Here is a 53,255-nt window from a genome sequence, read left to right on the forward strand (position 1 = left end):
AGAATGTTTTGCTTGCCATGGATAGATGACTTTTACTTAGCCATAACCCTAATATTTAACTACATACTGGCTGCCCTCAGGCACACTTAACCCATTTGTAAACGTATCTTCACCTTCTAGGATTGTGGGTGTCTCTTTGAATGTTTAAAGGTGTCCATCCTTTCCATAGACTGTATTGGGTTCTATTTTTTCTATACCGCCTATCTGCGCATCTAAATGAGATAAGTTGATAACAGCAAATCCAAAGGGCAAACAATATTCAGAGCATGCTATTGATGCAATGCTTGAAGACATCATAGCCGAAAACAAAATTCAAATTGCACCCGATGGTGGGACTTACATGATATTAGGCGAAGACACCATCACCTACGACAAATTTTACCGAGACCTTGAAAACGACTCGAAACTCTCAGAGCGGTCAAGTGCCCTTCACGACAAAGACTACTTTGAAAACACAATGGGTTTATCCGCCTATCACAATCAAGTATTAGCCGTACCCCTGACCACCTTTGACAAAGTGGGCAAATTTACCATCGAATACAGAGCAACAGACAAACCCAGCACCAATGCAAGATTTATAAGTTACAACAGAACCTCAGACCCAGCCACCTTAAAAGTCTATGTACACAGACGGCCCATAGCAGACTTTGACATCACTTACAACTACAGCGCCGCAGACATAGGCATCACCCTAAACGATCTATCCTATGACCTTGACCATGTTTCAATGGCAACTAAAGGTATTATTAAATGGGACTGGGCATACAAGATCAATGGCGAGACCACATGGCACACAGGCAAGCCTACAAATGTTAATTATAAAGACACCCTTGAAATCGCACTGACAGTCACAGACCTTGAAGGGGCGACCTCGAAGATCAATCAAAGGGTGTTTATAATGCCTGATGAAATGCCCATAACCCTGACCAGTACCCTAATCACAGAAAGACCAGAATTTAATACCCAAAGCATCCCCGCATCAGAAATTCTAAAACTCAAAGACATAAAAGTGAACACCACCTTAGCACATGGCATAGAAGTCACTTTAAAAAACAACGCTGGCACAACCCTTAAAAAGGACATTGCCTACACCAATAGCTCTACCGCTCACTACACCGAACCAAATGCAAGCGAAAGGCACTGGCATGACATCACCATAGAGATTCCAGCGTCTTACAAAGATGGGGACTATCAAATCGAACTCGCCCTAAAAGACCTAAAGACGAGCACAAGTGTAGACTATCCGATTTCGGGCGAGGACCAGATGAGCAACACACACCCTTTCAAAGTGAAGACACCCGTTAAAATCACCGCATCACTCACCGCAGAAAGTGGCAACACCTATGACCTCAAAGGCATCACAGGGCGATATTCAAACGAGACCCTCGTCAGACTCTTTTCAGGGACCCCCTATGAAAAGACCTTCGCTCTATCCAAAACCTCAGAAACGCATAAAGCGAATCGCCTAGAGGACGAAGAGACATGGAAGCGCAATATAAAAGTCATCGCAACAGATCCAGTCACAGGTGCACCAGTACCCTCTGGACAGTACACCGCAAGGTTTGAAACCCAGACGCTATCAGGGAACCGTGCCATAGATGAAGTGCCCTTTGACTATCAGCCTGTAACCGTCAAATACTTCGATGCCATAGGCTACTGGAACCACTGGCGAGGACAGACCACACTCAAGGGCGAAGTCACCACCATAGARCCCCACCGGTTTCTATCACACGAATGCGTGATCTTTGAAGCCTTAATCCAAGGGGATATAGAAARGGCGCTCCTAAGGCTCAGCCCAGAACTGGAATCCATGACCTACTGGGACAAGTACAACAACGTCTACCGCTATGAAGATGACTTTAAAACGAGATACTACTTCCCAGAACGSCTAAGACGCACCAAGAAAACCGCAGAAGGTGACCTCTGGCAATTTGAATACGCCCTGCCCTATGCAGACTCCACCCAGAGCTTTGAGAACGAGCGCCTAAAGCCGAGCTATAAAGCCACACTCTACGTCATCCCAAAGGGCGTGGACTGGAACGGTGACTATAACACAGAGGGCATGATCAAAATGGAGATCACCGACATCGACATCACAGGCAACATCTACGACCTGCTCTACATTGAGCCGGTTCGGGGGAATCGGGAATAAGGTATTCAAAAGAGACTTTCAGCATGGGGTAGATCCATGCGAGAAAGTCTCTTTTGACTTTAGGAGGGACATAAGATACCACTGTAAATTTACGAAAAGGTATACAATCGTCTCTTGAGTCTTCCAATATTAAAAAATGAGATGAAATCAGCATTCTATACACGATAAATATTGATTAGTGTCACAAAATATTCTATGATACATATTAAGAAATCGTTTTTGGGAGGCAGAATTTATGTTAGGAACCATTGTAAATGCCGTAGCCATAGTTGCTGGAGGGGCAGTCGGACTTTTGATTAAGGGTGGGCTCCCTGAGAAAGTGAGTCAATCCATCATGCAAGGCGTTGGATTATGCATCATACTTATTGGGATGTCTGGTGCACTTGAAGGCACTCAATATCTCATGGAAATTATCTTTTTTATTGTTATTGGAACGGTCATTGGAGAAATTGTTGATATTGAAAAGAGACTTGAAAAACTGGGAGACCATCTCCAAGCCAAATATGCTTCAGAAGGTTCAACTTTTAGTAAGGGATTTGTAACGGCGAGTTTGCTTTATTGTGTGGGCGCTATGGCAATTATGGGTGCGCTCGAAAGTGGTTTAAACGGCAACCATGAAATTTTATTTGCGAAGTCGATACTAGATGGTATCATCTCAATTATATTTGCTTCAACACTAGGTGTTGGCGTCATTTTTTCAGCAGTAAGTGTTTTTATCTATCAAGGGACGATTACACTCGCAGCGGGTGGATTGAAGCAATTGCTTACTGATCCCGTAGTGGTGCAGATGTCAGCAACAGGTGGGTTGCTTATCTTGGGACTGGGGATTTCTATGGTGGGGAATGTAAAATTAAAGATTGGCAATATGCTTCCAAGCGTTTTGCTGCCCATTTTTTATGCGCTCATTAAGGGCCTATTTATTTGAAATAAGCGAACATTCAGAAAAAAGTAAAAAGAAAATATCGCATGATCATTGACCTCTAGAATCAAATTGTTATCAGACAATTGTTGAATTGGAGGTTTTTTTATGCTTGAGTAATCGCGAGTTCAAACATATTAGTAAACACGAAAAAAAAACAAATAAATCAAAAAAATATTTGTCTTTTTTAAACTTGTTTGATAAAATTGTTACGTACTTTAGGATCTACAAGAGTGTTTTGATTTTGTTTTGATTTTTTATTTGAAATTATAATATGAGTGTTAAAAGTCAAAAGTTGAGTAACCCTGCGCCTGATGATGCGCTTACGGAAAGTACGTGGTATAGCATCGGATAGAGTAGGCGCGTACAACTAGATGCTGACACTCTGACCAATTATGGAGGGTATCTAAGATGGAAAAAAATGTAGGGTTCATTGAGAGGACCTTTAAACTCAAAGCACATAATACCAATGTGAAAACAGAAGCGATTGCTGGTTTTACAACTTTTATGACGATGGCGTATATTCTCATTGTTAACCCAGGTACGCTTGCAGATGCAGGTATGGATTTTGGAAAGGTTTTTACTGCTACAGCGATTTCTGCGATTATTGGCACATTGGTAATGGCGTTTGCTGCAAATCTACCATTTGCTTTGGCACCGGGGATGGGACTTAATGCTTTTTTTGCGTATACGGTTGTTATAGCGGGGCACAAGTCTTTTGAATTTGCGCTAACAGCAGTATTTTTAGAAGGTATTATCTTTTTGATATTAACACTTTTTAATGTTAGAGAAGCTATTATAAATGCATTGCCAGCTAATATTAAGCGTGCAATTTCTGTAGGAATCGGTCTTTTTATTGCCTTTATTGGCCTTGCCAATTCGGGGGTCATTATCCATGGGGACACGATCGTACAACTGGGGACAGTAACTTCTGGTTCAGGTCTATTGGCATTAATCGGCATAGTGATTGCGGGTGTGTTGCTTGCTTTAAATGTAAAGGGTGCTCTTTTCATTTCTATTATTTTAACGACGATTATAGGGTTCCCAATGGGGATTACGCACTTCCCAGAGGCGATGTGGCAATTGCCTTCAACACCGTATTTTTTTAATTTTGCGTGGGGTGAAATTTTTTCTATGGATATGCTATCTGTATTATTTGTATTTTTGTTTGTAGATATGTTTGATACAGTGGGCACTTTAGTGGGGGTAACCACTAAAGCAGGAATGCTTGAAGATGGTAAAGTGCCAAATGTAAAACAAGCTCTTTTTGCAGATGCCGTAGGCACTACTGTGGGAGCAATCTTCGGAACCAGTACGGTAACGACCTACGTCGAATCGGCTTCCGGGGTTGCTGAAGGGGGTAGAACTGGATTGACTGCTGTCGTAACAGCGGGTTTATTTGGGGTGGCATTATTATTATCGCCATTGTTTATTATGATTCCATCAGCAGCGACAACACCCGCACTTGTCTTGGTGGGGGTATTTATGATGAGTCCAATCAAAGAAATTGATTTTGATGACTATACTGAGCTCATCCCAGCATTTTTGACAATAATCATGATGCCACTGGCTTATTCAATCTCAGAAGGAATTGTATTTGGCGTACTTTCGTATGTAATCCTTAAAGTGTTCACAAATAGAGGAAAGGAAGTTCCTGTTTTAACATATATGATTGCAGTGTTCTTTGCCATTAAATTGGTCATGGGGTAGGTTGCTTTAAAGCGAATATGAATCAACTTTTGGTTTTTGATACTTTAACACATTATAGATTAAAAAATATACTGCAGGTTGCAACAGTATTGTTGCAGTCTGCAGTTTTCTTATTCTGTTAGAGGAATGGAAAAGAGAGTCTTTAGATGACAAAAATTATATATTGGTGAGGTTGTCTCTCGAGGATTGTCAGGACCAACTAATTAGGATAAAATAAAGACATGATTTTTATTTTTGAAACGGTACTAACCCTGTTTGAGCACTCATTCGATGCCTCAAATCGATTTTCACTGACAATTTTCCCGATTGAAGTCTCAGAGAAAAATCCTTTTCAAGTATTGCTGTCAAAAAAAAAATGCCTTTGCAATAAAGCAAAGGCAACAACCATATTTAAATCGGGGTTTGTGATTTAAGTATGTACAAAAAATGTTAAATGGTAAAAATTGCACGGGAATGCAATCTGCAAGTTAATTATATCGAAATGTGGAGCAAAAATCAATTATAAATCACAATTAATTATTATTTATCGGAGGCAATGATGGCAACAGACTTCACAACACTCTTTTTAGTATTTGTGTCATATGCTTTTATTGGTTGGATAACTGAGGTTCTTTACGCGTTTTATATAGAACATAAGTGGATCAATAGAGGTTTTTTATATGGTCCTTTTTGTCCAATTTACGGTGTAGGTGCCATAGCGATCATCAGCATCGTAGAGGTTTTTAATCTTTACATCATGAAAAGTAGGCCGTTGTCTTTAATAGAAATGTTTTTTCTGGTACTCTTGATCACATCGGCTATTGAGTGGTTGACAGGTTACTTTTTAGAGAAAATATTTCATGCGCAGTGGTGGGATTATTCCAATAATAAGTTTAACATAATGGGTTATATTTGTTTGAAATTTTCGATCTGTTGGGGGGCGATTGGTGTATTTGTGATCAAAGTTGTCAATCCTTTGATTATGAGAGGCTTATCTTATTTGGAAGGACCAATGTACACCAATATAGGCATTATGCTAATGCTTTATTTTGCCCTTGACGGGTATAAAACAGTTAGAGGTATGATAGACCTCAGAAACTTAATTTTAGAGCTTGAGAGATTCAGTGTGCAGTTTAAAAATGACATTGAAAGGATAAGCATGCCTATACGACAAGATTTCGAACGTGTTCGCGGAGATTTTGAAGAGAAACGTCAGGCACTTTCAGCAGAAATAAAAGAGAAAATGAGCGATTTCGAAGATTTTAATGGTGATCTAAAAGAAAAAATTGAACATGAAGTTAGAGAACGCTTCGATTTTGTAGAATATAACCTAAGAGATGCAATTGAAAAAAAACAAGTTGAAGCTGCAAATATTAAGGCAGAGCTTGCAGAAAAAATTTATGCACTAAGGCTCTATCGGGCGTTTCCAAAGATGAAATCCATGAAGTATCCAGATCTTTTAAGACCCGTAAAGGAAATTCAGCAACGCCGAAGGAATTCTAAATAATGGAAAACGAATTGGAAGGTTTTTATAATGAACTCCGTAGCAATATCTTATAGACTTATAATGTAAGTTGACAGACAAAATCAGATATGGAGTTGAATGATGAAAAGAGTGCTGGGTAACGGTTTGATTGTGACCATGAATCAAAATCGCGAAGTGTTTTACGGAAGTGTTTTAATAAAGGATGAAGTCATTGAGCGCGTGATCAAGCATGATCCGTTTGAAAACTTAAAGGATTTGAAAAATGGGATTGGTGAATTTGATGAACTTATAGATTGTACAGGGCAATTGATATTACCGGGGTTAATACAAACACATACCCATTTGACGCAGACACTTTTTAAAGGTCTCGGGGATGATTTACAATTAATGGACTGGTTACAGACAAAGATTTGGCCATCGGAAGCTGCACACACGGCCGAGACGAACTACATTTCATCCAAAGTGGGTATTGGTGAGCTTCTAAAAGGAGGCACGACGACGATTGTCAATATGGAGTCGGTCAATCATACGGAATCCAGCTTTGAAGCCTTGAAGGAAATGGGGATACGCGCTATTAGTGGCAAATGTATGATGGATTATAATGAAGGTGTTCCCAAAGGGCTCATAGAAAGTTTAGAGGTGTCCCTTTCTGAAAGTGAAAGACTGCTTAAAAAATGGCATCAAACGCATAATGGGTTAATTGAGTATGCATTGGCACCTCGATTTGTGGTCTCTTGCTCAGATGAATTGCTAAAAGCAAGTGTAAAGATGAGCAGGACGTACGGCGTTAGACTTCATACGCATGCTTCAGAAAATAAAGGTGAGATTGCAATTGTTAGAAGACGAACTGGTATGGAAAATATTGATTATTTAAAGCGGATTGGTTTTTTAGGAAAACATGTGATTTTAGCACATTGTATTCATCTAAATGATCTTGAAGTGCAACATTTGATAGATTCTGAGACAGTAATAGCCCATTGTCCGAGTTCCAACATGAAACTGGCATCCGGATTTGCCCCAGTTCACGCGATGTTACAAAGAGGGGCAAAGGTGACTTTGGGTGCAGATGGAAGTCCTTGCAACAATGAACTCAATATATTTATGGAAATGCGCATGGCTGCTCTGATTCACAAAGGCAATCAACTTGATTCAACCATCATGAATGCAAAAAGTGTCTTTGAGATGGCGACTATAAAGGCGGCAGAAGCACTTGGAAAAGAATCAGAGATCGGGAGTGTGGTAGAGGGCAAGCATGCAGATCTCATCACACTGCGAATTGATAAATTGGAATCGATGATGGTACCTTTAAATGCGGAGAATGTTTATGCTCAGATTGTATACAATGCATCCAGTAGAGATGTTTGCCATACGCTTGTCAATGGGGCTTTGTTAGTAACTCATGGGCAGTTGGTAAACGTGTCAGAAGCTGATTTGTATCTCGATGCTAAAAAAGCAATTATAAATTTTATAAAAGACCCAAAATGAATTTGGAAGCATCCCGAACAGTCGAATCTTATGATTGAAAAGGGATGCTTTTTCTTTTGATGTTATGGCTATTTTGATCCATATAAGATATAATATTACCAATGATTAGGGAGGCGATATGTTTTTAAAATCGAATGGATTTAGTCCTATTTTCACGTTTGAATGTGGTCAGTGCTTTAGATGGAAGAAAATAGGCAGTCAGTATATAGGTGTTGTTAAAGGTGCAGTTATAAGCATTGAAGAGAATGGTCTCGGTTATGATATTAAAATAGAACAAGCCATTGCTCAGGTTTCAGACAACGCCATAGCGCATTATTTCGATGAAAGCGCAGATTATTCCCGAATTTTAAAAGTACTGTCTGAAAAAGACGATTACTTAAAGACTTCAACCGAAGCTTATAGAGGTCTAAGGTTATTAAATCAAGATCCCTTTGAAGCTTTGATCACTTTTATTATTTCTGCTAATAATAATATCCCCAAAATTAAAATGAGTGTAGAAGCACTGTCGCAAAGATTTGGAACCTACATTGGGGATCATAATGGACAGCCCTATTACAGCTTCCCAACGGTAGAAACACTTGCAAAAGCTTCGCTTGAAGACTTAAATGTCAAGGGAATAGGCTATAGGGCCAAGGCCGTATCGTTAACTGCAAAGCGGATTGTGGATGAACAAATAGATTTGTCGACATATCAGCAGTATAATTACACAGATGCAAAAGCTGAACTAATGAAATTTTATGGTGTTGGAGATAAAGTAGCCGATTGTGTACTTCTTTTTAGTTTGAATCATAAAGAAGCTTTCCCGATAGACACATGGGTTAAAAAAATGTTGCAGACTTTTTATAATGTTGAAGATCAAACGAGAGCATATCAAGCATTTGTGGAGGAATATTTCACAGAATACGGGGGTTATGCACAGCAGTTTCTTTTCTATTATATGAGGGAAAACAAGAATGGGATCGGTGGTGAAAAATGAAAACAATGGACGTGTTTTTGGCAAGACAACCAATCTTTAATAGCAAGAAATGCGTTGTCGCATATGAAATATTGTATCGTCAAGGGGTAAAAAATGTCTATCATGAAGATTACGATGGCGATCTTGCCACTACAACGGTTGTATCAGATGCACTTGTGAATTTTGGCATAGAGGGCCTTACAAATGACAAAAAGGCTTTTATTAACTTTACCAAAAATTTGATTATGGAAAATTTACCGCTTTTGATTCCACCCGAATCATTGACCATAGAGATTCTCGAAACCGTGGATGTGGATCGTAAATTTGCAGAAAAAATCAAGTATTTGAAGGGCAAAGGCTACACGATTGCGCTTGATGATTTTATTGACGATGAGAAATTTGATGTCATTATGCCTTATGTGGATATTATCAAAGTAGATTTTTTGGTTCTGGGTTATGAGGGCAGAAAAATAGTAGCTGATAAATATAAAATCAAGGGCATTAGACTCTTAGCTGAAAAAGTTGAGACATACAAGGATTTTGAAGAAGCCGTAAGTTTAGGATATGAGCTATTTCAAGGCTTTTTCTTTGAAAAACCTGTGGTATGTAGAAGTAAGGGCATCAACGTAGCGACGTTTAATTATATGGAGATTTTAAAAGAAACCGTTAATGAAGAACCAAGTTTTGAAAAACTGTCTACAATTGTAAAGAGTGATATGTCGTTGACCTATAAATTGCTGAGACTTATCAATTCGCCAGCATTTTATAGAAGTAGTGAAATCACGAGTATCAACCATGCTTTGACCATGCTTGGATTAAATGAGATTCGAAAATGGGTGACACTCATTATGCTCAGAGATGTGAGTTCAGAAAAGCCAGAGGAGATCATTAAAGTATCTCTCATCAGAGCTATTTTTTCAGAGCAGGTATCGCCCTATTTTGGACTCGAGAAGAGAGAGATGGAGTCTTTTCTATTAGGTCTTTTTTCGCTTATTGATACCATTATGGAAAGGCCGTTGTTTGAAGTTTTAGAACAATTACCACTCAAAGAAGATGTGAAAAGTGCCCTGATGGGGGTCAAGAACCCATTTCATGACTTGATCAAACTTCTAAAGTATTATGAAAAAGGCAACTGGGATATGATTATTGAGATGACGACCCAGCATTCAGTGGACTATTCTGTGATCAATCAACTCTATTTAGACTCCGTGATTATGGCATCTAAAATGATGAATGAGGCTTAAATTTAAACAAATTGTTAAATTGTTAGCACTCTGTTAAAATGAGTGCTAAAACTCTTGATTTTTTAGAGGACTTGTATTATGATGAGGATGTGCTCTAAATAAAGAGTTATCAATTGCTATTTTGTATGCTTTGGTAATGGCAAATGATTTAGAGAAATATGTAATTTGAATGTTTAGAGGAGGCAATTTTATGTTAAAACCATTAGGGAAACGCGTTATTATTAGGAAATTAGAGGCAGAAGAAAAAACTGCAAGCGGTATCGTATTACCATCACAAGCAAAAGAAAAACCACAAATGGCAGAGATTGTGGCAATTGGTAAGGAAGTTGACGAAGTTAAAATCGGAGACAAAGTTGTTTTTAAAAAGTATGTGGGTACTGAAATTAAAGTAGATAATGAAGAGTTGACAATCTGTGAGATTGAAGACATTTTAGCAATTTTAGAATAAGCAAAATCGGATGTAGGAGGAATGAAACATGGCTAAAGAGATTAAATTTGGTGAAGACGTTCGCAAAAAATTAGAAGCAGGCGTTGATAAATTAGCAAATACAGTGAAAGTAACTTTGGGACCAAAAGGCCGTAATGTTATTTTAGAAAAAAAATATGGATCACCATTAATTACAAATGATGGTGTGACTATTGCAAGAGAAATTGAGCTTGAAGATGCTTATGAAAATATGGGCGCTCAGTTGGTTAAAGAAGTTGCAACCAAAACAAATGATGTTGCTGGCGATGGTACGACAACTGCAACACTTTTAGCGCAAGCTATTATAAGAGAAGGTTTAAAAAATGTAGCGGCGGGTGCTAATCCAATGATCCTTAAAACGGGTATTGAAAAGGCTGTTTCTGTGGCTGTTGAAGTGATTAAAAGCGAAAGTATTCTCATTGAAAATAAAAAAGACATCGAAGATGTTGCTTCTATTTCTGCGGCAGATCGCACAGTGGGTGCTATTATCTCAGAAGCGATGGAAAAAGTAGGTAAGGATGGCGTTATCACTGTTGAAGAATCTAAGACAAATACAACTCAACTTGAAGTGGTTGAAGGGATGCAATTTGACAGAGGTTATTTATCGCATTATATGGTAACGGATCCTGAAAAAATGGTGGCACTTCTTGAAAATCCATACATTTTGATTACAGATAAGAAAATCACAAATATTCAAGAAATTTTACCAGTACTTGAGCAAATCGTTCAAGGCGGGGGCAAATTATTGATTATTGCTGAAGATATTGAAGGCGAAGCTTTGACCACTTTAATTGTCAACAAACTCAGAGGTACATTTGATTGTGTTGCAGTAAAAGCACCAGGTTTTGGTGATAGAAGAAAAGCAATACTTCAAGATATTGCAATCTTAACAGGTGGCGTTGTAGTTTCTGACGAGCTTGGTTACGAACTTAAAACGACAACGCTTGATATGTTAGGTCGTGCAAAATCGGTTAAAATTGATAAAGACAACACGACGATCATTGATGGCCTTGGCGAAAAAGCACTTATCGAAGAACGTGTGGGTCAAATCAAGATACAACTTGATGAAAGCACTTCTGAATTTGATCGTGAAAAATTACAAGAAAGACTTGCAAAACTTGCAGGTGGCGTTGCTGTAATCCAAGTAGGCGCTGCAACTGAAGTTGAAATGAAAGAGAAAAAATTGAGAATTGAAGATGCGCTTAATGCTACACGTGCTGCCGTTGAAGAAGGTATTGTACCGGGTGGTGGTACAGCATTTATCGCTGCAATTTCAAAAATATTTGATTTGGCAGAAACTTTGATGGGTGATGAAAAAACAGGCGCGTTAATTATTGCAAGAGCACTTGAAGAACCGGTTAGACAAATTGCCTTTAATGCGGGTCTTGAAGGATCAGTTGTAGTTGAAAAAGTAAAAAATGCAGAGGCGGGTATTGGATTTGATGTTCTCAAAGGTGAGTATGTCAATATGGTCAAAGCAGGTATCGTGGATCCTACTAAAGTAACACGTTCTGCACTTCAAAATGCAGCTTCTATTTCAGCAATGTTCTTAACAACTGAAGCTGGTGTGGTTGATATCAAAGAAGAAAACGACATGTCAGCTATGGCTGGTGGCATGGGCGGCGGCATGGGCGGCATGATGTAGGCGAAATACGAAGTAATTCTCAGGGCAAGAGTCCTCGCTTCGCTGCGGATTGCCCTTCGAACAACTTCGTATTTCTTGACATGAAGTGATTTAGCGTTCTCATGAACCATTTCACATTTGAATTTTTGCAGGTTTTGTGTTACACTGTGAGAGTAAAAATAAAATATAGGATTCACCTAGGGGTGCCTTTGGCTGAGAGCGTAGTTTGATACGTAACCCTTTGAACCTGAACTAGGTAAAACTAGCGGAGGAAAGTGTGGAAAAACGAGTTTTAGACCATACGCTTATCTGTGTATGGTCTTTATTATTATTTGTTTTGTTCCACCATTTTGAGTCGGAAATGGAGGTTGTATTATGGAAAGAAATTCAAGTGTTAAAGTAAGAATGCTCGTGGAAGGGGCAATGATGATTGCCATCGCCACTATTTTGAGCTTAATCAAGGTTGCAGAAATGCCTTATGGGGGCTCTGTAACCGCAGGGAGTATGGTGCCAATTCTAATCTATGCCTATAGATGGGGCGGTGCACAAGGTATTTTAGCAGGATCAGTTTATGGCATCATTCAGTTTATGATGGGGCCCTATGCAGCACATCCCATCTCAATTTTGTTAGATTATCCAATTGCATTTGGAGCATTAGGGATCATGGGATTTATTGCGCATAAAACAAATGATCTAAAAAAAATATTTACAGGTGTGGCAGTTGCCATTTTAGGCAGATTTGTAGCACATTTCTTGTCGGGCGTGATTTTCTTTGCGATGTTTGCACCCGAAGGTATGTCACCAGTACTTTATTCAATAGGATACAATGCAGCATACCTCGTACCAGAAATGATTATTTCGATGATCGTATTTGGGCTTCTCTACAAGCAACTCAATAAGTTATAAAAAACATAAAAAGGTGTATCATATAATACTCAATCCGCAGGCAAAGCCGAGGACTTCTTGAGTATTTAAAAAGACGAAGTTTAAAAGAAGCCCTGCTAAAATGAATGAAAAAACATTTTAACAGGGCTTCTTTTCGATTGATCACTGAGCTGTAGAATTCTATATTTTAAGATGTAATCCCTAAGGGGGAGTGGATTACATCACTTTAAAACCAAGGTTCAAGCGCCTTATAAAGCCCTTGATAACGCCTGTATAGATCCGCATAAAACTGAACATCTGCGCGCTCTGGATTTATCGCATCAAGTGGTTTTACGATTTTATCGCAAGCTTCTTCCACACTTTCAAAGGCACCAGCACCTACAGCTGCTAAGATAGCCGCTCCAAGTGCACCGCCTTGATCGGTGTTGATTCGGCGTACAGATAGGTTGAAAATTGTGGCAATGATTTTGAGCCAGAAGTCACTTTTTGAACCGCCACCAATTACTCTGATCTCATCCATGGGCACCTGAATTGCTCTTAAGATTTCAAGAGAATCTTTCAGTCCAAAGGCAACGCCTTCAAGGATTGCACGTGTGAAATGACCACGCGTTGTAGTCGGCGTCATACCGATAAAGGTGCCTCTTGCATCTGGGTTGGCATAAGGCGTCCTTTCGCCAGTAAGATAAGGCAAGAACAGAACGTGTTGATCAGATGTAGGCACAGCTTCTGCTTCTGCGAGTAAGGTCTTAAAAGGCACATCGGCATTAACTGTATCCGTCCACCATTTAAGACAATTCGCAGCTGAGAGCATAACGCCCATAGAATGATAGCGCCCATTGGCATGACAAAAGGCGTGAAGTCTCAATTGCTCATCCATGGCAAACTGATCATGAGCGGCAAATACCACGCCTGAAGTGCCAAGCGTCACAGAGACGATGCCTTCTTTAACCGTACCTGTGCCCACGGCACCCGCAGCTTGATCACCTGCGCCGCCCACGACGCTGATTTTACCTAAGGCGTTTGATAAACCTAACAATTGTAGGGCTTCATCTGTGACTGTGCCAGTGACCTCATAAGACTCATAGAGATCAGGGAGCATATCGGAAGTAACGCCTATAAAATCACAAAGGGGCTGCGACCATTTTTTGTTCTGAACATCTAAAAGGAGCATGCCAGAAGCATCTGAATAATCCGTAGCATATGTGCCAGTGAGTTTAAACCGAATATAGTCTTTAGGCAATAAGATGTGCCTAATTTTCTTAAAGATTTCAGGTTGATGCTTTTTGAGCCAAAGAACTTTAGGCGCTGTAAAACCTGTAAGTGCTTGATTTGAAACAGTTTCTGCAAGGCCAGAAAAACCAAAATGAGCTGTGATTTCATCACATTCGGCCTGAGTCCTTTGATCACACCATAAAAGTGCAGGGGTTAAGACCTGATTGGCTTCATCAAGTGCCACAAGGCCATGCATTTGACCGCTAAATCCGATACTGGTGATATCACCAGTATGAATCGATGGGTTTTGAAGTAGGTTATGAACGGCTTTGAGGGTGCCTTGCCACCAATCTTCAGGGTTTTGTTCAGCCCAACCCGGTTTCGGATAGGCGATGGGATATTCTGCTGAGCCTTCTCCTAAAAGATGACCACTTTCATTGACCGCAATCACTTTAACCGAGGATGTACCCAGATCGATACCTAAAAAGATCATAGTGCCTCCTTTTTGTTCATTTTATGAGGATTATACATTTTATGCATTGAAAATGGCATCGTTCACAACAGATTCAAGCCATTCTTGTTTAGCGGATTTATTATGGAGGTTTTTATTATGGAGTGCATATTCTGTAAGATCCTCAAAGCCAACAGTGCCTGCGATGATTTCTTGACCAATGCCTGAGTTATAGCTTTCATAACGTTTGGCAACAAAGGCTTCGATTGTACCTTCAGTAATGAGCTTATCCGCTACTAAAAGGCCCTTGGCAAATGAATCCATCCCTACAATATAACCGATGAACAAGTCCTCAAGTTCAAAAGAACCTCTTCTGAGTTTTGAATCAAAGTTTAAGCCACCTGGTGCAATACCGCCATTTTTAAGCACTTCAAGCATACAGTAAGTTGCACTGTAAATATTGGTTGGGAATTGATCTGTATCCCAGCCTAGGTGATCATCGCCCTGATTGGCGTCAATACTGCCTAAAACCCCATTGATACGGCAAAGGTTGAGTTCGTGTTCAAAAGTGTGCCCCGCTAGTGTTGCGTGATTTGCCTCAATGTTGAGTTTGAAATCGTCTTGTAAATTGTATTTTCTAAGGAATCCAAGCACCGTAGCGGTGTCAAAATCGTATTGGTGTTTTGTGGGTTCTTTTGGTTTCGGTTCAATGAGCAGTTGCCCAGTGAAGCCGATTTTCTTTTTATAGTCAACAGCCATTTTGAGGAAACGTGCATAGTTGTCGTTTTCAAGTGCCATGTCTGTATTGAGGAGAGATTCATAACCTTCACGGCCTCCCCAGAATACATAATTTTCACCGCCGAGTCTCATGGTAATGTCCATCGCTTTTTTGACTTGAGCCGCTGCAAATGCAAAAACATCTGCATTACATGAAGTCGCCGCGCCGTGTACAAATCTTGGGTGTGAGAAAGCGTTTGTTGTACCCCATAAAAGTTTAATGCCCGTTTTTTTCATAAGCGCTTCAATGTGGTCTACAATAATATCTAAGTTTGCGAATTTTTCTTCTAGTGAATTGCCTTCTGGTGCAATATCGAGGTCATGAAAACAGAAATAATCGATGCCCAGTTTGCTCATGAGTTCAAAAGCAGCACTCGCTCTGGCTTTTGAGAGTTCAAGACCTTCGAGTTCATCCCAAGGCCGTTCAAATGTACCTTGACCAAACATATCTACACCTGCACCTGTGAGTGTATGCCAATAACTTAAAGCAAATCTAAGATGTTCTTTCATTGGCTTGCCTGCCACAGACTTGTTTGCATCATAATATTTAAAAGCAAGTGGATTTTTAGAGTGACGTCCTTCAAAAGGGATATTGCCGATCGTATTAAAATATGACATAAAAACCTCCTATAATCATTTAATACTCTAAGTATAAGCGGTTTTGCTATTTTTATCCGCAACAATCTTGTGCCTTTTTCATGACAATGTTGCGGATATTTCATCAAAAGCAGCCTCTTGATCAAAAGGCAGATGAATGGAACCTACAGGTGCGCTTGGGATGGAAAAATCGAGTTTATGAGACTCTAACCGCAGTGTTTTAGAGGTGTGTCCATAGCGTTTGCGGATAAGGGCATTTAAGTATTTTGGATCTGAAAAACCAGAAGTCATGGTGATGTCTAATATGCTCATGTCAGTGCTCAGAAGCAGATGAATGGCGTGTGTCAGTCTTACAGAACTGAGGTAGTCTTGAAAACTTATGCCCATATGCTGTTTGATAAAATGGGAAAGATGATATTTACTAATGTGGAGTTTAAAAGCCAGTTGCTCTAAATTTATTTTTTCATTAAAATGAGATTCCACGTAATCAATCACATATTTTAAACGGTTATAAGCATCTGTTCGCGAGGAAAGCCGGGTGGATTCTAAAATTTCATAGGGAACAGATTTTAGTAAGGTGGCAACAAATTCGAGCACATAGGCATTTAAAAGATAATCTGAATAAATTTGTTCATTAAAGCTCTCCAAATACATTTTGAACATAAGATCACGAATTTCTGTTTTTAGATGATCGATTATGACGTTATGAAATTGAAGTTTGGACATGAGATTCTGCTTGATCGAGATGGCTGAAGGGGTTAATTGGATGATGAGCAGTATATTTTGATCGACTGACAAATCAGTAATGCTGTGTATTTCATAGGCGTTAATGACACACAACTCCCCTTGTTTAACCTCGTGTGAAGCTTGACCAACCTGTAGCCTGATGATCCCTTTGAGGACATATATAATTTCTAAATCCGAATGAAAATGATGAGAACGATGTCCAATGCTCAGTAAAAAAAGCTTATAAGGTAAGCCTTTACGGTGCTCAATATTTTCAAATTCCATAAAATCACCTCACAGAAAAACATACTCTAAATAGAGTCCCTAATATATCTCTATTTTAGCATGTTTTTTGTCATGAGTAGCACAGAAATCAAGCTGAAGATTATTAATCTTAATAAAATGCTATACAGATGCAAGGAACAGTCGTATATAATAAAGAGAGGATCATGACATCACAAGGGGGTTCTATGCAATCTAAACAACATATTTTTTTAAAGGCGATTATCTTTGTGACCAGTGTCATCTTTGTGATTACTTTTCTATTGTCGTTTTTTTATTCCAGCACCATCAATCAAAGTAAGAATAGAATGGACCTTTCCACAGGCAGTAATATACATTTTGCAGTGGTTTTAATTGGTAATGAAACACAGTTTATTGAAAAACTTCAAAAAGGAATTCAGAAGAGTGCAGATGAAAGTCATGTGGAGGTAGAATTTTTTACTGTAAAAACTGTTGAAGAAGGCACTGAGATGATTAAGCTACTCATAACAGCAGGCGTGGATGGCATCATCACACAAGGGATACATGAGATGGCGTTCATTGAAGTTTTGAAAGAAGCCAAGCAGTCGGATATACCGCTTGTACTTGTTTACTCAGATGAGCAGACAGCCGTTAGGGATGCTTTCGTTGGGATTAATCCGTTTGATATGGGTATTAAAGCAGCAACACTTTATCAAAAATCAGAGCCTGAATTTGGAAAAGTGGTTTTTATCACTCAATCCTCAGCAGATTCAAGTGAAGATACCACCAGTAAACTTCAGATGCTCGGTTTTATGGATGTCTTTGAGACCCTACACAGATCCAGTCTGGTAATCGTCAAAAAATCCGAACCGACTTTATTAAGTGCGGAAGGGATTGCAGCAGAAATGTTTTTGGGGAACAATGATATTGCAGGGATTGTCTGTACTAATGAAGTGGATACTATTGGGGTAACTCAAGTGGTCATCGATCTGAATCAAGTGGGACGTGTGAATGTGATTGGAACAGGGTTGACACCGCAAATAGCGGATTATATTAACAAGGGGATTATCTATGGAACCTTGTATAGAAATCCTGAAAAAATGGGGTATATGGCGCTAAAAGCTTTGATTACAATCTTAAATCAAACCAGTGGAAAAAGTGAACAAATGGATTACATTGATTTACAAGTGGAGGTCATCACTAAGGAGAACTTGGAATCCTATATGAAGATAGAGGCAGTCAAATGAGATTAGACAGTATTCGAAAAAAAATGATGGTCTATTTTACGTTGGTGATGCTCATGAGCGGCATGATCAGCGTTTATATTTCGTACAATTCAAGGATGCTGTTTGATGAAATTGACGATATGTTTAAATTTTCTCTGCTCTTTGATGACGTGGAGAACAAATTAGAAGGTTCTCAAGAAGCATTAATGGCTTATGTGGAGACGAAATCATCCGATTCGTTAAATACTTATATAGAAAGCAGCGAGGACCTCGCGAAATTGACAACTGTTTTGCTTCAAAAGTACACTCAAAAACGTGGGGCGCTGTCACTTGAAAATGTCAACAATATGGTCGTCAAATACAATCAATATTCGGCAGAAGCCATTGTGGCAAAGCGAGGGCGTGATATTGAAGCTTGCCGAAAGGCTTATGATCTCGCCAGTGAAACATATGGCAATATTCAGAAGATCATTGATGAACTCAAATTGATACAATTGGATCAAAATATTGCGATCTATGAAAGTTTGGCAACGAATAGTCAAAAGATTCAAAATTTCAATCTCATCATGATTATAGACCTGATTTTACTCACTATGGCACTTGTTTACCAAGTGACCTATAAGATGACCACCCCAATTATTAAGCTTTCAAATGCAGCAAATGAGATTTCAAAAGGGCATTTTGATGGTGAGACCATTATTGTGGAAAGTGAAGATGAGGTTCAGATCATGGCGATTGCCTTTGAAGAAATGCGGCAAAATATCAAAAAATCTATAGGAGACTTAAAGCGCACCAATGAAATTGAAAGTAAACTCTTTGAAAAAGAGCTTCAAACGGTGAAGATGCAGACGCTTCTAAACGATGCAGAACTCAGGTCACTTCAATCTCAGATTAACCCACACTTTCTTTTTAATTCACTCAATGCAGGGGTTCAACTGGCAATGATGGAAAATGCAAATGGGACGCTTGAATTTTTGGAGGATATGTCTGCCATATTTAGGTATAATATCAGACCCCTTGATGAATTGGTCAAAGTACGGGAAGAGGTGGATACCATCAGAGCTTATTGTAACATGATGAAAGTTAGATTTGGACAAGCACTAGAGTTTAGTCTAAATGTGGAGGATGCCATACAAGAGGTTGATATCATGCCGCTAATTATACAACCCGTGGTTGAGAATGCATTTATCCATGGGATCGGAAAGAAAGAAGGGGGCGGTTCTGTACACATTAATATAGTTCAAGAAAATAGCGCAGATCAACAGTTCATCGTTTTCAGGATTGAAGATACTGGAGAGGGCATGTCGCAAGAAAAAATCAACAGAATTTTTTCAAAGGGGTCCAGTGATCAAACTGCATTAAAACACCCTCAGAAAAGCCATTCATCCGGTATTGGTGCGGGCAACGTCCTACAAAGGCTAAAATTATTTTATAATGATCAAGCAAAAGTTGAAATCAAAAGCGAGCTCGGCAAAGGGACAACTTTCACGATCAAAATACCTGTTTTAGATAGGGAGGCGGCTTTAGATGTATAAAATTTTAGTGGTGGATGATGAACAGATTGTTCAAAATGCAATCCGATATATCGTGGAAAATCGAAAAGATGGTTTAGCGGTCTGCGGTGTAGCTTCAAATGGTAGAGAGGCTATCATACAGGCCAAAGCACTAAAACCAGAAATCGTCTTTATGGATATTAGGATGCCGGGCATCAATGGCATCGATGCCATGAAAGAGATTAAACATCATTTGCCCGAGACGCGATTTGTCATCATCTCTGCCTATGAACAATTTGAATTTGCAAAACAGGCAGTGCAGCTCGGTGTTAAGGAGTACTTACTCAAGCCTATAAATCGTGGTAAGCTCAATGGCATATTAGATCAAATTGTCTTAGAACTCAATCAAGACCAAGCGCAACGCGAACGGGATCTTGAAACGATAGAAAAATTGCAAAAGATGATTCCTTATATTGAAACAAGTTTCATCTATTCAATCATTTCGAATAATGACCGTATTGAGGAGATGAAACGCTATTTTAATCTGCTTGAGATGACCTGTGAATCAGGCTTTATGATGATCATTCAAGTGATACAAGCCGAGCAGAACGCCGTTATTGAAGATTTAGAGCTGCATGCGCACTATCCTCATATCAGAGATGTGATTAAATACAAATGTCATGCAATTGTGGGGCCGATGATGCTCAATAAAATCGTGGTATTTGTTGCTAAGAAAAAATCTGAAAATGTCTATGATTTAAGACTTGAAAGTGCAAATTTGGGAGAATATATTCAGCACGAATTAGAACAAATTAATGGTTTTGAATGTAAGATTGGCATCAGCGCTGTTAAGAATATAGGAGAACTCTTTTATGCCTATGGCGAAGCGCAAAAGGCCCTTGCTAGCAATGACGCGTTATGCGTGACGCATTTTGAGGATTTGTATGGAGAGCAGGGCGATAGGATTCAAGTGATAAAAACTCAAAATCAATTGATTGAACATATGGAAAAAGGACAGCTTAATCACGCACTGAAGTGCTTTGATCTCTTGTTCCAAAGAATCTGCAATCAACAGGAGCGGTTATTAGAACTGGTGGTTTTAATCTATAGAGTTGCTTATGACGAAGGCGTGGAAGAAGATGCCATTATCAGGTACGATCACTATTTAAAAGAAATGATTGCGCTGAGCAACACTTGTGATCGCCAAAGGTGGCTGATCAATCGCATTAAGTACATTACAGAGCAAATTAGCAAAAACAAAAGTAAGAAGTGTTCTTTTATTGTGGAACGCGTTAAGAGGGCGCTAGAACAAGAATACCATACAGAGCTATCTCTAGAGGGGGTTGCAAGGTCTTTAAATATTAGCCCTCAGTATTTGAGTAAACTTTTTAAAGAAGAAACAGGGCAAAACTTCATTGAATATTTAACGCATATTCGAGTGGTTATGGCACAAACGTTGATGAAGACATCGCACAAGTCTGTAAAGGAAATTAGTTTTGAAGTGGGCTATTCGGATCCTAATTATTTCAGCAGATTGTTTAAAAAACAAACGGGATTAATGCCAACGGAATTTATACATCAAGTCAAAAGATAATGCCTAAAATAATCAATGTGAGGGGGAAGCACATGACCATTAAAAAAGGTATTTTGATCTTATTAGTTTGTACCTTTATTGGAGGGATATTATGTTTTACACAAAAACCGATACTACAAGATGATGATCAGGTTAAAATTGGATTTTTAGTGGATTCGTTAGTGATTGAAAGATGGCAAAAAGATCGGGATATTTTTATTTCAAAAGCGAAGAGTTTAGGCGCAGAGGTGATTTTAAAGAACGCCAATGAAGATGCTGAAATCCAAATTGAGCAAGTCAAAGAGCTTATAGAACAAGGGGTTGATGCCATTGTGATCATTCCTTATGACAGAACTTCTATTGGACCAGCGCTCAAACTTGCTAGGCGCAATAATATCAAAGTGATCTCGTATGATAGACTTGTGGAGAAAGGCAGTGTGGATCTATATATTTCTTTTGACAACGTGTTGGTGGGTCAAATGATGGGGCGTCAAATTTTTGAAAAAGTGCCGTCGGGGAACTATGTCATCATCAATGGCTCCCCTAAGGATCACAATGCATTTATGTTCAATGAGGGATACATGTCGGTTTTAAAGCCAGCGATGGACTCAAATCAGATTCACGTGGTCAAAGAAGTCTGGGCAGAGGATTGGCGGGAGATATATGCTTATGATGCGGTCAGTGCGTTACTGGATTCTGGCGTCGAAATTAACGGGATAATAGGGGCAAACGATGATCTTGCAGAAGGGGCTATACGAGCACTTCTTGAACGTCAATTGGCGGGAATGGTCTATGTTGCCGGGCATGATGCTAATTTATCAGCTTGTCAGCGTATTGTGGAAGGCACGCAATATGTGACTGTATATAAGCCCATTAAAAATTTAGCGCAGAGGGCGGCAGAGATCGCAGTTGAAATGGTGACCGCAAATGGGGAGAAGATCTATTCAGAGGATACCATTTATGACGGTGAACGCGCAGTCCCCTATATAAAACTTATGCCGAAACTTGTAACTAAAGACAACTTGGTCAATGTGGTTATCAAAGATGGTTTTCATCTATTAGAGGATGTGTACAGGAATATTCCGAAATCTGAGTGGCCTAGTGAATAAACGAGAACTAATGAGATCATTAATGATCTAGGGCTGGATAATTTTGAGTTTAAAATTGTCTAGTCTTTTTCTTTTGTATACAAGACCATCTTAATTCTGTCTAGAACATTATAATTTGCTCTATTTTTTTAAATGTTAAATTTATGTAAACTTAATGTGTACTTAATTGAGTCATTTAATTTAAGGGAGGATTAATATCATGAAAAAAGCAGGTGTATTATTGTTAGTGATCATGGTGATTGCATCATTATTTGTGGGGTGTACACAGAAATCAGCTGAAAATTTGATCGGGGTTTCGATGCCAACCAAATCACTTCAAAGATGGAATCAAGATGGTGCTAACATGAAAACTGAACTTGAGAAAAAAGGCTACTCAGTGGAATTGTTATATGCCGAAGATTCTGTGGATCAACAGATCAAAGACTTAGAAAACATGATTACAAAAGGGTGTAAAGTACTTGTAATAGCGTCGATTGATGGTGAAGCACTTAAAGGTGTTTTAGACGAAGCGGGTAAAGCTGGCATCAAAGTGATTGCTTACGACCGCTTGATCAAGGGCAGTGAATACGTCGATTACTATGCAACTTTTGATAACTACTTAGTAGGTGTCATTCAAGGGAACTATATCATAGAAAAGCTTGGACTTGATAAAGGCGAAAAAGGACCATTCACAATGGAAGTCTTCGGGGGGTCTCCAGATGATAACAATGCTTATTTCTTCAACAGTGGTGCAATGGATACGTTAGCACCCTACATTGAAAGCAGCGTTTTAAACATCAAATCTGGTCAAACTGCAATGGAACAAATTGCGATCCAAGGTTGGAAATCTGAAGGTGCTCAATCGAGAATGGACAACCTCTTAACCGCGTTTTATGCAGATGAACCTGTGGATGTTGTCTTATCACCAAATGACAGTTTAGCACAAGGAATCGTGGCTTCTTTAAAAGCAGCAGGCTACGGCTCAGCAAGCAGTCCTTTTCCAATCTTGACAGGACAAGATTGTGATACAACCAATGTTAAAATGCTCATCGCTGGCGAACAATCCATGTCCGTTTTTAAAGACACAAGAACACTTGCTGGCAAAGTAGTAGATATGGTTGAAGCGATTATGAAAGGCACAGAACCACCAGTAAATGATACAAAAACATACGATAATGGCGTTAAAATAGTGCCTTCGTATTTATGTGAACCTGTATTTGCGGATGTCAATAATTACAAAGCACTTTTAATTGATTCTGGTTATTATACAGAAGATCAACTTAAATAGAGAACTGTTGATAAATGCTGTGGTGATCTCAATTGCCACAGCATTGATATCGCAATTTGTTTTTGTAAGGAGACTAATATGGCAGAAAATAGGTTGGAACACATGTCGGAGAATATCCTTGAAATGATTGATATCACCAAGACTTTTCCAGGTGTAAAGGCACTTGATTCGGTAAATTTGCAGGTGAAGCGGGGCGAGATCCACGCGTTAGTGGGCGAAAATGGTGCGGGAAAATCAACCTTGATGAGTGTCCTCAGTGGCATTTATCCATATGGCAGTTATACTGGGGATATCTTATTTGAAGGTTCGGTTTGTAAATTTAGAGATATAAAAGAAAGTGAAAAGCAAGGGATTGTCATTATTCATCAAGAACTTGCACTGAGTCCCTATATGAGCATTGCGGAGAATATTTTTCTTGGAAATGAGCAAGCGCATAACGGGGTGATCGACTGGAATGAAACCCATTCCAAAGCCAAGACGCTTATTGAACTCGTGGGTCTAAAGGAAAATCATAACACATTGGTGAGAGATATCGGAGTCGGCAAACAACAACTTGTGGAGATTGCAAAAGCACTTTCCAAGGATGTTAAACTTTTAATCCTAGATGAACCCACAGCAGCATTAAATGATGATGACTCAGAGCATTTGCTCAATCTTTTGATGAAAATTAATAAGGAACAGGGCATATCTTGCATTATCATCTCACATAAGCTCAATGAGGTTACGAAAATATCAGATCAAATTACAGTAATCAGGGATGGTCATACCATTGAGACTTTAATCAAGAATATAGATGAAATATCTGAAGCGCGTATTATAAAGGGTATGGTAGGACGTGACCTTGTGGATCGTTTTCCAAAGCGCATACCCAACATTGGAGAGACTAGCTTTGAAGTGAAAAACTGGACGGTCTACGATCCAATGGATGAATCTCGAAAACGTATTGACAATGTCAATTTCAATGTAAAAAAAGGCGAAATCTTAGGCATTGCAGGGCTTATGGGTTCAGGCAGAACAGAGCTTGCAATGAGCATCTTTGGAAGAGCATATGGGAAACGCATCACGGGTGAACTCTATAAAGAAGGTGAGTTGCTGGTTATAAAAGATGTGAAACACGCAATAAGAAGCGGTTTCGCCTATGTGACTGAAGATCGAAAAACGGCGGGTTTAGTCTTAATAGAAGACATTAAAAGAAACATCACTTTGGCCAATCTTGAAAAGATCAGTAAAAGGCATGTGGTCAATGAGAATATGGAACTGATGGTTGCGAATGAATATAGGACCAAACTCAATATTAAATCCTCTAGTATTCATCAAAAAACAGGCAATTTATCAGGTGGCAATCAGCAAAAGGTCGTATTGAGTAAATGGATCTTTTCAGAACCTGAAATTCTCATATTGGATGAACCCACCAGAGGCATAGACGTGGGCGCAAAATATGAAATCTATACGATTATTCAAAAGCTTGCAAGTGAAGGGAAGTCCGTCATCGTGATCTCTTCGGAATTGCCTGAAATACTAGGCATTTGTGACCGCGTATACGTCATGAATGAAGGCAAGATAGTGGGCGAAATGGATCGTTTAGAGGCGACACAAGAAAGCATAATGGCTTGTATTTTACAAAGCTCTTCATAAAATGGAGGACAAACATGGAACGTATAAAAAACATTTTTAAACAAAATATGAAACAGTATTCAATGCTGATTGCGTTGATCGTCATTATGGCGATGTTTCAGATTTTAACAGGTGGGATCTTGTTAAAACCCATTAATGTATCTCGATTGATCTTTCAAAACAGTTATATTTTAATCTTGGCAATTGGGATGCTCTTATGTATCTTAACAGGTGGCAACATCGACCTCTCAGTAGGTTCCATAGTGGCTTTTGTCAGTGCATTGTCTGCACTTTTTAGTGTGACATTTGGTTTGCCTGTTTGGTTTGCCATTATATTGGGGCTTTTGTCGGGACTTCTTGCAGGGATGTGGCAGGGATTTTGGATCGCCTATGTGCGCATTCCACCTTTTATTGTAACGCTTGCGGGTATGTTGCTCTTTCGGGGTATAAACAACATTATTTTAGGAGGACAAACGGTCTTGTTACCAGAGGCCTATACCAAGATTTCATCAGGTGTTATACCAGACTTCATCGGTGGAGTAGGTGGCTTACATGTGACGACATTGGTGATCGGAATTGCATTTGCAATGCTTTATTGCGCGGTAAGCCTTCTGATTCGAAAAGATAAAATGAAATACGATTTTGAAGTGTCTACAAGTATTTTTTTCATGGGCAAACTCTTGGCGGTTTCATTTATAATCATCTTATTTGCCTATTGGCTAGCCCTTGCAAATGGATTGCCGATTATATTAATTTTACTGGGCGTTTTGATTTTAATCTATTCGTTTTTAACCAACAAAACCGTGGTGGGTAGACACATCTACGCCATGGGCGGCAACCAAAAGGCAGCTGCGTTATCTGGGATTAAGACTAAAAGAATTCTCTTTTGGGTTTACGCAAATATGGGACTTTTAGCGGCTGTGGCAGGAATCGTCTTCGCAGGGCGACTCAACTCAGCTTCGCCAACTGCTGGTGATGGTTTTGAACTCGATGCTATCGCAGCCTGCTTCATAGGGGGCGCATCCGCTACAGGTGGTGTGGGCACCATCATGGGCGCAATTATCGGTGGTTTTATCATGGGAATCCTGAATAATGGGATGTCCATTATGGGCATTAGTGTTTTCTGGCAACAAATCGTCAAAGGACTTGTGCTTTTGGCAGCAGTGGCATTTGATGTTTACTCTAAATCAAAGACCAAAACAGCACATGCCTAAAGTACAAATACAAAAGAAAGCAGTTTATTTTTAAGACAGCTCCCCCTCGCAAATGAATATAGAACCTAAAACAAACACTCTGATTTCAGCGTGTTTGTTTTTTTTGAGCAAATAAGAAAATACTCTAAATATGTTTGAAAACACAAATAAAGCAACAAAACAAATGCGATAATCATTAAAACAAAGGCAAATAAAAGAGAAACCTAACTCACTCTTAACAATTACCAAATGTGTAGATAACACTTTGTTTCTATAATGACAGTGTTGGTAAAAAAATAAAGAGGAGAACAATAGGTGAGATATACAGATCACCACGTGCATACTGAATTCTCTGGTGACTGTGAAGCACCACTCCATGAAATGGTTCAGTCCGCACTAAATAAAGGTCAAGAAGTGGTCATGCTAACCGATCACATAGATTATGATTTTCCAGATTTGAAAGCGCACTTCGAAGTAGATTTTGATTCGTATAATAGAGCCATCCTTAAAAGTTACTTTGACAAGGGTGGTCGCGTGATAACCGTTGGTTCAGATGCTCATTTACCAAAAGATGTTCAATCTGATTTTACAGAAGCTTTTAAGTTACTAAGTCGTATTGGATTTACAGAGGTAAGTTGTTTCAAAGCAAGAAATATGAGCATGATGCATATCGATACAATTTTAAAGGCAGAAATTTGGGAATGAAAACGAGGAGGGAAATCATGAATTTTAGAAAGTTATTAACAATGGGAATGACTGTGGCAATTGTGCTTGCATCTATGACGGGGTGTTCAAGTTCCAATACAGCTGCAACAGCATCCGCAGGTCAAGGGGGTACTTTAACAGTTGCAGAAATCACTGAAAAAGCAAAAGCAGAAGGTCAAGTCGTCAGTGTGGGCATGCCAGATTCATGGGCGAACTGGAAAGATACTTGGGAAGATTTAAACAAAAATTACGGTCTTACACACGTGGATACAGATATGTCCAGTGCAGAAGAAATCGCTAAATTTGAAGCTGAAAAAAGCAAGCCAACAGCAGATATTGGCGATGTTGGGATTGCATTTGCACCAGTAGCTGTTGAAAAAGGGGTTACTCAACCGTATAAACCGACTCATTGGGAAGAAATTCCGGATTGGGCTAAGGATCAAGACGGTCATTGGATGCTGGGGTATACAGGGACAATTGCTTTTATCTCAAATAAAAAATTGATCTCTAATCCACCAAAGTCTTGGGAAGATGTTTTAAATGGCGACTACACAGTGGCAATTGGCGATGTGGGTAAAGCCGCACAAGCCAACAGTGCTGTATTGGCTTGTGCACTTGCTCATGGTGGTGATGAAAACAACCTTGAACCTGCCTATGCCTATTTTGCAAAACTTGCAGAGCAAGGAAGACTTTCGTTTATCGATCCCAGTATAGCAAATCTTGAAAAAGGCGAGGTTGAACTGGCTTTAATGTGGGATTTCAATGCACTTAACTATCGAGACACAATTTCAAAAGATGATTTTGAAGTCACGATTCCAAAAGAAGGCTCTGTCATCAGTGGTTATGCGACGATTATCAACAAATATGCACCACATCCGTATGCCGCAATGCTTGCTAGAGAGTATATCTTAAGTGATGCAGGTCAAATTAACTTAGCAAAAGGTTATGCCCGCCCGATCCGCACAAGCGTAGAATTGCCTGAAGAGGTTAAAGCGATCATGTTGCCACAGTCTCAATATGAAAATGCAAAGCCTATTAACGATTACAGTGCATGGGATACCACCTCTAAAACGATCCCGCAAGATTGGCAATCCAAAGTACTCATCAACATCAAATAGAATTGTATAAGAGTGAAACCTTTAGGTCACCCAGTCTAAAATTAGACTGGGTCGCCTATTTTACAAAAGTCATTTCCAAAAAAATGGAGGCGTTATGTGTCAAAAGGTTATCTTTGTCATTTTAGATGGGTTAAATTATAAGACCGCTCGGTCACAAATGGGCTACATGGCGCATTTAACCGAACAAAACGTGGCAACACTCTATAGAGTCAAGTCACAATTGCCAGCCATGTCAAGACCACTTTATGAATCGCTTTTGACGGGAACGACACCTTGTGTTCACGGCGTTTTAAACAACCAAACCACAAGGAGAAGTCAACAAGTGAGCGTGTTTGATCTTGCGGTGACGGCAGGGCTTAAAACGGGTGCAGCAGCTTATCACTGGATGTGTGAACTCTATAATGAGAGCCCCTTCAACCCTTTTGAAAATAGGATTATGAACGATGAAACCAAATCCATACAACATGGTATGTTCTATTATGAAGACGATTATCCAGATACGCATTTACTTGCAGATAGTATGTATATCTTAAAACAATATAAACCTGATTTTATCGTGATTCATCCCATGAACATAGATTTAGCAGGGCATGAACAGGGTTGTGATTCAAAAGCTTATAAAGGTGCAGCGATAAAAGTGGACATCTTATTGAGTCATGCAGTTCCCATCTGGCTAGAGCAAGGTTATCAAGTGGTGATCACAGCGGATCATGGCATGAATGCAGAGGGGTTCCATAATGGAGATGAAGAAGACGGTCGCTTGGTGCCACTTTGGTTGATTGGATCTATTTTTAAGGGTGCGTGTTCAGATGAGCTTTATGATCAACTGGCCATTGCCCCCATGCTTTGTGAAATATTGGGTTTGATGCCTGCAGAATCTATGACTTGTCGAATGATGAGTTCATTAATAAAATGATGTGATGTTGAGGGTGTAAAAATGAATAAAACCAAATTAAAATCAAAGTATCTCATTTTAATGATGTTGCCTTTTTTTATCTTAGTGATTGCCTTTGAGCTCTTACCAGCTTTATTTATTGTTATAAATGCTTTTTTGGATCAGGCGTCAAAGTTAACACTGGATAATTTTAAAGTGGCACTTACGGATCCGTTTTACCTACAGGGGATGAAGAACAGCCTATTGATCTCTATCAGTTCAAGTTTTGTGGGGATTGTAATTTCCATCATTTCAGTACAGGCGATTCAGTCCCTTACTGCTAAAAATGCAGAACGCGTCATTATGCTATCCAATATGACCGCCAACTTTGCAGGTGTGCCGCTGGCGTTTGCCTTTATGATTTTACTGGGCAACAATGGTGTCTTCACGATTTTAATGGACAGACTGGGACTTGGCGTATTTGATACGTTTAATTTGTATTCAGGTGCTGGCTTGACGTTGGTTTACGTTTACTTTCAAGTCCCTCTTGGCATACTGCTCATGTACCCTGCTTTTGATGGGATCAAACCACAGTGGAAGGAGGCAGCCAGCAATTTAGGCGCTTCCACTTTGGCGTTTTGGCGTCATATTGGGATTCCGGTACTCATGCCGAGTATTGTTGCAACTTTTAGCATTATGTTTGCAAATGCCATGGGTGCCTATGCCACAGCCTATGCTTTGACCACATCGAATTACAATCTCATGTCTGTGAGAATCGGAGCCTTGATTTCTGGAGATATGTTTCTCAACCCCAACTTGGCAAGCGCAGTGGCTATGGTACTCGGTGCACTGATGTTTATATGCAATTACACCAGTGAGCGCATGACTAAAAGGAGGGGTGTGAATGAAATTAAGTAATGGAAAAAAAGTGATCATCATTGCGCTTTTGATCTATTTATTTTTGCCTTTACTCGGGACTTTGATTTACTCTATATCCACTAAGTGGCAAGCGACACTACTGCCAAATGGCCTTACACTAAAATGGTACGAGCAGCTTTTTTCAGACGTCCGGTTTGTTCAGGCGATTCAAAGATCATTTTTAACCAGCGGGTTAACTTGTTTACTCAGTTTGACAGTGATGATTCCGACGATTTTTATAATGGTGGTCTACTATCCGAAGCTAGAGAAGGTGATGAAATTTGTGATTACATTGCCCTTTGCCATGCCTGGAATCGTTTTAGCAGTGGGTCTTATTAAGCTTTACTCAGGAGATATATTGCCATTGACAGGTACGATTTGGATTCTTGTGGGAGCCTATTTTGTGTTGATTATGCCATTTATGTATCAAGGCATTCGCAATGCCATGCGAACTGTGGAGGTGAAAACACTTATGGAAGCGGCTTCATTGCTTGGAGCAAGTGATTTAAAAGCTTTTTGGTATGTGATTTTTCCAAACTTAATCAAAGGGGTGGTTGTATCGACCCTGTTGTCATTTTCGATGCTCTTTGGGGAGTTTGTTCTCGCCAATATTCTAGCGGGTGGTAATTACGAGACCATTCAAGTTTACTTGTACACTCAGAAGGGCAGTAGTGGACATTTTACCAGTGCAATCGTCATCAGTTATTTTTCTTTTATTCTGCTTTTATCTTACGTGATTATCAAAATAAAAAAAATCGTCGATCCAGCGGGGCGTTAGGAGGTAAAAATGGCTTTTGTAAAGGTAAATCATTTGACCAAGTACTATGGCACTATTAAAGTCTTTGAAGATTTAGATTTTGAAATTCAAAAAGGTGAATTTATAACCTTGTTAGGACCATCGGGTTGTGGTAAAAGCACTCTTTTGAGGGCGATTGCAGGTCTTACCGAGGTCGGTGGTGGACAAATACTCATTAACGATAGAGACGTCACACATATGGCGCCCAAGCAGAGAAACGTCACCATGGTGTTTCAGTCGTACGCCCTTTTTCCGAACATGACTGTTGGCGAGAATATTGGATTTGGTTTGAAAATGAAAGGTCTAAACAAAAAAGAGATCGCTGAGCGGGTAAATCGCTTCATCGATTTGGTGGAACTCACAGGTAGAGAGGATGCGTATCCCTTTGAACTCTCTGGGGGGCAACAGCAGAGAGTGGCACTTGCAAGGGCGCTGGTAGTTGAACCAGATGTGTTGCTTTTAGATGAACCGCTCAGTGCACTGGATGCAAAAATTAGGAAGAGTTTAAGACTTCAAATTAGAAAAATTCAGAAAGCACTTAACATCACCACTATATTTGTAACACATGATCAAGAAGAGGCACTTATTGTATCCGATCGCATCTTTTTAATGGAGGGTGGTCAATTCGCTCAGATCGGAACGCCAGAAAATGTATATGTGCATCCAGAGTCTGAATTTGCGGCACGTTTTATTGGAAATTATAATGTCTTAACCGAAGTTGAGCTGAAAAAGCTCAATAATAAAATAGAGGGGCAGGGGCTCTATGCCATAAGACCAGAAGCTATTGAATTGACCTTAGAAATGGACACGGCACATGCAGAGGGGGCAAAGGGCATTGTCAAGGATGCCATTGTTTTAGGCAATGTTATTCGATATACTATTGTATGTAACGAGATTCATTTAACCGTGGATGTGCTCAACAAGGGGCATCATATTTGGCTCAAACCGGGCAGTGATATCAGAATTACAATTCCAGCACATGAACTTAAAAAAGTAGCCTAAAGTGACTGTGAATTATGAGATTTCATGAAAAGGATAAGGAGGCAAGCCATTGAATGGGTTTTCTGAAGATAGAAAGAGTCGAATACTATATGAACTAGACAACTTTGGCAAAGTATCTGTTCGAAAATTGGCAGAGCGCCTCAAGGTGACACCTGAGACCATAAGAAGGGATTTGGATGATCTTGAAGGTCAGCGAAAGCTCAAGCGCATACATGGCGGTGCCATAAAAATTTCTTATGATAAGATAGAACCTTCTTACATGAGCCGGCAAAATATCTTTAAGACAGAAAAGAAAAAAATTGGCATGAAGGCAGCGTCTTTGATTTCAGATGGAGACATCATCGCACTGGATGTTGGGACCACCACTTGTGAGATTCTCAATTTTTTAGAGGGCAAATCGGATTTAACTGTGCTTTTAAATTCTGTATTTGCGCTGAATTATCTCATTGAACGTCAAATGCAAGGGACGTTTCATGGCAAAATCATTTTTTTGGGCGGAGAGATTAACATTGATCAAATGTCTTGCTTTGGGCCAATTAGTGAGAATCTCATGACGCAGTTCTATGTGGACAAAGCGTTTATTGCCATTGGCGGTATGAGTATAGATCATGGCATCACAGGCTATGACATCTATGAGACCAATCTTTCCAAAATGCTGATCCAAAATGCAAAAGAAGTCATCGTCGTCTCTGACCGCTCTAAAATAGGCGTCCGCAATTTTTATAAGGTGGCGGATTTTGATGCTGTGGATATCGTCATATCAGACACAGCAGAGCCATCCGAATGGTCTAATAGTTTAGAGCAATTGGGGGTCCAGTGGCTTAAAGCGTAGCAGTAGAAAACAAATGACCGTTAAAAAAACGCGCCCTGAGCTTATCGTGCAAAGGCGCGTTTTGTGTGTTTTTATTTTTTTTATTTGGTGTCAAACTTTCATTTGTAACATGTAAAGGTCATAATAGATGCCCTCTTTGCTGAGAAGTTCTTGGTGTGTACCCGTTTCTCTAATTTCCCCTTTACTCATAACGAGGATTTTATTGGCATGCTGTATGGTGGAAAGTCTGTGAGCCACAATGATGGTGGTTTGTTTATGAATCATCTTTTGAATGGCATCTTGGATTAAAAGTTCTGTTTCAGTGTCGATATTGGAAGTTGCTTCATCTAGGATGAGAATCTTCGGCTCAAATACAAGTGCTCTTGCAAATGACAGAAGTTGTCTTTGACCAGAAGATAAGGTTGCGCCTCTTTCAACCACGGGTTCATCATAACCGTTTGGCAATTTGGAGATAAAGGTATCGGCATTGACATAAGTCGATGCTTTTTGAATTTCTTTTAGAGTGATTTGATCCTCTTTTAAGCGTATATTGCTCTTAATGTCACCCGAGAAGAGAAAGACATCTTGAAGGACAATGCCAATTTTACGTCTTAAACTCCCCAGATCCATCTGTCTTATATCCACACCATCTACTAAAATCGCGCCTTTTTGAATGTCGTAAAAGCGGCTGAGCAAGCTGATAATGGTGGTTTTGCCAGAGCCAGTCGATCCCACCAAAGCGATGGTTTCTCCCTTTTGAACTTTGAAACTCACCCCTTTTAGGACGTAATCTTCTTCAGTCTGAGGCTGATCTTGATAGCTAAACCAGACTTCTTTGAATTCGATAGTACCTTCAAAAGTCTCATCTGGCAATATTACTGGATTTTCAGGGTTTTCAATCGGATTTTTTTCATCTAAAAGCATGAAAACACGCTCTGCAGAGGCCATTGAAGATTGAAAAATGTTGAATTTTTCGCTGAGGTCCATAATAGGTCTGAAAAATTGCTGCGTATAGGAGATAAATGCCACGAGAACCCCGAGATCCACCACACCTTTTATGGCATCATTGCCACCGAACCAGAGGAGCAGAGCAAGTGAAATCGAATAAATAAGGTTCATACTCGGTCTAAAAATAGCATAAACCCTTGTTTCATTTACGGAACTTTTTAGATAATCTGTATTGATAGCGTCAAAGGCTTTAAAAATAGAAGCTTCCTTATTAAAAATTTGGATGATCTTCATACCGTTGATGTTTTCTGCAAGTGTTGAATTGATTTTAGCCAGTTTGACTTTAACCTCTCGTTGAACCGCTCTGGCTTTTTTTCTAAAGATGGAAGCGGCAATGAAAACCAAAGGCACTGTGCTCAGACAAACCACGGCAAGTTTAGCGTTGATCATGAGCATCACCACTACAGTGCCTCCTAATAAGAAGAAATCTTTTAGAGAAGTGATGAGCACGTCGGTGAACATTTCATTGATGTTGTTCATGTCGTTTGAAACTCGAGTGACCAGACGCCCTACGGGATTTTTGTCGAAAAAGCTTAAACTCATCACCTGTAAATGATCGAACAAGGCCTCACGCATGGTATAAACGATCTTTTGACTGGCATGATTTAAGAGAATTGTATGTGCATAGGTCATAAGAAAGCTTAAAACGAGGAGTATTGACAAAGTGAGTGTCAATTTTTTGAGGAGTGCTTTGTGATGTTCTTTAATGGTTTGAACGGTTCCGGCATCTAGTGTGATGACATTTTCGTTAGTAGTGTTCGCATCACCGCTTGCGTCAATAAGCGCATAAGAACCATCTGGCATGAGTGTTACAGTGCTTGTAGCCACGTCATTTTGGGGCTTAAAAGCATCCAATAAAGTGGGCAACTGATAAAGCTGATCCTGAATGGTCACCCTAGTGCCTGTGGCAGAAGTGTCTACAGCGTCAGCGGCTACTGGGTAGACCACTTGTGAACTCGGTGTGATAAAGTCATCTATAGCCACTTTGAGTACATAGGGGACGGCGAGGTCCACGCCTGTAACGGCAAGCATCATCAAGATGCTGAAAAACAATAGAACACCTTGCGACTTGGCATAGCTTAATAGCCTGAGCATGATTTTGCCATCGAAAGAGGCTTTTATATCTTGTTCGTTATGAATGGTTTTTTCCATGATGGCTCACGACTCCTTTGCTATTTTTTCTTCTAACAGTTGTTTGGTATACATATCCTTGTAAATACTATCCACCTGCATCAAGGTTTCATGCGTACCTTTTTCTGCAATTTCCCCCTGATCTAAGACGATGATTTGATCGGCGTCTTTAATGGTGGAGATACGGTGCGCCACGATTAAGGTGGTTGTGCCCACCAGTTCTTCTTTTAAATGATTGAGGATACTTTCCTCAGTTTTCGTGTCTACTGCTGAGAGGGAATCATCCAACATGACAATAGGGGGCTTTTTATAAAGCGCTCTGGCAATGGAAACACGTTGCTTTTGACCGCCAGACATGTTGACGCCACGCTCGCCCAGCTCTGTCTCATAAGCGTTTTGAAAATCCATAATTTCTTTGTGGATTTGTGATACAGTTGCGGCGGCTTTGACCTGATCTTCATTTAAACTCTCATTGGCAAACCCAATATTATAGGCAATCGGTTTTGAAAAAAGAAAATTATCTTGCGGCACGTAACCGATTTGATCTCGGAGTGCTTTAACGGTTATTTTATGAATGTCCTTGTCATCGTAAAAAATGGTGTTCTCATCTACATTGTAGAGTTTTAACAAGAGATTCATAAGTGTGGTTTTACCACTTCCCGTTCGGCCGATAATGGCAACTGTTTCCCCTTTTTTGACAGAGAAACTGATATTTTTAAGGACGGGTTCATCTGTTCCGGGATATGCAAATGTTAGATTTTTCACTTCTATAGTCGGCTCAAAATTGTAGAGATCCAAAAGGTCATCGGCATCTGCAATTTCGGGCTCAGTTGCCAAAATGACATTGATCCGTCTAAGGGAGACTTGACCTCTTTGGATGACATTATAGACAAATCCAAGTGCCATGGTTGGCCAAGTGAGCATGCCGACGTAGGTGATGAAAGTGACGAATTCGCCAATGGTTATCACGTTATCGATGACTAAGGAACCGCCATAGATAAGTGCAATCAAAGTGCTGGTACTGGATATAAAGGCCACAAGCGGATGAACAAATCCAAAGATTTTCGCAAGGCTCATATTGGTATCGAAGTTCCCTTGACTCTTTTCATTAAAATGGGCCAATGTTTTCTTTTCCATGACAAATGATTTGATAATCCGAATGCCTGAAAAGGCCTCTTGAACATTATCGGTTAAATCCGAAAAAGCTTCTTGAACCCCTTGAAAGCGAATACGGATTTGCTTGCCGAGTATTATAATGAAGAAAGCAATCAGGGGAAGCGGTAAGATCGCTAGGAGTGTCAAATTCAGATTGACTCTGGTGATCATGAGCAAAATCGTCATAACTCCCATGAACATGGCATCTATGAACATGACGATTCCAGAGCCAAACGCCATTCTCACTGAATTGACATCGTTGGTACAGTGTGCCATGAGATCCCCCGTTTTGTGATGATTGTAGTAATTAAGGGGTAATTTTTCTAAATGCTCGAAAATTTGATTGCGCAGATTGTACTCCAGTTTTTTAGCAGTGGTAATGATGGTCATGCGCCACCCAAAGCGCCCAGCAGCTACGAGCACTGAGATACCAACAACTGCGATCATGTAAATTGGGATTTTTTCTGCAGTCAGATTTCCAGACATCAAGGTATCGGTGAAATGCCCAATAATCAAAGGTGTTATCAGCTGCAGAGCATCTATGGCCACAAGTAGGAGAATTCCAAAAACATAGGCAGGCAAGTATCGTATCAGATAGGGTTTGATGTATTTAAAATCGTTCATAGTGTCCCTCCTAAAATTCATATTAATATCATAGCATAGTTTTTAGGAATCCGTACAAATTTGAAGTACAAAATAAATGAAAACTTGGTTACATAAAATTAATAAATTCATCATTTTTATTTGTACGTCTCCTGTTGACAAAGCCCTATAAACGTGATAATTTGAGTATTAATAAAAAAATACAGCAAAGTGAATTATAATTTTGTTTATATACAAGATTATTCGCAAATACTCATATATTTCCGAAATGATGGCTTGGATGTTTCTACGCAGTTGCCGATAATTACTGCACTATGGGTTGTGGCTTTTAATTTTTACAAAATCATCATCTGTTGGTGATGATGGCGTAGAACTTTTTAGGAGACAACCTTAATATTCATAGAAGGTTGTTTTTTTGTTGTCAAAGGCAATGGATTTAGCAAAAGGTGTTATTTCAAATAGGAGTTTGAAGGTTGAGTTATTTAATTATATTTGAGGAGGCTTATTAAATGGAAGGAAAGTTGATTAAAGAAGGGTTAACTTATGATGATGTTTTATTAATCCCACAGAAGTCATATGTTCTACCTAACGAGGTCAGTACCAAGACTCAGTTGTCTAAGAAGATCACATTGAACATACCCATTGTCAGTGCAAGCATGGATACTGTAACGGAATCCAAACTGGCGATTGCCATTGCAAGAGAAGGCGGTCTCGGCATCATTCATAAAAACATGAGCATCGCGCATCAGGCACTTGAAGTGGATAAAGTTAAGCGTTGTGAGCACGGTGTTATTGTGGATCCTTTCAGTTTATCGCCAGATCATATTGTTGAAGATGCAGAAAAGTTAATGGCAAGGTATAGGATCTCAGGTGTCCCCGTTGTGGATGAAAATCGTAAACTCGTGGGCATTATCACGAATCGAGATATTCGATTTGAACCCGATATGCAAGCACGCATTGGCGATGTTATGACTAAGGATATCCTTGTTACAGCACCTGCTGAAATATCACTTGAAGATGCAGAAAAGATACTGCGTAAACACAAAATCGAAAAATTGCCTTTAGTGGCTGAAGATGGCACACTAAGAGGTCTTATCACAATAAAAGATATCGAAAAAACCATTAAATATCCAAACCGTGCGACGGATTCAAAAGGTCGTTTACTTGCAGGGGCAGCTGTGGGCATCGGTTCAGATATGCTTGAGCGCACGGAAGCGCTTTATAAAGCAGGTGTCGATATCATCGCTCTCGACTCCGCTCATGGTCACAGCATTAACGTCATCAATGCTGTAAAAACCATCAAATCAAAATTCCCAGATCTTGAAATTATCGCAGGCAACGTGGCAACAGCAGAGGCTACTGTGGACTTAATCGAAGCCGGTGCTGATTGTATCAAAGTGGGCATAGGTCCAGGTTCAATCTGTACAACACGTGTGGTGGCTGGTATTGGCGTTCCTCAAATTACAGCTGTATATGACTGCGCAAAAGCGGCTAAACCTTATGGTATCCCTGTGATCGCAGACGGTGGCATTAAATTCTCTGGAGATTTGCCTAAAGCAATCGCTGCTGGCGCTCATGTGGTCATGTTGGGCTCACTTTTCGCAGGTACTGAAGAAAGCCCTGGTGAGATCGTGATGTATCAAGGCAGAAGCTTTAAAATGTATAGAGGCATGGGTTCAACGGCTGCTATGGAAGCGGGCTCAAAAGACCGTTATTTCCAAAATGATACGAAAAAATTCGTACCAGAAGGCGTTGAAGGGCGTGTGCCATACAGAGGCTATTTAAAAGATATTATTTATCAATTGGTAGGGGGGTTGAAATCCGGTATGGGTTACTGTGGCACGGCTACACTTGAAGACCTTAGAGAAAACGGCAAATTTATGCGCATCACAAATGCAGGTCTCAGAGAGTCGCATCCACATGATATTGCCATCACGAAAGAACCGCCTAACTACAGTGTTTCAAGTAGCGATAAATAAGAGTTGAATAATTTGCCCTATTATAATCGCGTAAGGAGATTTAATCGCACATTCTTACATGGTATAATAATAGGGCATCGTTTATGCACATAAAAATTAAACGCATACAGAGATCTAAGAGAGCGCTAATTTAGAGGACTAATCAGATGACTTAAGTGTCAATCATAAAGTTTTATTACGTTTATTAATTACAATTTGATATCTTTTAGGAGGCTTCATTCATGAATAATGAATTGATCATGATCGTAGATTTTGGGGGTCAGTACAACCAACTCATCGCCAGAAGAGTAAGGGAAGCAAGTGTGTACAGTGAAGTTGTTTCTTGGAGAAACGCACTTGAAAAAATTAAGGCAAAAAAGCCAAAGGGCATTATTTTCACAGGGGGACCCAATTCGGTTTATCTTGAAAATGCGCCAACACTGGATAGAGAAATCTTTGAACTCGGCATCCCGATCCTTGGGATTTGCTACGGGATGCAGTTGATGTCACAAGTTTTAGGTGGCAAAGTGGAACGCGCAACGCAACAAGAGTATGGTAAAATCAACTTAAATGTGCCTTCAAGCACAGGCCTTTTCAAATCAATTGAAGATCAATCACAATGCTGGATGAGCCACTTTGACTATGTTAAAGAAGCACCAGCAGGCTTTGAAATCATCGCAACCACAGATCACTGTCCAGTGGCAGCCATGGTAAATGTGGAAAAGAATCTCTATGCGGTTCAGTTCCATGCAGAAGTGGAGCATACGCCATTTGGTAGACAAATGATCAAGAACTTCTTATACGAAGTTTGCGGCTGCTCTGGCGACTGGAACATGGGCGACTTTGCGGTGAACATGATCGAAAGCATCAAGCAAAAAGTGGGCGATAAAAAAGTCCTTTGTGGTCTTTCAGGTGGCGTGGATTCTTCTGTTGCGGCGACTATGGTACACAAAGCCGTTGGCAATCAACTTACTTGTATCTTCGTCGATCACGGTTTACTGCGTAAAAACGAAGGCGATGAAGTTGAAAAAGTATTCGCTGAGCAGTTTAACATGAATTTCATCAGAGTGGACTGTAAAGAGCGCTTTTTAGGGCGCCTTAGAGGTGTTTCTGATCCTGAAACGAAACGTAAAATCATCGGCGAAGAGTTTATCAGAGTTTTTGAAGAAGAAGCCAATAAACTTGAAGGCATCGACTTCTTAGTACAAGGCACGGTTTATCCAGATGTTATCGAAAGTGGTACAGATACTGCAGAAGTCATCAAAAGCCATCATAACGTGGGTGGTCTTCCAGAAGACATGCAGTTTGAACTGATAGAACCGTTAAGAGATTTGTTTAAAGATGAAGTAAGACGCGTGGGCGAAGAGATCGAAGTACCAGGTCATATCGTTTGGCGTCAACCGTTCCCAGGTCCAGGTCTTGCCATCCGAATTTTAGGCGAAATCACAGACGAAGCTTTACACCTTGTGAGAGAGTCCGATGCGATTTTAAGAGATGAAATCGCAAAAGCTGGTCTTGATCGCGATGTATGGCAGTACTTCACCGTCCTCCCAAATGTCCGTTCAGTCGGCGTTATGGGCGATGAAAGAACCTACTCACATGCCATCGGCATCCGAGCAGTTACTTCTATCGACGGTATGACTTCAGACTGGGCGAGGATCCCATATGAAGTGCTCGATAAGATTTCCTCTAGGATTGTGAATGAGGTTCAAGGGGTGAATCGGATTCTTTATGATGTGACGAGTAAGCCACCGAGTACGATTGAGTGGGAATAACGATTGAAAACGCTGAAACACTTGATTTTACTGGGTTGATGCGGTGAAAAGAGTAGGTTTGACTCCATTTTGACTCATTTTTGAAATGATAATAGTGATACGAAAGATTATAAGTCTTAATAAAAGGCTCAAAAGTAGCAATTTGGATAGTAAAATGCCCTAGATTCAGTTAGTAGAATCTAGGGTTTTTTATGTTTGAATGTATTTTTAAGAAAAACATATTAGGTTTTTATAGACGCAGTCAATATAGCATGATCTGGAAGACCAGCTAAGTGCGATTTGTAATCTTCTGGCTTTAAACTTCCATACCCATTATTAGGGGTTACAAAGTCCCAAATGTAATTAGCCAACATTTTATAATTATTGAGAATGCTTTTAGAATCAGTACTTTCACGTAGTATGGTTACATTTTTTGTGGCTATTAGATCTATTACAGCCTTTCCTGGAGATTGAGAGTTGCCAGTAACATAACTCCATCTTGATGGATTTCTATACATTGGGTTTATATTAGAATGGTTGTCATTAAACCTTGGAGAATATATTTCTATATTATTAAGGTTCTTTTTAACATGACTTGGCCACTCATTAAAATCTCCAGCGCATATTATTTTACTAGCATCTGGTAAACTACTAAAATGATCATTTAATGCTTGGAACTCCAGGTCGTGATTTTTTGTATCTTTAATTCTCACACCGATTATAAATAATGAATTTCCATTAAAGATTGATTCTACTTGAAAAAAGTTTGGTTTTTCTTGTACTGTTGTATTCATAACGGTTGTTAATTTTATTGAATCATAATCAAAACCTTTTAAATCTTTTTTTAAGGCAATTAACACTTCATTTTGTTTAATCGTTTTATTAGGATATGTGTATCTCCAGTATTTTTTAGAGAGTTGTTTACTAACAGCAGGCCAATTACGACCTCTTATGAATTCTGTCAGTATTATAATATCCGCATTTATATCTGAATTCATTATTTCATCAATAACAAAAGAGGGAAATATATAGTTGTGATAACTTCTGCTTCTTCCATTGATATTCCATGTCATTAGTTTAAGTTTACTCATTATCTAAATCCTTTCTCCAGTCTTATCAACAAAATACCCCTCAAACTCACAGTCCAAAGCCTCAGCAATGGCTTCTAATTCCTCAATTGAAAAGTTATCTCTTTTCAGTTTATTTGCCATGTTTTGATTTGTAGTTCCAAGTCTTTTGCTGAGTTCTATAATTGTAACATTCTTTCGTTTAAGTATGATTCGGAGCTTTTCTCCCATAGTTAGTTTCATTAATTATCACCTGCCTAAGTTAAATAATACATCTTATAGTGAATATTCGCAATAAAATCAAACCATTAAAATAACATAATGGATGAAATGTTGAGCACGTTAATTTATAAGTGTATAATCACATTAATAAGTGAATATTAGAAAGGAGCAAAAAAAACATGAGTAAAATAATTGGAATCGCTTCACAAAAGGGTGGAGTAGGGAAATCAACGACATGCAGAAATTTAGCATCTGAATTAACAAAAGAAGGGTATAGGGTTTTGGCTGTTGATTGTGATAATCAAGCTAGCATGACTGATTGTTTTGGAATTGAAGATCCAGAAAAACTTGAAATGACATTGTATCACTTGATGATGGATGTTATTACAGAAAAAGATCTACCACCAAAAGAGAAGTTCATCATTCAAAAAGAAGGTATTGATATTATTCCAAGTAGTATTGAGCTTTCAGCTATTGAGATCAATCTTGTCAGTACAATGAGTAGGGAATATGTGCTTAGAACTATTCTTGATGAAGTTAAAAATGATTATGATTATATCCTATTAGACTGTATGCCTTCACTGGGATTAATGACACTTAATGTCCTTGCTGCATGCAATAGTGTTTTAATACCTGCAACACCAGAGTATTTGTCAGTTAAAGGACTTGAGCTTTTACTTAGAACTATTTTTAAACTAAAGAAGAGAATCAATCCAGCTATTACTTTTGAAGGCATACTGCTGACCATGTTTGAAGAGCAAACGAATCTTTCTAAAAACATGTTGGACATGATTGAAAAATCTTATGGTGAACACATTAAAGTCTTTAAAACTAAGATACCTAAATCAGTCAAAGTTGGTGAAGCAAATCTTCAAAGTAAAAGTATTGTAGACTACATGCCAACAAACAAAGCAGCTATTGCCTATCAAGCATTTGCAAAGGAGTTGATCAATAATGGATAAAACAAAAATGAAAAAGAAAGAGACCTTCGCTTCAATATTTGGCGATGATTATGAAGAAGCCCCTTCAAGTAAAGATGAAGGAGTAATGACTTTAAAGTTAGAACAATTAGTACCTTTTCTAAATCATCCTTTCAAACTCTATGAGGGTGAACGACTAAATGAGATGGTTGAGAGCATCAAGAACTATGGTGTTATTGTTCCGATTGTAGTTAGAAAAAAAGGGTTGAAGTATGAAATACTAAGTGGTCATAACAGGGTTAATGCAGCGAAGCTTGCAGGACTCATTGATGTTCCATCTGTTATTAAAGAAGGACTAACAGAGGAAGAAGCCACATTGATTGTCACAGAAACGAATTTGATGCAACGATCATTTACTGACCTCGAGCATTCAGAAAGAGCTACAGTAATTGCTACTAGGCATAGTGCCATGAAAAGTCAGGGAGTTAGAACAGACTTGCTTAATGAAATTGAAAAACTGTCAAAAGCGCCTAATTTGAGTAGTGAAGAAACTTCGTGCCCACTGGGCATGAAGTTGGACACTAAGAGAGAAATTGGTGCGGATTATAATCTATCATCAAGATCTGTAGCTAGATACCTTAGAATAGATAAACTCAGCAATACCCTAAAAGAATTAGTAGATAGTGGAATGATTGCCATGCGAGCGGGTGTTGATTTATCCTATCTATCAGAAGATAACCAAGAAATGTTAGAAGCCATCATTTCAGAAAACACTTTCAAAGTGGACATGAAAAAAGCGGCACTTCTTAGAAATTATGATAAAGAGGGCAAGCTTAACTGGGATACAGCTAAACAAATTATTTCAGGTGATATGCTAAAAAGCACTGGCAAAATCAAACCTTTTAAAATTCAACCAACTATCATTTCAAAGTACTTTAAACCCACAGAGGATAAGAAGGATATTGAAAATATAATAGAAAAAGCACTCGAAATGTATTTTACCCAGATAAAAACAATTGATTCAGAGATGGAGGAGGAGGGGGAGGAGATGAGTGAGTAGATTAAAATATATTATAGAAAAATATAGGTGGAAATACGTTAAACGCTTGGGTTGAACCCAGCGTTATTTTTTTAGGAGGAATAAAGATGTCTAATATTACAAAAGTAACAAAAGTATCAGATGATTTTCTAGCTTTGATTACGTGGCTAACAAAACCAAATGATGAAGAGATTAGAGTTATAAAGGGAATTGTTAAAAATGAAGGTGTTCGAGCTTTGTTTATAAACATCACATCACTTCAAGTTTCAAATGAATTAAAAAGCAAATTGATTGACCTTAAAAATGTCATAATTGCTTTTGATGGTGACATTTCAGAAGGTGGTGAATAGCCATGTCAAGACAAGTTAAATACTCAGAGGATTTCTTTAAAAGTTTAAATGCCTTAACAGGAATACCTATGAGAAAAATTCAAGCATATGCTAAAGATAATAATCCATTTAACATACTTGAGCACCCAATGGTTGTTGATCCAAATGAAAAGCAACTTGAAAAAATAAGCAAACTCAATGAGTTTATTTCGTCATACAGTGTATTAAGAATGGAAGAAGATCAGAATCGTATTAAGTTTTCGTCGCCAGAAGACTCAGGTAAATACTTTCAGTCATTGCTTGGCGGTATGAAGGATAAAGAGCGATTTATGGTGGCGTTTTTAGATAACAGCAATAGCATTATTGAAACAAGAACAGTTTCTGAAGGTGGCATTAACATGGCGGTTGTTCATCCTAGAGAAATATTGAAAATCGCCATATCAAATGATTGTAGTAGTTTAATCCTTTCTCATAATCACCCAGGAGGATCAACCAATCCATCAAAAGAAGATCAAGCATTAACTCAACGGATTGTAGATATTTTTCATCCACTGAGCATCAAAGTACTGGATCATATTATTGTTGGAGGTTCTAGGTTCTCGTCTATGGCGGAACAGGGATATCTGCCAAATGGATCACTTAATAATGCAAAGTACGATCCTATTGTTTTCAGTGATGATATAAAAGAACAAGAATCCGATTATCCAATAGACGAAGAACTGGAATTGTGACAAGGGGGGATCTAAGTGTACAAAGAAAAGCGATTTTCAGATGATGAGCTGAATAAGGCAAACAGTATGGATATCCTTGTATATGCAGAAAGTATTGGACTTGAGCTAAAGAGATCAGGTAGATCTTTCAAAGTTGAAAACTATGGTGGATTATACATTGATATTAGCGGCAAGAAGTGGAATTGGTTTACTCAACATAAAGGTGGTGGACCTATTCAATTTGTTATGGAAATGGAAGGTAAAACTTGGGTGGATGCAGTTTATACATTGCTTGGAAATGAAAAAAGTGAACTTTCAATTAGACCAAGAATTCAGGTCGAAGAAGAAAAGGGTGAATTTAAACTTCCAGAGAAGAACGATACTTTTAAACACATCATCGCTTACTTGATTCGGGCTAGGGGCATTGATAAAGACATTGTCTATGATTTCATCAACAAGGAAAAACTCTTTGAAAACAAGCAAAAAAGCTGTGTATTTGTTGGCTATGATGATAATCAAGAACCCAAATACGCAAGTGTTAGAAGTACCAATACAGCTGGTAAAACTTACAGAGGCGATATCAAAAATTCAGATAAGACATTTCCCTTTTGTTATCAAGGAAACACTAAGACCCTTTGTGTATTTGAAGCGCCAATTGATCTGATGAGTTATTTGACACTGCTTAAATACCATCAAGTCAATGATTTTAGTCACCACATGATTTCGCTTGGTGGGGTTGCTGATAAAGCTTTGGATTACTACTTAAAGCAACATCCAGAAATTAAAAGCATAATGCTCTGCCTCGATAATGACGAAGCAGGGCATTTTTCATGTCAGCAGATCAATGAAAAATACCATGAATTTTATCACATGCAAAAGCACGGTCCAATCGGTAAAGATTTTAATGAAGATTTACTAGCAATAAGGAACAACCATCAAGTTTCACAGGCAAGAGAGCCAGAGGATGCTTATGGAGTTGATCAATATGTTGAAGAAGAAACCGAATTATAAGGAGGCAAAGAAGATGTATTTTATGAATGAAGATCATGCTTATAATTTTCAAAATATGATATTGCAAGATAAAACCCATGTAAATGATCGAGAACGATTTGCGTTGTTTTATATACTTGGCGGCAATGAAGATCTATTTCTAAAAAGAAGCCATGTATATGATTTTAAGCTGCATGAAATCAATCCAGATGTTTTGACAAACGCAGAAGTAGATTTTTGTTCAAGCAGTAAAGCGCTTATCAGACTAGCATATAATCTTTACAACGGACATGAAGATAGTTTTATAAGTCCCCATGATTTGTTTAGAACATTAGATTCAAGAAACTATCTAATTGCAAAAGGTGCCATCGATATGAGGTTTGGAAGGGATATTGAAGAACAAATGAATGAAGGTGTTGAGGAAGAGATGGAGATAGAGTTTCTGTGAGGATGTTATATTACAAGTAGCGAAATATATATTTTAAGTAATGTTAAGTTCGTTTGAAATTGTATACAACGAAAAATAATTTGCAAATTATATACTTTGGATATATAATTGTTGTATAGATAAGTAGAAATGTTTTTGAAAGGAGAGTTATTTATGTCAAAAATCAACATTGATAAACTTGCAAAGGTATGTTTAAAATATAAAAAAGAAAATCAATTAAATCAAAATCAAATGTCGGAGTTATTAGCAATTAATAATCAGATTTATGGGAAGATTGAGAGAGGACAACATTTGCCTAAATTGGATCAATTAGAAAAGATACTAGAAATTACAGGTAATGATTTTACAGATATTCTTATTTCTGAAAATAAGCCAGATGTAATTGTTGCATTGAAAGGTGAAGCAAAAACTGATGAAGAAACGAAAATTTTTGACGAGTTGATAGAAATGATTTTATGTTTGGATAAACATAAAAATTTAAGGGAAAACAACTATGGCAGATAATAATAAGATAATATTGAAGCCAAATGAAGAGTTGGATATTGTTGAACTGGTTAAATCTAAGCGAAGATCTTTAGATTTGGGTATGGGACCAATTGGCGAGAAGATTTTTACTGTATTTAGAGATAATAATATTCAGCTGCTGAATTTTGATCTGGAACTTAAAAACTCTAGTGGTTTAGCAGCTTTTTATTTAGAGAAAAAAAGTACTGTTACTGATTTGGAATCATACTACATTGCGATAAATACATCGGAACCATTAGATATGCAAATCTTTAATGCTTGCCATGAGTATTATCATCATATTGACGATAATGAAAAAACATTGCATCTTCAACGGATATCAGAACCTGATGATGATTTGACAAATGCTAAAGCCAATAGATTTGCTGCCGAATTTTTATTGCCTACAGAAACTCTAGTAACCTTAGTTAAGAAACATAACAGAGGAAAAACAAATTTAGAACTTTGGAACGAAAATGCTTTGCTAAGATTGATTGTTCAAGTACAAATAGACTTTCAAGTTCCATACAAAATGATTGTTAAAAGACTTAGTGAAATTGAAGCAATTACCACAAGTTTAAAGGGTGAGTTGTTATCTATTAATGATAGAGATAGTTACAGTATTTACTATAAAATTGGTATAACAATAAATGAATATATTTTCTCTAAGCTGAATAGAGCGACGAATAAAAGTGGTGTGGACACTGAAGCATTAAATGTGATTTTACAAAATTTTGATGAAGAGACTATTACCGTAGATTCCGCAATAAAAGATTTAGAAATTTTCGATAAAAAATTAGAAGATTTTGGTTATGATATTAATGTTCTGGAAGACGATATTGATGAAATAGCTGAGTTGTTTGGAGATGATGACTAATGGCGAAAGTGATCATTCCAAATCAAAAATTTATTGATTTATTAATAGATAAGAGTCAAACGGTTGTAATAGATGCTAATTTGATAATTCCGCCAGACCGATCAAGTATTAAGCTTAGTCATGCAGCAAGCTTAAAGTTGTCATTTGACAAGTATAAAGAGGATTTTCTTAATCCGCTATTTAGCGTGTTTCCGAGCATTGCAATACATGAAGCCGTCTATGCTGAAATAATAGAAACTGATGTGATTAAGGAATACATTGACCATAAAATTGAAAGTAAAACAATTACTTTGTTAAGGGATCAAGATTTATCGTCTGAAGAAGAATCTCTTAGGAATACTGTTGAAGGAAGCATAGCTCAGTTTACAAATTATAATCCATATATCGATAATAGAAAAGACCGAGGCGAAGTTAAGTCATTGTCATATGCAGTTGCAAAAGAATTAGTATATTTTTCAACTAATGATTCAAATGCAATTTCATTAATTTTGAGACAGGAACTAGAACCATATTTACATTCGCTTGGGGCTATTAAAGTTTATGAACTCATTTTTGCTATTCGGATATTTCATGGTAATTTAAAAATCCTGAAAGGATTATACAAACTTCTTTATTATCTTACAGCAAGAGAAAAGGAAATAAATCATGATTGGGCAACTTTCTGTGATGAGTGCGAAAAAGAGTATAGAGAATATTGTAATTGATTTTTTTCAATATCCCAAAGACCAAACAAATCCGTAAGACTTTGTGAGGGCAAGCTTCCACATTGTCATACAATGTGCTTGATGGGATTCTCCCATACCCTATAAATACTTGGGACTGGGTCCCAAACCCTAATTATAGAACATAATAAGTTTATTTGAACTTTGGAGGAAATCAGATGTTTGCAACTAACAAGATACAAAAAAAGGCTTCGCAGAAACTAAAAAAAATTGTTGATGAAACGCACTCAACAGTTGCTGAAAATCTTGAAGATATTTATAAAAATTCAGTGGGCAATTATAAAGAACTGATGAATGCAGAAGTTAAAGATCTTAAGAAGTACAAGAATCAATTAAAAATAGATATAAAAGAAGTTGAAAACACCAAAAAAAACAGAAAACAATTAAAAGAAATGAAGAAGTTGAAAAAGAAAATAGCTGGTAAGATAGAAACATATGAATCATACATTGGGGGATACGAATATAAAAAAAAGCTTAAAAAACGAAGTCAGATAATTATTAACCATTCGTTGTGTGTTTTATCTATTGCTAATGAAATAAATGAAATTATTGCTGAACCACTTGATAGCAAATTGATTGAGTGTGTTTCTATAATGCATGATTCATATAAGTTAGTTGACAAGTCATACAGACATTCTTCGAACTCAGCTTATTTGTTTAATGAATTACATGGGGAAAAGTTCTTTTCAAAAATAGGTGATAATGATGCTAAAATAATAGTTAAAGCGATAAATTTGCACAATAAACCTGAAAAAATTTATGCAGGGACTGAATATTCACAAGAAGAAATTTTGGCAAGTATACTACATGATGCAGATAAAATTTCTAAACTATATAAGAAGAAAAATTGGATGAAGAAGAAGACGTATCTGAGTCCGAAAGATTATGAGAAAAATATTGATAAAATCAGAAAAAAATTACGTTTATTAGAGTCGGAAAAGATTATTGAAAAGCACGTAGAGTCTTTGATAGAGAGAAAATTATATTATGTTTAAATAAAGAAGGTGATAGAGATTTCAAATAAAGTAAAACGAATTAATCTAAGAGTAACAGAAAAAGATTATGAAATGATAAGCAAAAAAGCAAAAAAAGCAAAACTAAATATAAGCCAATACGTATCCCTGTCAGCACTTGACAGGGATATTGTTGTTTTTGAGGATTTAAAAGAGTTAATTCATCAATTATCCTACATTCCGCTGAATAGGTTACAAAAATCCAACATTTAAATCCAACTATTTTTAACCTCAACTAGAACCTTTGATAAAGGTCTCAAGTGGTATATCTAAATAGTTTAATATTTTTATAAGAGATTCGTCTAAATTATTGGCATAACTACGCTCCCACGGTTTGTTTGGGTGTTTTATAACACGCACACGTGTTGATTGTCAAGTAGAATTGACCCACTTTTTCACTTAAATCTGACCCACCCTTGAATTATTAATAGGTGGATCAGGTTTCTTTATAAATTCTAATATTCACACTGTGAATTGACCCACTTGTTACTGGGTAATGATTTGATAACCTGCACTTTTTAAAGAGGTCTGGTCAATAATCATTGTCTTTGATGATGGTTCAAGTATGATATACTTGCTTAACTCAAGCAATCGGTCTCCCAATAGCTCTTGAATAAGCTTTTCCATCGCTTCAGTACGATTACCTAGCATTTGGTTTTTCTGGTGATACTCAGGTTCTATGGATACAGGGGAACAGAGTTCTTCCATGCTCAAAAAAACATTGTCTTTGTTGGATTTTTCTTGGTACATAAAGCTATCCGTGTCTTTATCATATACAAATTTCGGATGATTCTTTATTCTTTTTATGATAGCTAACGGATATTTAATGCCGTGGTCACTAATAAGTTCATAAGCAGCCATACGACCTTCATCATTATACTTCTGGGCTATGCTGATCAATTCAGCGTCTTTTATTTTACTCATGGCTTGCTTCCTTTCGTTTAAAGAGGGATCTCATCAGTTGCAGTATCTGACGTTATGTTTGCACCATGTAGCTTTGCAAGATAGACTTCCTGGTCTTGTGGCGTTAATTTTGTAAGATTCTCGATAATCTCTTGTTCATAACGATAAACCTCCAAGAAATTCAGCGGTCTACCATTTTCCCCACAGCTCAGAGAGCCATTTTCATAAGCACTGTTGCCATCAGATACCCATTTTCGAAGGGCAACTTTTTCCGCGTCAGTCATCACCGTGATAGCTTCGTATGCCTTTAATTCTTCTATTAGTAGCTCTGTACTTGTATGGTCCTCTATTCTTGAATTCATTCTATATCCTTTCTTGTTTTAACACTGTATTTTGACCCTTTGACACGATAGCTATCACCCGTTATACTAAGGACATGACAATGGTGAAGCAATCGATCAAGAATGGCAGTTGCAGCCAATTGCCCAGTAAACAATTCGTTCCATCTACCCATTGGTAGATTGGTCGTAATAATGAGGGAGCGTTTTTCGTATCGTTGGCGAATGATCTGGAAAAACAAGCTCTCTCTTTCTTTGTCCATACTTATATAAGATAATTCATCGACAATCAAAAGGTCGATCTTATTTATATTTTCTAATGTTTCTGGTAACGTGCCTTTAAGCATTTCATCATGAAGACGATCAACTAATGCCTTTGCATTAACAAACAAGACACGATGTCCATTCTTGCAAGCATTTCTACCGATTCCAGTTGCTATCATGCTTTTTCCAACACCAGGTGGACCAATGACAATGATGTTTTCATTGGCTTCCATGAAACGTAGTGAACCTAATTCTTCAATCTTATCCCTGTCAATGGTTGGATTAAAGTCATAGTCAATCTCTTCAAGTTTTGACGTCGATTCAAAGCAAGCTTTATCCAATAATCTTTCGTAGCGACGACTTTTCTTACCTTCTTCTTCAACAGAGAGTAGTCTTACTAGAAAATCTAGATATCCCATAGATGCAGTCTCAGCTTCATCAATTAGTTCGGAGTATTGCTCTCGTACGTCAACCAGTTTAAATTTTTTCATCATTGCTTCGATATAATCTGTTTTATTTTCGATGACTAACTGTTGCATGCTGGTTCCTCCTCTATAGCGAAGTCATAGTAACTACAATCCCTTGTAAGTGCAGGATTATCATCACAATAGTCAACTTCTTTAAGACTATCTGCTTGGTCCAAAGGAAGCTCTCGATTACCGCTGTTGTAATCTCTCAAGAGGCTACGAAAAGATTTAATATCCATCTTGTTTTCATCAACAGCTACACCTATAAAAGCATCTAATACATGGTCATCATACAACTCCTGTAATTCCATTATTTTTCTCGCATAGTGTGTTGGCTGATCAAACTTTCGTCCCGCTGCTTCCAAATATCGGCCTCCATTAGTGAACCTTCCGGTGAAATCTCTTCGAATCTGTGGGATGGAGGTGCTCACTTTTTGAGCTATTGCTTCGTAATGCTCGCTATTAGAAATAGTGTCATATCGTTTTTCAGACTGTTCTAAACTTAGGATATAGTTTTCTTTTGAATCATAGAGTTCAATCCGAAAGCCATAGATAAGTCTATACTTCAGTGTTTTTCCAACATATTTCACCGGAACACTATATTTATTAGTGTCTATGCTGATGAAACTATCTGGACTTATAATCCTTTTATTCAATTGTTTCATTCGGTAATGAGACGCGGGGAGTGGTTGTAGCACTTGCTTTTCTTCTAACAGGTAGTGCTGGTTTGGAATCCGCTTTGTTGTTGCATGCTTTTCATCACACCAATCATCCACGAATTTTTTACCACGATGGTTGAGTTCTTCCATGGTTGCAAAGGAATTTCCTTTAATAAACTGTTCTTGAATAAAGGAAAATGGTCTTTCTACTTTACCTTTTTTTCTTGGCCAATAACAGGGGCATGCATTTAGCTCCGTGCCAAGATGTTTTGCCATCATGAGGGCATGAGTGTTGTACTTAACTTCATCTTCAGATTTAGGTTTATTTTCAATAACAAGAGCCTTTGGATTATCAATCAGTAATTCCAAAGTTACGCCACCTAGATGATCAAACAATTCTTGAATGGCCTCATAAATGGATTCTGCATCAACCTTAAGGGAGAAGCAAACTGCTTTTTTTCTTGATGCTGCTAAGATTATGGCAAAACAATATACCTTTCGATATCTGTTGCCAACAATCACATCATATTCAGTCCAGTCGAACTGTGCTTGATCGCCCACCGGACTTTCATGTCTGACCGTTGCTTTTTTACTGATGTGTCCTCCAACATCTTCATCAACTTTTTTCAGAAAGCGATATATAGGACCGATACTTCCCATATAGCCTCTCTTTTTGAGTTCTCTAAAAATTCTTGTTCCGTTGAATTGGCAAGGTTCACATCTCCACTCAATAATCTGTTCTTTGAAAGAGTTGATCTTACTTTCATACTCAGTTCGCTGATATTCAGGTGGTTCTGATAATGCCAGTAACTTTTTAACTGTATTTTTTGATATGCCAAGTAGTMTGGCCGTAGCTCGTTTGGACTTTGTTTGCTTGTACACGCGCTGTACAGCTGCCCAATCTTCCAAATTTTTCACCTCTTTTTTCCTCCTGCTGCATGTTAGACATGCATAAAGGATTATAATTGTTTTTCAGAGGTGGGTCAATTCACAGTGTTAAATTTTCAAGGTTCAGTGTATAATCAAAATATATAGAACTCAATTTTCACCCTGTTAGTGGGTCAATTTTAAGCGTTAAACCGGGGTCAGTTTTAAGTATAAATCAACACACGTCGCAAAAGTTGCCAATTCGAATAGGCTTCGCTTCGAACGATTCTATACCCGGATAAGAAACCGTGAGGATTTCTGGAACCATCGGATCATAGGAAATCTCAACAGTAGCACCAATCAAAGTAGTACTGGTTTCATATTTGAGACCACCTACACTGATACAGGCTCCTTTATCCACGACTCGTGTTTCATGATGTAAGAATGCTTCCCCAACCAGACCAGCATCCAAGAACGTTAACAATCTGGAATCACGGTTCCACTCCTGTCTAGGACTGATGCCTTCAGCTGAAACAATTGAACCAAGGCTCTTATAGTACTCCGCTATACCATCATGAGGCTTGTTGTGGTAGTATTCTTCCAACCAGACATTCCAAAATAGGTTTAATTCTTCAAGAGTCTTTATCGTTTGTGCATTAGCTTCGGCTAAAAATGCGTTTACAGATCTAGTGAAGAC

General features: G+C 38.4%; 49 protein-coding genes and 2 riboswitches. Of the genes, 37 read left to right on the forward strand and 12 right to left on the reverse strand.

Features of this window, described 5'->3' with window-relative positions; all coding sequences use genetic code 11:
- Positions 1-226 precede the first annotated feature (226 nt).
- From F3D3_RS20415 to thiT, 10 genes are all read left to right on the forward strand, one after another.
- Positions 227-2,152: a hypothetical protein gene (locus F3D3_RS20415; RefSeq protein WP_069876291.1), complete on the forward strand. Its 1,926-nt coding sequence runs from the start codon at positions 227-229 to the stop codon at positions 2,150-2,152.
- A gap of 235 nt (positions 2,153-2,387) precedes the next feature.
- The gene (locus F3D3_RS20420) at positions 2,388-3,077 is read left to right on the forward strand and encodes a DUF554 domain-containing protein (RefSeq protein WP_069876292.1); all 690 of its coding nucleotides are present in this window, start codon (positions 2,388-2,390) and stop codon (positions 3,075-3,077) included.
- A gap of 426 nt (positions 3,078-3,503) precedes the next feature.
- Positions 3,504-4,781 carry an NCS2 family permease gene (locus F3D3_RS20425; protein ID WP_069876334.1) on the forward strand — a complete coding sequence of 426 codons (1,278 nt, stop codon included), beginning with the start codon at positions 3,504-3,506 and terminating at the stop codon, positions 4,779-4,781.
- Positions 4,782-5,319: 538 nt separating this feature from the next.
- Positions 5,320-6,267 (forward strand): putative ABC transporter permease, encoded by a 948-nt coding sequence (locus F3D3_RS20430; protein WP_069876293.1) that lies wholly within the window; start codon positions 5,320-5,322, stop codon positions 6,265-6,267.
- Between the two features lie 96 nt (positions 6,268-6,363).
- Positions 6,364-7,731, forward strand: coding sequence for a 5'-deoxyadenosine deaminase (locus F3D3_RS20435; RefSeq protein ID WP_069876294.1), 1,368 nt, complete (start codon positions 6,364-6,366; stop codon positions 7,729-7,731).
- 118 nt (positions 7,732-7,849) lie between these two features.
- Positions 7,850-8,707, forward strand: a complete 858-nt coding sequence (locus tag F3D3_RS20440; RefSeq protein WP_069876295.1) for a DNA-3-methyladenine glycosylase — start codon at positions 7,850-7,852, stop codon at positions 8,705-8,707.
- Positions 8,704-9,930 carry an EAL and HDOD domain-containing protein gene (locus F3D3_RS20445; protein WP_084389205.1) on the forward strand — a complete coding sequence of 409 codons (1,227 nt, stop codon included), beginning with the start codon at positions 8,704-8,706 and terminating at the stop codon, positions 9,928-9,930. The genes F3D3_RS20440 and F3D3_RS20445 overlap by 4 nt, the downstream gene beginning before the upstream one ends.
- A gap of 190 nt (positions 9,931-10,120) precedes the next feature.
- Positions 10,121-10,378, forward strand: coding sequence for a co-chaperone GroES (groES, locus tag F3D3_RS20450; RefSeq protein ID WP_069876296.1), 258 nt, complete (start codon positions 10,121-10,123; stop codon positions 10,376-10,378).
- A gap of 28 nt (positions 10,379-10,406) precedes the next feature.
- Positions 10,407-12,041 (forward strand): chaperonin GroEL, encoded by a 1,635-nt coding sequence (gene groL / locus F3D3_RS20455; RefSeq protein WP_069876297.1) that lies wholly within the window; start codon positions 10,407-10,409, stop codon positions 12,039-12,041.
- Positions 12,042-12,209: 168 nt separating this feature from the next.
- A riboswitch (TPP riboswitch) is annotated at positions 12,210-12,312 on the forward strand.
- An 83-nt stretch (positions 12,313-12,395) separates the two neighbouring features.
- Positions 12,396-12,926 (forward strand): energy-coupled thiamine transporter ThiT, encoded by a 531-nt coding sequence (thiT, locus tag F3D3_RS20460; RefSeq protein ID WP_069876298.1) that lies wholly within the window; start codon positions 12,396-12,398, stop codon positions 12,924-12,926.
- Positions 12,927-13,131: 205 nt separating this feature from the next.
- Here thiT and xylB read toward each other — a convergent pair whose 3' ends face one another.
- From xylB to F3D3_RS20475, 3 genes are all read right to left on the reverse strand, one after another.
- Positions 13,132-14,610, reverse strand: coding sequence for a xylulokinase (gene xylB, locus F3D3_RS20465; RefSeq protein WP_069876299.1), 1,479 nt, complete (start codon positions 14,608-14,610; stop codon positions 13,132-13,134).
- Between the two features lie 39 nt (positions 14,611-14,649).
- Positions 14,650-15,963 carry a xylose isomerase gene (gene xylA, locus F3D3_RS20470; RefSeq protein ID WP_069876300.1) on the reverse strand — a complete coding sequence of 438 codons (1,314 nt, stop codon included), beginning with the start codon at positions 15,961-15,963 and terminating at the stop codon, positions 14,650-14,652.
- 78 nt (positions 15,964-16,041) lie between these two features.
- Complete coding sequence (locus F3D3_RS20475; protein ID WP_069876301.1) at positions 16,042-16,953, reverse strand: helix-turn-helix domain-containing protein; 912 nt, start codon at positions 16,951-16,953, stop codon at positions 16,042-16,044.
- Positions 16,954-17,138: 185 nt separating this feature from the next.
- On the opposite strand from F3D3_RS20475, the gene F3D3_RS20480 reads away from it, so the two are divergent.
- From F3D3_RS20480 to F3D3_RS20545, 14 genes are all read left to right on the forward strand, one after another.
- Positions 17,139-18,158, forward strand: coding sequence for a substrate-binding domain-containing protein (locus tag F3D3_RS20480; protein ID WP_069876302.1), 1,020 nt, complete (start codon positions 17,139-17,141; stop codon positions 18,156-18,158).
- A complete protein-coding gene (locus tag F3D3_RS20485) occupies positions 18,155-19,672 on the forward strand; it encodes a sensor histidine kinase (RefSeq protein ID WP_069876303.1) in 1,518 nt (505 codons plus the stop codon). Before F3D3_RS20480 ends, F3D3_RS20485 begins: the two co-directional genes overlap by 4 nt.
- Positions 19,665-21,224, forward strand: coding sequence for a response regulator (locus F3D3_RS20490; RefSeq protein WP_069876304.1), 1,560 nt, complete (start codon positions 19,665-19,667; stop codon positions 21,222-21,224). The genes F3D3_RS20485 and F3D3_RS20490 overlap by 8 nt, the downstream gene beginning before the upstream one ends.
- Before the next feature lie 32 nt (positions 21,225-21,256).
- Entirely contained in the window at positions 21,257-22,312 is a 1,056-nt protein-coding gene (locus F3D3_RS20495; RefSeq protein ID WP_069876305.1) for a substrate-binding domain-containing protein, read from the forward strand.
- A gap of 199 nt (positions 22,313-22,511) precedes the next feature.
- The gene (gene chvE / locus F3D3_RS20500; RefSeq protein ID WP_069876306.1) at positions 22,512-23,579 is read left to right on the forward strand and encodes a multiple monosaccharide ABC transporter substrate-binding protein; all 1,068 of its coding nucleotides are present in this window, start codon (positions 22,512-22,514) and stop codon (positions 23,577-23,579) included.
- Between the two features lie 102 nt (positions 23,580-23,681).
- Positions 23,682-25,214 carry a multiple monosaccharide ABC transporter ATP-binding protein gene (mmsA, locus tag F3D3_RS20505; protein ID WP_069876336.1) on the forward strand — a complete coding sequence of 511 codons (1,533 nt, stop codon included), beginning with the start codon at positions 23,682-23,684 and terminating at the stop codon, positions 25,212-25,214.
- Positions 25,215-25,228: 14 nt separating this feature from the next.
- Positions 25,229-26,407, forward strand: coding sequence for a multiple monosaccharide ABC transporter permease (mmsB, locus tag F3D3_RS20510; RefSeq protein ID WP_069876307.1), 1,179 nt, complete (start codon positions 25,229-25,231; stop codon positions 26,405-26,407).
- Between the two features lie 294 nt (positions 26,408-26,701).
- Positions 26,702-27,091, forward strand: coding sequence for a PHP domain-containing protein (locus F3D3_RS20515; RefSeq protein WP_069876308.1), 390 nt, complete (start codon positions 26,702-26,704; stop codon positions 27,089-27,091).
- Between the two features lie 17 nt (positions 27,092-27,108).
- Positions 27,109-28,209, forward strand: coding sequence for an ABC transporter substrate-binding protein (locus tag F3D3_RS20520; protein ID WP_069876309.1), 1,101 nt, complete (start codon positions 27,109-27,111; stop codon positions 28,207-28,209).
- A 94-nt stretch (positions 28,210-28,303) separates the two neighbouring features.
- Positions 28,304-29,125 carry an alkaline phosphatase family protein gene (locus F3D3_RS20525; RefSeq protein ID WP_069876310.1) on the forward strand — a complete coding sequence of 274 codons (822 nt, stop codon included), beginning with the start codon at positions 28,304-28,306 and terminating at the stop codon, positions 29,123-29,125.
- Positions 29,126-29,146: 21 nt separating this feature from the next.
- The gene (locus F3D3_RS20530) at positions 29,147-30,001 is read left to right on the forward strand and encodes an ABC transporter permease subunit (protein WP_069876311.1); all 855 of its coding nucleotides are present in this window, start codon (positions 29,147-29,149) and stop codon (positions 29,999-30,001) included.
- Positions 29,988-30,779: an ABC transporter permease gene (locus F3D3_RS20535; RefSeq protein ID WP_069876312.1), complete on the forward strand. Its 792-nt coding sequence runs from the start codon at positions 29,988-29,990 to the stop codon at positions 30,777-30,779. Before F3D3_RS20530 ends, F3D3_RS20535 begins: the two co-directional genes overlap by 14 nt.
- A 9-nt stretch (positions 30,780-30,788) precedes the next feature.
- Positions 30,789-31,799 carry an ABC transporter ATP-binding protein gene (locus tag F3D3_RS20540; RefSeq protein ID WP_069876313.1) on the forward strand — a complete coding sequence of 337 codons (1,011 nt, stop codon included), beginning with the start codon at positions 30,789-30,791 and terminating at the stop codon, positions 31,797-31,799.
- Positions 31,800-31,848: 49 nt separating this feature from the next.
- Positions 31,849-32,631: a DeoR/GlpR family DNA-binding transcription regulator gene (locus F3D3_RS20545; RefSeq protein ID WP_069876314.1), complete on the forward strand. Its 783-nt coding sequence runs from the start codon at positions 31,849-31,851 to the stop codon at positions 32,629-32,631.
- A 90-nt stretch (positions 32,632-32,721) separates the two neighbouring features.
- Here F3D3_RS20545 and F3D3_RS20550 read toward each other — a convergent pair whose 3' ends face one another.
- Positions 32,722-34,770 carry an ABC transporter ATP-binding protein gene (locus F3D3_RS20550; protein ID WP_069876315.1) on the reverse strand — a complete coding sequence of 683 codons (2,049 nt, stop codon included), beginning with the start codon at positions 34,768-34,770 and terminating at the stop codon, positions 32,722-32,724.
- A 6-nt stretch (positions 34,771-34,776) separates the two neighbouring features.
- Positions 34,777-36,528 (reverse strand): ABC transporter ATP-binding protein, encoded by a 1,752-nt coding sequence (locus F3D3_RS20555; protein ID WP_069876316.1) that lies wholly within the window; start codon positions 36,526-36,528, stop codon positions 34,777-34,779.
- Between the two features lie 212 nt (positions 36,529-36,740).
- Positions 36,741-36,842: riboswitch (purine riboswitch) on the forward strand.
- Positions 36,843-37,016: 174 nt separating this feature from the next.
- Here F3D3_RS20555 and guaB point away from each other — a divergent pair.
- Together guaB and guaA are read left to right on the forward strand one after the other, a co-directional pair.
- Positions 37,017-38,486, forward strand: a complete 1,470-nt coding sequence (gene guaB, locus F3D3_RS20560) for an IMP dehydrogenase (RefSeq protein WP_069876317.1) — start codon at positions 37,017-37,019, stop codon at positions 38,484-38,486.
- 221 nt (positions 38,487-38,707) lie between these two features.
- Positions 38,708-40,240 carry a glutamine-hydrolyzing GMP synthase gene (gene guaA, locus F3D3_RS20565; protein WP_069876318.1) on the forward strand — a complete coding sequence of 511 codons (1,533 nt, stop codon included), beginning with the start codon at positions 38,708-38,710 and terminating at the stop codon, positions 40,238-40,240.
- Between the two features lie 221 nt (positions 40,241-40,461).
- Here the strand turns inward: guaA and F3D3_RS20570 are convergent, their stop codons facing one another.
- Together F3D3_RS20570 and F3D3_RS20575 are read right to left on the reverse strand one after the other, a co-directional pair.
- A complete protein-coding gene (locus F3D3_RS20570; RefSeq protein ID WP_069876319.1) occupies positions 40,462-41,310 on the reverse strand; it encodes an endonuclease/exonuclease/phosphatase family protein in 849 nt (282 codons plus the stop codon).
- A gap of 3 nt (positions 41,311-41,313) precedes the next feature.
- On the reverse strand, positions 41,314-41,529 hold the full coding sequence (locus F3D3_RS20575; protein ID WP_069876320.1) for a helix-turn-helix transcriptional regulator: 216 nt from the start codon (positions 41,527-41,529) through the stop codon (positions 41,314-41,316).
- Positions 41,530-41,687: 158 nt separating this feature from the next.
- Here F3D3_RS20575 and F3D3_RS20580 point away from each other — a divergent pair, with 158 nt between their 5' ends.
- The 11 genes from F3D3_RS20580 (at position 41,688) to F3D3_RS24305 (ending at position 49,273) form a co-directional block, all read left to right on the forward strand.
- A complete protein-coding gene (locus F3D3_RS20580; protein ID WP_069876321.1) occupies positions 41,688-42,470 on the forward strand; it encodes a ParA family protein in 783 nt (260 codons plus the stop codon).
- Positions 42,463-43,488 carry a ParB N-terminal domain-containing protein gene (locus F3D3_RS20585; protein ID WP_069876322.1) on the forward strand — a complete coding sequence of 342 codons (1,026 nt, stop codon included), beginning with the start codon at positions 42,463-42,465 and terminating at the stop codon, positions 43,486-43,488. The genes F3D3_RS20580 and F3D3_RS20585 overlap by 8 nt, the downstream gene beginning before the upstream one ends.
- A gap of 86 nt (positions 43,489-43,574) precedes the next feature.
- A complete protein-coding gene (locus F3D3_RS20590; RefSeq protein WP_069876323.1) occupies positions 43,575-43,817 on the forward strand; it encodes a hypothetical protein in 243 nt (80 codons plus the stop codon).
- A gap of 2 nt (positions 43,818-43,819) precedes the next feature.
- On the forward strand, positions 43,820-44,527 hold the full coding sequence (locus F3D3_RS20595) for a RadC family protein (protein ID WP_069876324.1): 708 nt from the start codon (positions 43,820-43,822) through the stop codon (positions 44,525-44,527).
- A gap of 15 nt (positions 44,528-44,542) precedes the next feature.
- Positions 44,543-45,517, forward strand: a complete 975-nt coding sequence (locus tag F3D3_RS20600; protein ID WP_139132160.1) for a DUF3991 and TOPRIM domain-containing protein — start codon at positions 44,543-44,545, stop codon at positions 45,515-45,517.
- A gap of 13 nt (positions 45,518-45,530) precedes the next feature.
- Positions 45,531-45,944 carry a DUF6075 family protein gene (locus F3D3_RS20605; protein ID WP_069876325.1) on the forward strand — a complete coding sequence of 138 codons (414 nt, stop codon included), beginning with the start codon at positions 45,531-45,533 and terminating at the stop codon, positions 45,942-45,944.
- A gap of 153 nt (positions 45,945-46,097) precedes the next feature.
- On the forward strand, positions 46,098-46,448 hold the full coding sequence (locus F3D3_RS20610; protein WP_069876326.1) for a helix-turn-helix domain-containing protein: 351 nt from the start codon (positions 46,098-46,100) through the stop codon (positions 46,446-46,448).
- Positions 46,438-47,325: an ImmA/IrrE family metallo-endopeptidase gene (locus tag F3D3_RS20615; protein ID WP_069876327.1), complete on the forward strand. Its 888-nt coding sequence runs from the start codon at positions 46,438-46,440 to the stop codon at positions 47,323-47,325. The genes F3D3_RS20610 and F3D3_RS20615 overlap by 11 nt, the downstream gene beginning before the upstream one ends.
- Complete coding sequence (locus F3D3_RS20620; protein ID WP_069876328.1) at positions 47,325-48,029, forward strand: hypothetical protein; 705 nt, start codon at positions 47,325-47,327, stop codon at positions 48,027-48,029. Before F3D3_RS20615 ends, F3D3_RS20620 begins: the two co-directional genes overlap by 1 nt.
- Before the next feature lie 176 nt (positions 48,030-48,205).
- On the forward strand, positions 48,206-49,042 hold the full coding sequence (locus F3D3_RS20625) for an HD domain-containing protein (RefSeq protein WP_069876329.1): 837 nt from the start codon (positions 48,206-48,208) through the stop codon (positions 49,040-49,042).
- A 9-nt stretch (positions 49,043-49,051) separates the two neighbouring features.
- Complete coding sequence (locus tag F3D3_RS24305) at positions 49,052-49,273, forward strand: hypothetical protein (protein WP_069876330.1); 222 nt, start codon at positions 49,052-49,054, stop codon at positions 49,271-49,273.
- Positions 49,274-49,546: 273 nt separating this feature from the next.
- Here the strand turns inward: F3D3_RS24305 and F3D3_RS20635 are convergent, their stop codons facing one another.
- The 5 genes from F3D3_RS20635 to F3D3_RS20655 form a co-directional block, all read right to left on the reverse strand.
- Entirely contained in the window at positions 49,547-49,984 is a 438-nt protein-coding gene (locus F3D3_RS20635; RefSeq protein WP_069876331.1) for a hypothetical protein, read from the reverse strand.
- A 17-nt stretch (positions 49,985-50,001) separates the two neighbouring features.
- Entirely contained in the window at positions 50,002-50,325 is a 324-nt protein-coding gene (locus tag F3D3_RS20640; RefSeq protein WP_069876332.1) for a hypothetical protein, read from the reverse strand.
- Entirely contained in the window at positions 50,322-51,104 is a 783-nt protein-coding gene (gene istB / locus F3D3_RS20645; RefSeq protein ID WP_084389208.1) for an IS21-like element helper ATPase IstB, read from the reverse strand. The genes F3D3_RS20640 and istB overlap by 4 nt, the downstream gene beginning before the upstream one ends.
- The gene (istA, locus tag F3D3_RS20650; protein WP_069876333.1) at positions 51,092-52,609 is read right to left on the reverse strand and encodes an IS21 family transposase; all 1,518 of its coding nucleotides are present in this window, start codon (positions 52,607-52,609) and stop codon (positions 51,092-51,094) included. Before istA ends, istB begins: the two co-directional genes overlap by 13 nt.
- 184 nt (positions 52,610-52,793) lie before the next feature.
- Positions 52,794-53,255, reverse strand: a 462-nt coding sequence (locus tag F3D3_RS20655) for a Mu transposase C-terminal domain-containing protein (RefSeq protein ID WP_175438438.1), incomplete at its 5' end; no start/stop codon positions are given.

This window comes from Fusibacter sp. 3D3 (assembly GCF_001748365.1).
Classification (GTDB): Bacteria; Bacillota; Clostridia; order Peptostreptococcales; family Acidaminobacteraceae; genus Fusibacter_A.

What these genes read in the sequence shown, in the direction of transcription:
- F3D3_RS20640 (WP_069876332.1), bottom strand. Translation starts at nt 50,325, where the DNA reads ATGAATTCAAGAATAGAGGACCATACAAGTACAGAGCTACTAATAGAA.
- F3D3_RS20590 (WP_069876323.1), top strand. Translation starts at nt 43,575, where the DNA reads ATGTCTAATATTACAAAAGTAACAAAAGTATCAGATGATTTTCTAGCT.
- F3D3_RS20570 (WP_069876319.1), bottom strand. Translation starts at nt 41,310, where the DNA reads ATGAGTAAACTTAAACTAATGACATGGAATATCAATGGAAGAAGCAGA.
- F3D3_RS20440 (WP_069876295.1), top strand. Translation starts at nt 7,850, where the DNA reads ATGTTTTTAAAATCGAATGGATTTAGTCCTATTTTCACGTTTGAATGT.
- F3D3_RS20535 (WP_069876312.1), top strand. Translation starts at nt 29,988, where the DNA reads ATGAAATTAAGTAATGGAAAAAAAGTGATCATCATTGCGCTTTTGATC.
- F3D3_RS20520 (WP_069876309.1), top strand. Translation starts at nt 27,109, where the DNA reads ATGAATTTTAGAAAGTTATTAACAATGGGAATGACTGTGGCAATTGTG.
- guaA (WP_069876318.1), top strand. Translation starts at nt 38,708, where the DNA reads ATGAATAATGAATTGATCATGATCGTAGATTTTGGGGGTCAGTACAAC.
- F3D3_RS20480 (WP_069876302.1), top strand. Translation starts at nt 17,139, where the DNA reads ATGCAATCTAAACAACATATTTTTTTAAAGGCGATTATCTTTGTGACC.
- groES (WP_069876296.1), top strand. Translation starts at nt 10,121, where the DNA reads ATGTTAAAACCATTAGGGAAACGCGTTATTATTAGGAAATTAGAGGCA.
- groL (WP_069876297.1), top strand. Translation starts at nt 10,407, where the DNA reads ATGGCTAAAGAGATTAAATTTGGTGAAGACGTTCGCAAAAAATTAGAA.
- F3D3_RS20490 (WP_069876304.1), top strand. Translation starts at nt 19,665, where the DNA reads ATGTATAAAATTTTAGTGGTGGATGATGAACAGATTGTTCAAAATGCA.
- thiT (WP_069876298.1), top strand. Translation starts at nt 12,396, where the DNA reads ATGGAAAGAAATTCAAGTGTTAAAGTAAGAATGCTCGTGGAAGGGGCA.
- F3D3_RS20555 (WP_069876316.1), bottom strand. Translation starts at nt 36,528, where the DNA reads ATGAACGATTTTAAATACATCAAACCCTATCTGATACGATACTTGCCT.
- xylA (WP_069876300.1), bottom strand. Translation starts at nt 15,963, where the DNA reads ATGTCATATTTTAATACGATCGGCAATATCCCTTTTGAAGGACGTCAC.
- F3D3_RS20610 (WP_069876326.1), top strand. Translation starts at nt 46,098, where the DNA reads ATGTCAAAAATCAACATTGATAAACTTGCAAAGGTATGTTTAAAATAT.
- chvE (WP_069876306.1), top strand. Translation starts at nt 22,512, where the DNA reads ATGAAAAAAGCAGGTGTATTATTGTTAGTGATCATGGTGATTGCATCA.
- F3D3_RS20635 (WP_069876331.1), bottom strand. Translation starts at nt 49,984, where the DNA reads ATGAGTAAAATAAAAGACGCTGAATTGATCAGCATAGCCCAGAAGTAT.
- F3D3_RS20495 (WP_069876305.1), top strand. Translation starts at nt 21,257, where the DNA reads ATGACCATTAAAAAAGGTATTTTGATCTTATTAGTTTGTACCTTTATT.
- F3D3_RS20540 (WP_069876313.1), top strand. Translation starts at nt 30,789, where the DNA reads ATGGCTTTTGTAAAGGTAAATCATTTGACCAAGTACTATGGCACTATT.
- F3D3_RS20525 (WP_069876310.1), top strand. Translation starts at nt 28,304, where the DNA reads ATGTGTCAAAAGGTTATCTTTGTCATTTTAGATGGGTTAAATTATAAG.
- F3D3_RS20530 (WP_069876311.1), top strand. Translation starts at nt 29,147, where the DNA reads ATGAATAAAACCAAATTAAAATCAAAGTATCTCATTTTAATGATGTTG.
- F3D3_RS20475 (WP_069876301.1), bottom strand. Translation starts at nt 16,953, where the DNA reads ATGGAATTTGAAAATATTGAGCACCGTAAAGGCTTACCTTATAAGCTT.
- F3D3_RS20485 (WP_069876303.1), top strand. Translation starts at nt 18,155, where the DNA reads ATGAGATTAGACAGTATTCGAAAAAAAATGATGGTCTATTTTACGTTG.
- F3D3_RS20620 (WP_069876328.1), top strand. Translation starts at nt 47,325, where the DNA reads ATGGCGAAAGTGATCATTCCAAATCAAAAATTTATTGATTTATTAATA.
- mmsB (WP_069876307.1), top strand. Translation starts at nt 25,229, where the DNA reads ATGGAACGTATAAAAAACATTTTTAAACAAAATATGAAACAGTATTCA.
- F3D3_RS20445 (WP_084389205.1), top strand. Translation starts at nt 8,704, where the DNA reads ATGAAAACAATGGACGTGTTTTTGGCAAGACAACCAATCTTTAATAGC.
- F3D3_RS20575 (WP_069876320.1), bottom strand. Translation starts at nt 41,529, where the DNA reads ATGAAACTAACTATGGGAGAAAAGCTCCGAATCATACTTAAACGAAAG.
- mmsA (WP_069876336.1), top strand. Translation starts at nt 23,682, where the DNA reads ATGTCGGAGAATATCCTTGAAATGATTGATATCACCAAGACTTTTCCA.
- F3D3_RS20615 (WP_069876327.1), top strand. Translation starts at nt 46,438, where the DNA reads ATGGCAGATAATAATAAGATAATATTGAAGCCAAATGAAGAGTTGGAT.
- F3D3_RS20435 (WP_069876294.1), top strand. Translation starts at nt 6,364, where the DNA reads ATGATGAAAAGAGTGCTGGGTAACGGTTTGATTGTGACCATGAATCAA.
- F3D3_RS20430 (WP_069876293.1), top strand. Translation starts at nt 5,320, where the DNA reads ATGGCAACAGACTTCACAACACTCTTTTTAGTATTTGTGTCATATGCT.
- istB (WP_084389208.1), bottom strand. Translation starts at nt 51,104, where the DNA reads ATGCAACAGTTAGTCATCGAAAATAAAACAGATTATATCGAAGCAATG.
- F3D3_RS20595 (WP_069876324.1), top strand. Translation starts at nt 43,820, where the DNA reads ATGTCAAGACAAGTTAAATACTCAGAGGATTTCTTTAAAAGTTTAAAT.
- F3D3_RS20625 (WP_069876329.1), top strand. Translation starts at nt 48,206, where the DNA reads ATGTTTGCAACTAACAAGATACAAAAAAAGGCTTCGCAGAAACTAAAA.
- F3D3_RS20605 (WP_069876325.1), top strand. Translation starts at nt 45,531, where the DNA reads ATGTATTTTATGAATGAAGATCATGCTTATAATTTTCAAAATATGATA.
- guaB (WP_069876317.1), top strand. Translation starts at nt 37,017, where the DNA reads ATGGAAGGAAAGTTGATTAAAGAAGGGTTAACTTATGATGATGTTTTA.
- F3D3_RS20420 (WP_069876292.1), top strand. Translation starts at nt 2,388, where the DNA reads ATGTTAGGAACCATTGTAAATGCCGTAGCCATAGTTGCTGGAGGGGCA.
- xylB (WP_069876299.1), bottom strand. Translation starts at nt 14,610, where the DNA reads ATGATCTTTTTAGGTATCGATCTGGGTACATCCTCGGTTAAAGTGATT.
- F3D3_RS20550 (WP_069876315.1), bottom strand. Translation starts at nt 34,770, where the DNA reads ATGGAAAAAACCATTCATAACGAACAAGATATAAAAGCCTCTTTCGAT.
- F3D3_RS20580 (WP_069876321.1), top strand. Translation starts at nt 41,688, where the DNA reads ATGAGTAAAATAATTGGAATCGCTTCACAAAAGGGTGGAGTAGGGAAA.
- F3D3_RS20585 (WP_069876322.1), top strand. Translation starts at nt 42,463, where the DNA reads ATGGATAAAACAAAAATGAAAAAGAAAGAGACCTTCGCTTCAATATTT.